This is a genomic window from Psychromonas sp. SR45-3 (genome assembly GCF_014163575.1).
In the GTDB taxonomy this organism is placed as follows: Bacteria; Pseudomonadota; Gammaproteobacteria; order Enterobacterales; family Psychromonadaceae; genus Psychromonas; species Psychromonas arctica.
In genome coordinates this window covers 1-57,671 of record NZ_JACJDP010000010.1, presented here as the reverse complement: position 1 = coordinate 57,671, position 57,671 = coordinate 1, and the positions used below count along the sequence as shown (strand labels likewise).

Annotated in this window: 56 protein-coding genes (1 of these 56 running past the window's edge); 25 read left to right on the top strand and 31 right to left on the bottom strand. The window is 37.2% G+C overall.

Annotation, left to right across the window (positions count from 1 at the left end):
- Nucleotides 1-669, bottom strand: the 5' portion of a protein-coding gene (gene fmt / locus H5084_RS07815; RefSeq protein ID WP_182690093.1) for a methionyl-tRNA formyltransferase. The gene continues 285 nt to the left of window position 1, outside the view; the window shows 669 of its 954 coding nt (coding positions 1-669); it begins with the start codon at nt 667-669; its stop codon lies beyond the left edge, outside the window.
- A gap of 28 nt (nt 670-697) precedes the next feature.
- Nucleotides 698-1,210, bottom strand: a complete 513-nt coding sequence (gene def / locus H5084_RS07810; protein ID WP_182690125.1) for a peptide deformylase — start codon at nt 1,208-1,210, stop codon at nt 698-700.
- Between the two features lie 95 nt (nt 1,211-1,305).
- Between def and H5084_RS07805 the strand changes: the two genes are divergently transcribed.
- The 8 genes from H5084_RS07805 to H5084_RS07770 all read left to right on the top strand — a co-directional run bounded on the left by H5084_RS07805 (nt 1,306) and on the right by H5084_RS07770 (nt 8,077).
- A complete protein-coding gene (locus tag H5084_RS07805) occupies nt 1,306-2,385 on the top strand; it encodes a LysM peptidoglycan-binding domain-containing protein (protein ID WP_182690092.1) in 1,080 nt (359 codons plus the stop codon).
- A 100-nt stretch (nt 2,386-2,485) separates the two neighbouring features.
- The gene (locus tag H5084_RS07800) at nt 2,486-3,421 is read left to right on the top strand and encodes a cache domain-containing protein (protein WP_182690091.1); all 936 of its coding nucleotides are present in this window, start codon (nt 2,486-2,488) and stop codon (nt 3,419-3,421) included.
- A 51-nt stretch (nt 3,422-3,472) separates the two neighbouring features.
- Nucleotides 3,473-4,576, top strand: a complete 1,104-nt coding sequence (dprA, locus tag H5084_RS07795) for a DNA-processing protein DprA (protein ID WP_182690124.1) — start codon at nt 3,473-3,475, stop codon at nt 4,574-4,576.
- 8 nt (nt 4,577-4,584) lie between these two features.
- A complete protein-coding gene (locus tag H5084_RS07790) occupies nt 4,585-5,061 on the top strand; it encodes a DUF494 domain-containing protein (RefSeq protein ID WP_182690090.1) in 477 nt (158 codons plus the stop codon).
- A gap of 1 nt (nt 5,062) precedes the next feature.
- A complete protein-coding gene (locus H5084_RS07785; protein ID WP_182690089.1) occupies nt 5,063-5,623 on the top strand; it encodes a topoisomerase DNA-binding C4 zinc finger domain-containing protein in 561 nt (186 codons plus the stop codon).
- A gap of 55 nt (nt 5,624-5,678) precedes the next feature.
- Nucleotides 5,679-6,248 (top strand): Sua5/YciO/YrdC/YwlC family protein, encoded by a 570-nt coding sequence (locus tag H5084_RS07780; RefSeq protein ID WP_028869384.1) that lies wholly within the window; start codon nt 5,679-5,681, stop codon nt 6,246-6,248.
- A 196-nt stretch (nt 6,249-6,444) separates the two neighbouring features.
- Nucleotides 6,445-6,927 carry a 5-(carboxyamino)imidazole ribonucleotide mutase gene (purE, locus tag H5084_RS07775; RefSeq protein WP_028869385.1) on the top strand — a complete coding sequence of 161 codons (483 nt, stop codon included), beginning with the start codon at nt 6,445-6,447 and terminating at the stop codon, nt 6,925-6,927.
- A gap of 1 nt (nt 6,928) precedes the next feature.
- The gene (locus H5084_RS07770; RefSeq protein WP_182690088.1) at nt 6,929-8,077 is read left to right on the top strand and encodes a 5-(carboxyamino)imidazole ribonucleotide synthase; all 1,149 of its coding nucleotides are present in this window, start codon (nt 6,929-6,931) and stop codon (nt 8,075-8,077) included.
- A gap of 80 nt (nt 8,078-8,157) precedes the next feature.
- Here the strand turns inward: H5084_RS07770 and H5084_RS07765 are convergent, their stop codons facing one another.
- Entirely contained in the window at nt 8,158-9,171 is a 1,014-nt protein-coding gene (locus tag H5084_RS07765; protein ID WP_182690087.1) for a class I SAM-dependent rRNA methyltransferase, read from the bottom strand.
- Between the two features lie 257 nt (nt 9,172-9,428).
- On the opposite strand from H5084_RS07765, the gene aroE reads away from it, so the two are divergent.
- The 10 genes from aroE (at nt 9,429) to coaA (ending at nt 16,741) form a co-directional block, all read left to right on the top strand.
- On the top strand, nt 9,429-10,247 hold the full coding sequence (gene aroE / locus H5084_RS07760) for a shikimate dehydrogenase (protein ID WP_028869388.1): 819 nt from the start codon (nt 9,429-9,431) through the stop codon (nt 10,245-10,247).
- 6 nt (nt 10,248-10,253) lie between these two features.
- Nucleotides 10,254-10,532, top strand: coding sequence for a DUF1488 domain-containing protein (locus tag H5084_RS07755; protein WP_028869389.1), 279 nt, complete (start codon nt 10,254-10,256; stop codon nt 10,530-10,532).
- 34 nt (nt 10,533-10,566) lie between these two features.
- A complete protein-coding gene (locus tag H5084_RS07750) occupies nt 10,567-10,830 on the top strand; it encodes a YihD family protein (RefSeq protein ID WP_028869390.1) in 264 nt (87 codons plus the stop codon).
- A 38-nt stretch (nt 10,831-10,868) separates the two neighbouring features.
- Nucleotides 10,869-11,069 (top strand): DUF4250 domain-containing protein, encoded by a 201-nt coding sequence (locus tag H5084_RS07745; protein WP_028869391.1) that lies wholly within the window; start codon nt 10,869-10,871, stop codon nt 11,067-11,069.
- A 130-nt stretch (nt 11,070-11,199) separates the two neighbouring features.
- Nucleotides 11,200-11,568, top strand: a complete 369-nt coding sequence (locus H5084_RS07740; RefSeq protein WP_028869392.1) for a hypothetical protein — start codon at nt 11,200-11,202, stop codon at nt 11,566-11,568.
- A gap of 336 nt (nt 11,569-11,904) precedes the next feature.
- The gene (ccoG, locus tag H5084_RS07735) at nt 11,905-13,308 is read left to right on the top strand and encodes a cytochrome c oxidase accessory protein CcoG (protein ID WP_028869393.1); all 1,404 of its coding nucleotides are present in this window, start codon (nt 11,905-11,907) and stop codon (nt 13,306-13,308) included.
- Between the two features lie 72 nt (nt 13,309-13,380).
- On the top strand, nt 13,381-14,370 hold the full coding sequence (locus tag H5084_RS07730; RefSeq protein ID WP_028869394.1) for a serine/threonine protein kinase: 990 nt from the start codon (nt 13,381-13,383) through the stop codon (nt 14,368-14,370).
- A gap of 51 nt (nt 14,371-14,421) precedes the next feature.
- Entirely contained in the window at nt 14,422-15,030 is a 609-nt protein-coding gene (locus tag H5084_RS07725) for a thiol:disulfide interchange protein DsbA/DsbL (protein ID WP_028869395.1), read from the top strand.
- A 108-nt stretch (nt 15,031-15,138) separates the two neighbouring features.
- Nucleotides 15,139-15,783, top strand: a complete 645-nt coding sequence (locus tag H5084_RS07720; protein WP_245600436.1) for a uridine kinase — start codon at nt 15,139-15,141, stop codon at nt 15,781-15,783.
- The gene (gene coaA, locus H5084_RS07715) at nt 15,776-16,741 is read left to right on the top strand and encodes a type I pantothenate kinase (RefSeq protein ID WP_028869397.1); all 966 of its coding nucleotides are present in this window, start codon (nt 15,776-15,778) and stop codon (nt 16,739-16,741) included. Before H5084_RS07720 ends, coaA begins: the two co-directional genes overlap by 8 nt.
- A 68-nt stretch (nt 16,742-16,809) precedes the next feature.
- On the opposite strand, the gene glpX is transcribed toward coaA, so the two are convergent.
- The 3 genes from glpX to H5084_RS07700 all read right to left on the bottom strand — a co-directional run bounded on the left by glpX (nt 16,810) and on the right by H5084_RS07700 (nt 19,761).
- Entirely contained in the window at nt 16,810-17,820 is a 1,011-nt protein-coding gene (gene glpX, locus H5084_RS07710) for a class II fructose-bisphosphatase (protein ID WP_028869398.1), read from the bottom strand.
- A 71-nt stretch (nt 17,821-17,891) separates the two neighbouring features.
- The gene (locus H5084_RS07705) at nt 17,892-19,112 is read right to left on the bottom strand and encodes an aspartate aminotransferase family protein (RefSeq protein ID WP_028869399.1); all 1,221 of its coding nucleotides are present in this window, start codon (nt 19,110-19,112) and stop codon (nt 17,892-17,894) included.
- 64 nt (nt 19,113-19,176) lie between these two features.
- A complete protein-coding gene (locus H5084_RS07700; protein ID WP_028869400.1) occupies nt 19,177-19,761 on the bottom strand; it encodes an aminodeoxychorismate/anthranilate synthase component II in 585 nt (194 codons plus the stop codon).
- Nucleotides 19,762-19,840: 79 nt separating this feature from the next.
- Here H5084_RS07700 and H5084_RS07695 point away from each other — a divergent pair, with 79 nt between their 5' ends.
- On the top strand, nt 19,841-20,752 hold the full coding sequence (locus H5084_RS07695; protein WP_051369193.1) for a TIGR01777 family oxidoreductase: 912 nt from the start codon (nt 19,841-19,843) through the stop codon (nt 20,750-20,752).
- 1,284 nt (nt 20,753-22,036) lie between these two features.
- Here H5084_RS07695 and H5084_RS07690 read toward each other — a convergent pair.
- From H5084_RS07690 to rpmH, 6 genes are all read right to left on the bottom strand, one after another.
- Nucleotides 22,037-22,939: a porin gene (locus H5084_RS07690; protein ID WP_028869402.1), complete on the bottom strand. Its 903-nt coding sequence runs from the start codon at nt 22,937-22,939 to the stop codon at nt 22,037-22,039.
- A gap of 267 nt (nt 22,940-23,206) precedes the next feature.
- Complete coding sequence (gene mnmE / locus H5084_RS07685; protein ID WP_182690086.1) at nt 23,207-24,574, bottom strand: tRNA uridine-5-carboxymethylaminomethyl(34) synthesis GTPase MnmE; 1,368 nt, start codon at nt 24,572-24,574, stop codon at nt 23,207-23,209.
- A 114-nt stretch (nt 24,575-24,688) separates the two neighbouring features.
- Nucleotides 24,689-26,356: a membrane protein insertase YidC gene (yidC, locus tag H5084_RS07680; protein ID WP_182690085.1), complete on the bottom strand. Its 1,668-nt coding sequence runs from the start codon at nt 26,354-26,356 to the stop codon at nt 24,689-24,691.
- A 14-nt stretch (nt 26,357-26,370) separates the two neighbouring features.
- A complete protein-coding gene (gene yidD, locus H5084_RS07675; protein WP_028869405.1) occupies nt 26,371-26,634 on the bottom strand; it encodes a membrane protein insertion efficiency factor YidD in 264 nt (87 codons plus the stop codon).
- Nucleotides 26,601-26,957 (bottom strand): ribonuclease P protein component, encoded by a 357-nt coding sequence (gene rnpA / locus H5084_RS07670; RefSeq protein ID WP_028869406.1) that lies wholly within the window; start codon nt 26,955-26,957, stop codon nt 26,601-26,603. The genes yidD and rnpA overlap by 34 nt, the downstream gene beginning before the upstream one ends.
- 10 nt (nt 26,958-26,967) lie before the next feature.
- Nucleotides 26,968-27,102, bottom strand: a complete 135-nt coding sequence (gene rpmH / locus H5084_RS07665; protein ID WP_028869407.1) for a 50S ribosomal protein L34 — start codon at nt 27,100-27,102, stop codon at nt 26,968-26,970.
- Between the two features lie 514 nt (nt 27,103-27,616).
- On the opposite strand from rpmH, the gene dnaA reads away from it, so the two are divergent.
- From dnaA to H5084_RS07640, 5 genes are all read left to right on the top strand, one after another.
- Nucleotides 27,617-28,993, top strand: a complete 1,377-nt coding sequence (gene dnaA, locus H5084_RS07660) for a chromosomal replication initiator protein DnaA (protein ID WP_028869408.1) — start codon at nt 27,617-27,619, stop codon at nt 28,991-28,993.
- 14 nt (nt 28,994-29,007) lie between these two features.
- A complete protein-coding gene (gene dnaN / locus H5084_RS07655) occupies nt 29,008-30,111 on the top strand; it encodes a DNA polymerase III subunit beta (RefSeq protein ID WP_028869409.1) in 1,104 nt (367 codons plus the stop codon).
- 45 nt (nt 30,112-30,156) lie between these two features.
- Nucleotides 30,157-31,239: a DNA replication/repair protein RecF gene (gene recF, locus H5084_RS07650; protein ID WP_028869410.1), complete on the top strand. Its 1,083-nt coding sequence runs from the start codon at nt 30,157-30,159 to the stop codon at nt 31,237-31,239.
- A gap of 7 nt (nt 31,240-31,246) precedes the next feature.
- Nucleotides 31,247-33,676, top strand: coding sequence for a DNA topoisomerase (ATP-hydrolyzing) subunit B (gyrB, locus tag H5084_RS07645; protein ID WP_028869411.1), 2,430 nt, complete (start codon nt 31,247-31,249; stop codon nt 33,674-33,676).
- 310 nt (nt 33,677-33,986) lie between these two features.
- Nucleotides 33,987-35,834 (top strand): methyl-accepting chemotaxis protein, encoded by a 1,848-nt coding sequence (locus tag H5084_RS07640; RefSeq protein WP_182690084.1) that lies wholly within the window; start codon nt 33,987-33,989, stop codon nt 35,832-35,834.
- A 190-nt stretch (nt 35,835-36,024) separates the two neighbouring features.
- On the opposite strand, the gene H5084_RS07635 is transcribed toward H5084_RS07640, so the two are convergent.
- From H5084_RS07635 to glyQ, 3 genes are all read right to left on the bottom strand, one after another.
- Nucleotides 36,025-37,278 (bottom strand): valine--pyruvate transaminase, encoded by a 1,254-nt coding sequence (locus H5084_RS07635; protein WP_182690083.1) that lies wholly within the window; start codon nt 37,276-37,278, stop codon nt 36,025-36,027.
- 395 nt (nt 37,279-37,673) lie between these two features.
- The gene (gene glyS, locus H5084_RS07630) at nt 37,674-39,740 is read right to left on the bottom strand and encodes a glycine--tRNA ligase subunit beta (protein ID WP_182690082.1); all 2,067 of its coding nucleotides are present in this window, start codon (nt 39,738-39,740) and stop codon (nt 37,674-37,676) included.
- Nucleotides 39,741-39,754: 14 nt separating this feature from the next.
- Entirely contained in the window at nt 39,755-40,660 is a 906-nt protein-coding gene (gene glyQ, locus H5084_RS07625; RefSeq protein WP_028869415.1) for a glycine--tRNA ligase subunit alpha, read from the bottom strand.
- Nucleotides 40,661-41,431: 771 nt separating this feature from the next.
- On the opposite strand from glyQ, the gene H5084_RS07620 reads away from it, so the two are divergent.
- The gene (locus tag H5084_RS07620; RefSeq protein WP_037071887.1) at nt 41,432-42,136 is read left to right on the top strand and encodes a DUF2161 domain-containing phosphodiesterase; all 705 of its coding nucleotides are present in this window, start codon (nt 41,432-41,434) and stop codon (nt 42,134-42,136) included.
- A 3-nt stretch (nt 42,137-42,139) separates the two neighbouring features.
- Here the strand turns inward: H5084_RS07620 and H5084_RS07615 are convergent, their stop codons facing one another.
- From H5084_RS07615 to mioC, 16 genes are all read right to left on the bottom strand, one after another.
- Nucleotides 42,140-43,987, bottom strand: a complete 1,848-nt coding sequence (locus tag H5084_RS07615) for a DUF4105 domain-containing protein (protein ID WP_182690081.1) — start codon at nt 43,985-43,987, stop codon at nt 42,140-42,142.
- A gap of 57 nt (nt 43,988-44,044) precedes the next feature.
- Nucleotides 44,045-44,527, bottom strand: coding sequence for a DUF3015 family protein (locus H5084_RS07610; RefSeq protein WP_028869418.1), 483 nt, complete (start codon nt 44,525-44,527; stop codon nt 44,045-44,047).
- Nucleotides 44,528-45,018: 491 nt separating this feature from the next.
- The gene (locus tag H5084_RS07605) at nt 45,019-45,438 is read right to left on the bottom strand and encodes a F0F1 ATP synthase subunit epsilon (protein WP_028869419.1); all 420 of its coding nucleotides are present in this window, start codon (nt 45,436-45,438) and stop codon (nt 45,019-45,021) included.
- Nucleotides 45,439-45,453: 15 nt separating this feature from the next.
- A complete protein-coding gene (gene atpD / locus H5084_RS07600) occupies nt 45,454-46,851 on the bottom strand; it encodes a F0F1 ATP synthase subunit beta (RefSeq protein WP_025565305.1) in 1,398 nt (465 codons plus the stop codon).
- 30 nt (nt 46,852-46,881) lie between these two features.
- On the bottom strand, nt 46,882-47,748 hold the full coding sequence (gene atpG, locus H5084_RS07595; RefSeq protein WP_028869420.1) for a F0F1 ATP synthase subunit gamma: 867 nt from the start codon (nt 47,746-47,748) through the stop codon (nt 46,882-46,884).
- A 47-nt stretch (nt 47,749-47,795) separates the two neighbouring features.
- On the bottom strand, nt 47,796-49,337 hold the full coding sequence (gene atpA / locus H5084_RS07590) for a F0F1 ATP synthase subunit alpha (RefSeq protein WP_028869421.1): 1,542 nt from the start codon (nt 49,335-49,337) through the stop codon (nt 47,796-47,798).
- A gap of 12 nt (nt 49,338-49,349) precedes the next feature.
- Nucleotides 49,350-49,883, bottom strand: coding sequence for a F0F1 ATP synthase subunit delta (gene atpH, locus H5084_RS07585; protein ID WP_028869422.1), 534 nt, complete (start codon nt 49,881-49,883; stop codon nt 49,350-49,352).
- An 11-nt stretch (nt 49,884-49,894) separates the two neighbouring features.
- Nucleotides 49,895-50,365: a F0F1 ATP synthase subunit B gene (gene atpF, locus H5084_RS07580; RefSeq protein ID WP_028869423.1), complete on the bottom strand. Its 471-nt coding sequence runs from the start codon at nt 50,363-50,365 to the stop codon at nt 49,895-49,897.
- Nucleotides 50,366-50,403: 38 nt separating this feature from the next.
- Nucleotides 50,404-50,661 (bottom strand): F0F1 ATP synthase subunit C, encoded by a 258-nt coding sequence (gene atpE / locus H5084_RS07575; RefSeq protein ID WP_025565310.1) that lies wholly within the window; start codon nt 50,659-50,661, stop codon nt 50,404-50,406.
- A gap of 87 nt (nt 50,662-50,748) precedes the next feature.
- Nucleotides 50,749-51,549 carry a F0F1 ATP synthase subunit A gene (atpB, locus tag H5084_RS07570; RefSeq protein WP_028869424.1) on the bottom strand — a complete coding sequence of 267 codons (801 nt, stop codon included), beginning with the start codon at nt 51,547-51,549 and terminating at the stop codon, nt 50,749-50,751.
- Nucleotides 51,533-51,943 carry an ATP synthase subunit I gene (locus H5084_RS07565; RefSeq protein WP_028869425.1) on the bottom strand — a complete coding sequence of 137 codons (411 nt, stop codon included), beginning with the start codon at nt 51,941-51,943 and terminating at the stop codon, nt 51,533-51,535. The genes atpB and H5084_RS07565 overlap by 17 nt, the downstream gene beginning before the upstream one ends.
- A 229-nt stretch (nt 51,944-52,172) precedes the next feature.
- Complete coding sequence (locus H5084_RS07560; protein ID WP_028869426.1) at nt 52,173-53,081, bottom strand: ParB/RepB/Spo0J family partition protein; 909 nt, start codon at nt 53,079-53,081, stop codon at nt 52,173-52,175.
- Between the two features lies 1 nt (nt 53,082).
- Nucleotides 53,083-53,877 (bottom strand): ParA family protein, encoded by a 795-nt coding sequence (locus H5084_RS07555; protein WP_028869427.1) that lies wholly within the window; start codon nt 53,875-53,877, stop codon nt 53,083-53,085.
- Between the two features lie 29 nt (nt 53,878-53,906).
- Nucleotides 53,907-54,533 carry a 16S rRNA (guanine(527)-N(7))-methyltransferase RsmG gene (gene rsmG, locus H5084_RS07550; RefSeq protein WP_028869428.1) on the bottom strand — a complete coding sequence of 209 codons (627 nt, stop codon included), beginning with the start codon at nt 54,531-54,533 and terminating at the stop codon, nt 53,907-53,909.
- On the bottom strand, nt 54,533-56,422 hold the full coding sequence (gene mnmG / locus H5084_RS07545) for a tRNA uridine-5-carboxymethylaminomethyl(34) synthesis enzyme MnmG (RefSeq protein ID WP_028869429.1): 1,890 nt from the start codon (nt 56,420-56,422) through the stop codon (nt 54,533-54,535). The genes rsmG and mnmG overlap by 1 nt, the downstream gene beginning before the upstream one ends.
- Before the next feature lie 370 nt (nt 56,423-56,792).
- A complete protein-coding gene (gene mioC, locus H5084_RS07540; protein ID WP_028869430.1) occupies nt 56,793-57,254 on the bottom strand; it encodes an FMN-binding protein MioC in 462 nt (153 codons plus the stop codon).
- Nucleotides 57,255-57,671 lie beyond the last annotated feature (417 nt).

Below are 57,671 nucleotides of genomic sequence, written 5' to 3'. Positions count from 1 at the left end.
AATAAACTCAGCTTGATCATTCCAGTCAATTAAGGCTTCAGCTTTACTCAGTTTTTTAGCATAAGTCGCTGCATTTTCATCTTGTTTTTGTGCGGTTAATTGCCCTGTTTGCAATTGTTTGATTGTTTCGATTAATACCGCTGGAGCTTGTTTGGCAACTTTTTCGTATAGAGAAGCACTGGTTTCATCTGCATCAATCGGACAGCTTACTTTTTTAAGCATATCCCCAGTATCTAAGCCTTCATTCATTTGCATGATAGTAACGCCAGTTTCTTTGTCTCCGGCCCAAATAGCACGTTGAAAAGGCGCAGCACCACGCCATTTAGGTAACAAAGACCCGTGAACATTCAAGCATCCTAAACGCGGTGTAGTTAATACGCTATTTGGCAAAATTAGACCATAAGCGACCACAATCATTAAATCTGCGTCTAGTGCAGCGAGTTGTTCGATACTCTCGCTTTGTTTAAAATTCTCAGGTTGATACACAGCGATATCATTTGCTAACGCCACTTCTTTTACTGCACTTGCGGTCAGTTTTTTTCCTCGCCCTGCTGGACGATCCGGCTGACTATAAACAGCTACAACATTGAAGTCAGCGGCAATTAATGCTTGTAAATGGTTGGCAGCAAAATCAGGCGTACCTGCAAAAATGATATTAAGTTTTTCCACGAAACAACCTTATAGATATGAGAATAAATTATGAAAACTTTTTATTTTGACGCTGTAATTTTTCCAGCTTGGCTTTAATTCGCTTTTGTTTAAATGGAGAAAGATAATCAATAAATAATTTACCTTTTAAATGATCCAATTCATGTTGAATACAAACAGCAAATAGACCATCAGCCTTCACCACTTTTGTTTCCCCCTCTAAATCTTGATACTGCAAAGTAACGAACTCTGCGCGTTCAACATCTGCATTTGTATCAGGAACGGATAAACAACCTTCTTCCGATACTTCTACGCCAGAACTCTCTAGAATAGTAGGATTAATCAGAGCAATTGGTTGATTGCGTTCGTCAGACACATCAATAACAACGATGCGTTGGTGAATGTTGACTTGTGTTGCAGCTAAACCAACACCATTTTCGTCATACATAGTTTCGATCATATCCGCTGCAATTTTTTTAATTTCAGGAGTGATCTTGTCGACAGGTTGGGCTACAGTTCTTAGACGTTCATCTGGAAAATGTAATACTTCAAGTAAAGGCATGGTATTATCGCACTCATAGTTAATGTTAAAAATGTTAATTCTAGTCATTTCCCTTTGCAAAAAACAGTTTTATTAATCACAGGACAAGGATTGTTATGAAATTAAAACTCATTGCTTCACTTATATTAGGTGTCGCTCTGTCAATGACCGCTTTCGCAGACAAGATTAAACTCAAAGGAGATCACCCAGAAACCTACATCGTGCAAAAAGGCGATACACTATGGGGCATCTCATCTCATTTTTTAAATAGCCCATGGTTATGGCCGCGTTTATGGGAAACAAACACACAAATAAACAACCCACATTTAATTTATCCTGGTGATGTTTTAAATCTGATTTGGATAGATGGTGAACCGAGATTAACACGTAAGCAATTAAAAAAATTATCGCCAACACCCCGCTTACAAGAAAAAGCGCAAGCAATTCCAACGATTCCATTACAAGCGATTTCAGCCTTTTTATCAAAAGACCATATTATTGATCCCGATTTATTACACAATGCACCGCGTTTATTGGGAGATGCACTCGGCTCTCCACGTTTTTTTGAAGGTGATATTTTTTACGCTCAAGGACACTACGATAAAGATAAACTGTACGGTATCTATCGTTTAGGTGAAACCTATAAAGATGAAGCGGGCAATAGCTTAGGTACAAAATTAATTTTTATTGGTAATTCACAGGTATCAAAAAGTCCCAATGTTGATACAACTGATCAGGTTACACCACATGACTTCATTAAAAGCTCTCGCGAAGCACGACAGGGCGATTTAATTTTATCTATTCCTGAATTTGACTCTTTACCCGCTTACTTTATTCCCCAGCCAGTACCTAAAAGTAAAAAAGGACATATTTTATCTGCTTTAAATAATGCAACGGCCATTGGAAAGTGGGATGTAGTGGTGATTAATAAAGGTAAAATAGACAGCATCAAGATCGGCTCTATGTTTTCTATCTTGCGCTCTGGGCCTGCATTATTAATTAGGGATGCGAATATCATTTATAAAGAAGATGGTGACGCATTCGATAAGATAAGTGAAGCAAATTTAATACTTCCCCCTGAACGAGTTGGTGAACTAATGGTGTTCAAAGTCTACGATCAAGTGAGTATTGCTATTATTATGCGCGGCAAAGATGTGATGGGTGCTAAGTATGAGATTGAAGGTTTAGCATTTTAATGGGCATCGCTAACTCTTAAACACTAACCAAAATCTCAACGTTTTAGGCTTACTCGAGTAAAAGTAATGTTTGGCACTAATTAATTGGGAAAAATATAAAATGCACGATCAAAATAGAGATACAGAAAGATCCAATAAATTTGCATTTTTAATTTGCCCTAAAACGGCTAAGCACTTTAGTTTATGGACGTTGAACAATCCTAAATGGTTACTTTTGCTAACAATGCTCATTGTAAACTTATTTAACGGCTCAATTATTTCTGCCGCTAATGCATCGGACATTGAAAGCTCATTGCGAATCAAAGCTGCTAGTGAAATTGAAGTAAAGCGAGAGTATCTAAAACACATTATCAGCCAGCAGGAGAGATTACTTACTTCGCTGGTTGATACGCCTTTCATGAATGCCTACATCGCTAAAAACCAAGAATCAGACCGAGATAGTTTGAGTGAGTTATTTCTCACTGCAGCGACTATTAATAAGTATTATATGCAAGTTCGCTTTATAGATGCTCAAGGCCAAGAAAAAATTCGAATTGAACAATCCAGTAATGATTCAGCACCCGTGATCATTAAAAAAGCAGCACTGCAGGATAAAAGTCGCCGTGAATATTTTACCGCCACTCAAAAAACGCCTGCAGGAGAGCTTTGGCACTCACCCTTTGATTTAAATAGAGAACAAGGGGCTATAGAGCAATTCATTAATCCTACCTACCGGATCGCTCACCCTGTCTATTTTGATGGCGCTTTTTCTGGCATGGTCATCATCAATTTAGATATGACATATGTGCTCAAATATTTAACTGAATCTAATGATTTTTTGGTCTACCTTGTTGATTCAGATAATGAATTATTAATACACCCAAATCCTAAAAAATCCTGGAGTAAATACTTACCAGGCCGAAGTAAATACTTACAAACAACTGCATTAACATTAGAAAATATGACTCATTCTCTAGAAGATATATTTAAAAATGGTGAAGGTATACGCATTATATTGCGAGAAAAAATAAGTAATGAGCCAAGTACTAAAGATTAAGTTTAAGGGTTAGCATTTTAAAGGCAGACTCTTTAATTAAGAGAGGTTGTTATTCAAAAAAATCTATTTGAACAAGATAGCGAACTTGATCCCCTATATTGCTGGGTAGCACTTGATGCTATCCCAGGTTTACAAAAACGAAAAATTTTTACACTGCTATCACATTACTCTATTCAACAGTTATTCCAACTTAATGCAAAACAATTAAGTCAACATAACCTTGACCCCAAACAAATAAATGCTTTTTTATCCCCTAATCAATTACATATACAGACTTGTCTCGATTGGCAGGATAGTGCACCAGATCAAGCTATTATCAGCTATGCAGACCCACGCTACCCGCGCTTATTAAAACAGATCAGCAGCCCACCTCTCTTATTATTCACACAGGGAAACTTAGCATTACTCAACTCGCCACAAATTGCTATTGTCGGTAGTCGCAGTTGTACTCCCTATGGGCAAGAAAAAGCGATGTTATTAGCTCAACAACTTACTCAAGCAGGTTTAACCATCACCAGCGGTTTAGCAATAGGCATTGATGGTGTCGCCCATCAAGGTGCGTTAAAAGAAACGGGAGCGACTATTGCCGTATTAGGTACCGGCCTTAATAATATTTATCCGAAACGCCATTTATCATTAGCCCATAAAATTCGTGAGAAAGGGTTATTAATCTCTGAATTTTGGCCTGATACTCCTGCCTACCCAAGTAACTTCCCTCGTCGTAACCGAATTATTTCAGGCTTAAGCTTAGGCACGTTAGTGATTGAAGCTTCAGTAAAAAGTGGTTCATTAATCACTGCGCGTTATGCCGCAGAGCACAACAGAGAAATTTTTGCGCTACCAGGTTCAATAGATAATCCACAGGCTTGCGGTTGTTTAAAACTGATCCAGCAAGGTGCTAAATTAGTCTTAACCAGTGCTGATATATTAGAAGAATTCCCGCTATTAAACATTCCCCCCCCCTCCTTGGGAAAAGAAAATAAAACACCTAAAAACCAACACGTTTTACTCGACATGATCGACTATCACCTGACCAGCTTTGAGACTATTTTAGCCCGCAGCGGTTGGGATGTAGTGACCTTACAAAATGAGTTAATAGAATTAGAGATAAATGGTATAATTAACGTCCAACCGCAAGGTTACATTAAGTTATAAGGTCCGTTATGTTCGAAATTATCATGTATCTCTTTGAAAGTTATATCCAAGTTGATCAAACAATGGAACTTGATACACAAGAGGTGACCGATGAATTGATGCAAGAAGGCTTTCAGAAGTCAGAAATTAACAAAGCGTTAGCTTGGTTAGACAACCTTGCTAATATGCATAACCAAGAACCACAAAGCAGAACTATTGCTGAAAAAACAACCTCTCATCGAATCTATAACAAAATAGAGCAGCGCCAAATTTCATTAGAGTCGCGTAATTACATTAGCTATTTAGAAGAAGCTAAAATACTAACAACACATACGCGAGAAATGGTCATTGATTGCATTATGTCATTAGACAGTGACGGTGAACTTATTTTAGAAGATGTAAAATGGTTGATTCTAATGGTTTTATTCAACGACCCCGTCAGTGATGATGCATTCTTACAATTAGAGTCAATGTTAATGGATTTCGAAGAAGGACTGATCCACTAACATGGCCAATTTAGATACACACCACAAGAAAATGTCAGAAGCTTGCCCCAAGTGTGCGTCACCATTACATATTAGAAACGGTAAGCAAGGGCCATTTTTGGGTTGTAGTGCTTATCCTGCCTGTGATTATTTACGGCCATTGCATGAAAAAAGCGACATCAAAAAGGTATTAACAGGTAGCTGCTGTCCTCTTTGCCAGCATGAATTGGTGTTAAAACAAGGCCGTTTTGGATTATTTATAGGTTGTAGTGACTACCCTAATTGTGAGCATACTGCGCAATTATCTGAGCAAAATAAGGCAACAGAAAGCACTGTAAAAGAAAACTTAGTCCCCTGCCCAAGCTGTAAAAACGGCCATTTAGTTGCTCGTCAATCTCGTTTTGGTAAAACGTTTTATGCCTGTGACAATTACCCTGATTGTAAATATGCAGTGAATGATAAACCCGTGAATGAGTTCTGCCCTGAATGTAAGTGGCCTATATTAGTTGAACGGAAAACGGCTACCGCTACACGTATAATCTGTCCTAAAAAAGGATGTGGTTATCGAAGTAAGCCTATATAATTATCGGCTGTTTAGTATTAAAACAGCTTAAACTTTATAATTAGTGGGACTCTTAATGACGATCAACGAAGATTCGCTTTCTCAAGCACTTTTAGCGTTAACAACACAGGGTGTTATTGCTTACCCTACTGAATCTGTTTTTGGCTTAGGTTGTGATCCTGATAGCGAAGTAGCGATTCAAAAAATTCTCGATTTAAAACAACGCCCCGCCCATAAAGGGTTAATTCTAATTGCCGCAAATATCGAGCAATTACAAAGTTATGCCGACTTTTCATCATTAAGTCCTGAACAGCTGGATAATATTAAAGCCACTTGGCCCGGCCCTTTTACCTGGGTTGTACCTGTGCAAAGCTCATTATCAAAATTGGTCAGCGGCGACTTTGATAGTATTGCCGTCCGAGTAACCAAACACCCTGTAGTCCAAGCATTATGCACCGCATTTGGTAAGCCAATCATTTCCACCAGCGCAAACTTATCGGGTGAACAAGCCTGCACTACCACGTTACAAGTCGAGCAAATGTTTGTTAATCACCCACTTCTTGATTATGTGATTGATCAGCCTGTCACGGGGTTAGAAAACCCTTCACAAATCCATGATGCATTAACCGGTAAACGCTTACGTTGATTGCTTAATATGCTATTAATCATTGCTTAAATTAACACCTTCATGGTTAAAATGAAGGTGTCTAAAATTCCTACATTTTTAGCCTCATCTCAATTCCCTAATTGACAGGCCGAACTTTGCATCTTGTAGGGTAACGGGTATATAATCGCGCGTATCATTGAACGATATTTAAATAATCCCCTATACAGGAGTATGCATGAAAGTTGGTATTATTATGGGCTCAAAATCTGACTGGCCGACCATGAAACACGCAGCAAATATGCTAGATTCTTTTGGTATTGAGTATGAAACACGTGTTGTTTCTGCACACCGTACTCCACAACTATTAGCCGATTACGCTTCTAGCGCTGCTGAACGTGGCATTAAAGTGATTATTGCAGGTGCAGGTGGTGCTGCGCACTTACCAGGCATGGCAGCCGCTTTTACCAGCTTACCTGTATTAGGTGTTCCAGTTCAATCTAAGGCACTTAAAGGTATCGATTCTTTATTATCAATTTGCCAAATGCCTAAAGGCGTTGCAGTAGGTACGCTTGCTATCGGCGAAGCGGGTGCTGCCAATGCGGGACTATTAGCAACGCAAATTCTAGCTTGTCAGCAACCAGATCTACTCGCTAAAGTTGATGCATTCCGTCAAAAACAAACAGACACTGTCTTAGCTAACCCAGATCCTGCGATTTAATATGAACATTTTAGTATTAGGTGCAGGACAGCTTGCACGTATGATGAGCTTAGAAGCTGCCCCATTAAATTTGAATGTGCGCGCTTATGATGTGGGCTCAAAACAAGTTATTCATCCGCTAACGTTGCAATCATTTGAGCAAACACTTGAACAGGCTATCGCATTTGTTGATGTGATCACCTGTGAATTTGAGCATATTCCAGATGATGTACTCACACTTTGCTGCGCAAGTAGTAAGTTCTTTCCAGGTAAAGCCGCAATCAAAGCTGGTGGCGACCGCAGTATTGAAAAAGCCCTACTTGATAATACTGGCGTTCCTTCTGCCCCTTATAAACTGATCACTGAAAAGCAACACTTGGCTGATTCAGTTTCATTACTTGGTTTACCGTTAGTCATTAAAACCTGCCAAGCGGGTTATGACGGAAAAGGCCAGTGGCGCTTAAAATCAGTCGACCAACTGGAGCTGATTTGGGCTGAAATGGCTGAGTTTATTGCTACGGGTACAGAAAGTTTTCCACATAGTATTATTGCAGAAAAGATGATCCCTTTTAATCGTGAAGTATCAGTAATTGGTGCGCGTGATAAAGCGGGAAACATTGCAATTTACCCTGTTACTGAAAATCAACATACGGATGGTGTATTAACCTTATCCTTGGCTATTGAGATGGATCTTAGCATCCAACAACAAGCCATTGATGCATTTAATAAATTATCAACAGAAATGGATTATATTGGTGTATTAGCAATTGAGTTCTTTGATGTAGATGGACAATTGATGGTCAATGAGATTGCTCCGCGTGTACATAACTCAGGTCATTGGACACAACAAGGTACGGCTTGTAGTCAGTTTGAAAACCACATGCGTGCGGTTGCCGGTTTACCATTAGGCGATACTCAGTTGCAAAAAGTCAGTGCGATGATCAATGTGTTAGGTCAGGCGAGTATCAGTGAGCAAGTACTTAGCATCAGTGATGTTAAAAGTCATTGGTATGGAAAAGCACAACGTGATGGTCGTAAGATGGGTCATATTAACGTCTCAGCAGAAAGCAATACAGCATTAGCTGGTAAATTGTTACAACTGGCTGATATTTTACCTGAACAAAATTATCCAGGTATAAAAAGTGCCGCACAACGTTTGTTAGAAAGTTAATACACTCTAATATTTGAAGAGAAAAGCCGAGTTTTACTCGGCTTTTTTGTGTCTACTGATATGCATAATAAGTATAATTATTATAAGGTTAAGGCCACTATTTTTAATGGATGATTATCATCAAACGATGGAAAATCTTGATGGCAATCTAACCATTCAACATGACTTACTTCTCTGCCCTGTTTTTCAACACAACGGACTAAACTTTTAAACCATGCTTCTTTATCAACTTTCGCTACATTGTTACAACACACAATGGTGCCGCCCTGTTTAGTCGTTAGCACTGCCGGTTTAAATAGACTTTGGTAATCATTGACCAAATCCACGGTACCAAATACACTTTTAGCAAAACGAGGTGGATCTAAAAAGACCAAATCAAACTGAGAAGCAGACATTTTAGGATAACTAGGCAGTTTTTTATTATTTCGGCTCGCGACTTTAAGCCCAGCTAACTGGCGTAATGCCGGAAAAGCATCACTTTGAATAAACTGGCAAACTAATTCAACTCCGTTCAACTGCGCATTTTTTTCTCCTGCCGCTAATGCAAAAGAGGAAAAATCAACATTAACCACCCGTTTTGCGCCACCTACCGCAGCAGCAGTGCCAATACCACAGGTATATGAAAACAGATTTAGTACCGTTTTTTTATGACTGTTTGCTTTAACAAACTCACGCCCAACACGCATATCTAAAAATAATAGCGGGTCCTGTCCTTCATGGCGTAGCTTGCTATTAAACAATATGCCATTTTCAGCGATCACTTGATCGGAATGTGCATAAGCATCAATGTCTACATCAAGTTTATTGATAACACGAGAGTTTTTATTAGACCGATCGTTATATACAACAGGTAAATCAGCTGCACTTAACAATACGTTATGGATTGATTGTAGTTCTTCCTCATTAAGTGTTTGATGGAAAGTCTGAATTAACCAAGCGTCACCATAACGATCAATATTAAGCCCGTTAACACCTTCAACCGTGCCATGAAAAACACGAAAACAATCTGTTTTTGGTAAATTAGCGTTTGATAAATTATTAATAAGGGTCTCGCGTTTTGCTAACGCAGTGGTTAATAAAGTAGTTATTGGCATAATCAAAAAACTCAGTAAAGGAAAGTAGCTATTTAGCAGAAAGATATGCCAGATAATGAACCACTATATTAACAAACTGCAAAGCTTAACAACACTAACTTGCTCGAAAATAAGTATGCTTGAGTTAGCAACCTTCAATTATTAAGAAACGCCTAATTTATTTATAATAAAGCGCTGAAAAGTACCTCATAAAATACCCTGAATAACACATACATGATAAATTAACCCTTACTAAATTTATTGAAATCGGAGCTCACATGGATCAGTACGCTGTATTTGGCAATCCAATCAAACATAGTAAATCGCCTTTTATCCACACTTTATTTGCTAATCAAACACAGCAACAGATGTCTTACGGTATTGTTGAAGCACCGGTTGAGGGGTTCACTGCAGCAGTTCAAGCCTTTTTTAATAGTAATGCAAAAGGCTGCAATATTACTGCCCCTTTTAAAGAAGAAGCTTTTCAGTTTGCACAGTCATTAACGGATCGTGCACGTTTAGCCGGTGCAGTAAATACACTAAAGAAAACTGATGACGGGTTAATTATTGGTGATAACACTGACGGTGCAGGGTTAGTTTTAGACTTAAAAAATAACCATGTAAACCTAACCGGCGCACGCATTTTATTATTAGGCGCTGGTGGCGCTGCACGTGGTGTATGTAGTTCGCTTTTAGCAGAAAATCCTGCACAGTTAACGATTGCAAACCGTACTTTTGAAAAGGCTGAAACCTTGGTCTCTATTTTCAAAGCATTAGGTAATATTAATGCCTCTGAATTTAGTGATTTATCAGGTCCATTTGATCTCATTATCAACTCTACCTCAGCAGGTTTACACGGTAGTTTACCAAATATATCCACGGCATTGATCACCCCAGAAACAGCCATATATGACATGACTTATAATGCTCAAGTAACGGCATTTAATGCATGGGCAAAAGAGAATGGTGCTCGCTTAACCATTGATGGTTTAGGTATGTTAGTTGGCCAAGCGGCAGAAAGCTTTGCTATTTGGCGCGGTGTCAAACCTGGCGCGAAACAAGTGTTAAATGAATTACGTCATAATTTAGCCGGTTAATTTAATATGAATCAAAGTATTATTTTTGCAGATAACGAATACTATAACGCTCAGTTACAACAAGTAGAGTTTCAAGCTCAATGCCAAGGGCACTTAATTAGATGTATTATCTCTTGGGAAACATTAAAAAAATTAAGTGAGCAATTTAGTATGCCAATAAAAGCTAATGAAAAATTAGCATTAATGTTATTTGATGGCGCTCGTTTTGATATTGAAGATCTCGCAGAAGAGTTAATTAATCAACAAGCTTTTAGTGAGTATGGAGAAATCCTGATCACGGCTTAATTAAGTTATGTATCCATTACAAGGAGTCTAATATATGCAAACTCATCGTATCAATGAAATTTTAGCGCTAATAAAGCCTTATTGGTTAAAAAATCAAGAATTGAGTTTATTAGAAGTATTACAGTTAATAGCAACTGAATCAGGGTTTGATAAATCGGTTGCAGAGTTAACAGATGAAGTGATTATTTATCATTTAAAAATGGATCAAACTGCAAAAGGTGACATGATTCCTGGCATAGCAAAAGATTGTGAAGATGACTTTCAAACTGCATTATTAAAAGCACGCGGTTTATTATAAAACGGACATAGACTTAATCAATAAAAAGGATGAAGGCAATGTTAGAAAATTATAAAAAAATGGATGTTAATATGCTGCTTAGCATCGTTAATATGAAATTAAGAAATGAAAGTGAAACACTTGAAGATCTCTGTGTTACCTATGAAATTGAAAAGTCACTACTAGTAGAAAGACTGGCAAAGCATGACTTTTTTTATGATCAGGAGCACCATCAGTTTAAACAACATTCCCCGCAATAAAGGTCATCAACAAAGCAATCCTAGTAAGTCGGTAATAGGATATTATATCAATAACATCCTATTACCTTATTGATTGTTTTCATTTTAAAAAATACACTTCTATTTCTTTAAACTATAAGTGAACTAAAAAATGAAAAAAATTGCTTTAATTTTATTAGGTGGCGCCCTACTAGCTGGTTGTCAAACTACTAGCTCAGACCTTACTTCAACAGCTAACTCAGCAGCGACCTCTGCCACTGACGGCGCTACTAGCTCTGTTAGCAGCTTAACAAGCAACTTACTTAATACAAACTTCCCTAGTCTAAGTTGCTCTGCAATCAAGCAAACTTTTGTTACTTACGAAGCACAAGCAGCCAACCTTGAGTCAGGTTCAAGCATGCTTACAGCAGCAGGTATCAGCACTGAAAGTACAAAAGTAAAACTAGACAGTGCTTACAACACAGCAAAAGCGACTGCAATACCAGTAATGAGTGCGAAAGGCTGTAGTGAAACACTATAAGCATTAGTATTAAATAAAGCTTTGTTTATTGCGAAGCTTTAATTACTTCAGCTCAAAATAAAGTAAACCATGCAATACCACGATTTTCTTCGTTAAATGATCTATCCCAAAGATTTAAATTTAATAATGATTTGTCTACTGTTAAACAAACTGCGAACTAATCTTCCAAATCAAGCTCATTCAGAGCAAAAATAAGTTAAACAATAATCATTACCATTTATAGCTAAGTATTTATTATAAAGCAGTAATTTGAGCATAGTTTTTGTTTTATCTGTTGCATTTATTCACTCATAATTCCTTTATAATCGCGGTATTATTTACAGCAGGTGTTTACAAATGACGCAGAAAATTAAAATTAAAGAGATCAAGACAACTCATAAAGAAAGTGCCGATCGTTTTAATCCAAGCAATCGTATTTATGTGCGTGCAGCTTACGGCCTTTTTCAGAAAATTCGTAAATTAACAGGTTGGGGTTTAATTCTATTATTCCTCACCATTCCTATGATCCGTTGGGATGGACATCAAGCTGTTTTATTTGATGTTGATAAGCAACAATTTCATCTTTTTAACATGCTTCTATTTCCTCAAGATCTAACCTTGCTGGCATGGGTATTTATAATAGCCGCCTTTGCCCTGTTCTTCTTCACCACTTATTTAGGGCGAGTTTGGTGTGGTTACACTTGCCCACAAACAGTTTGGACCTTTATTTTTATATGGTTCGAAGAACGCTTTGAAGGCACGGCTAATAAACGTAAACGACTTGATCAAATGCCGTGGAGTTTTAATAAAATATGGCGAAAAACAGCGAAGCACACCGGTTGGTTAATAGTTTCATTATTTACTGCCCTTGCTTTTTGCTCTTATTTTGTTCCTGTTGAAACGCTTTATCGTGATTTTTTCACCGGTCAAAGTAGCATGCTTGTTTTATTAATGGTGTTTATATTTACTTTCTCAACCTATGCAAATGCGGGTTGGATGCGTTCTATTTTCTGTATTCATATGTGTCCATATTCACGCTTTCAATCTGCCATGTTTGATAAGAACACTTATAGTGTTGGCTATGATGCGACACGTGGTGAAAAGCGCGGCCCTCGTTCACGTAAAATAGACCGTTCAGAAACTGAGTTGGGTGACTGTGTTGATTGTGATTTATGCGTGCAAGTATGTCCTTCAGGCATAGATATTCGTGACGGCTTACAATATGAATGCATTAACTGTGGTGCCTGTGTTGATGCCTGTGATGAAACCATGGATAAAATGGGTTATCCAAGGGGTTTGATTTCATACACATCAGAACAAATATTGGAAGGTAAAAAAACCAAGCTAATGCGCCCTAAAATCATTGGGTATGGGTTGATGTTGGTTGTCATGCTTGTCTTGTTTTTTGTTAATATAGCCACATTAACCAAAGTAGAGATGGAAATTTTACGTGATAGAACTTCTTTATATCGTGAAAACGTTGATGGTTTAATAGAAAATACTTATACCTTAAAAGTACTCAATAAAACGATTCAAGCACAGACCTACAATATTACTTTTTCAGGGTTAAAAGATGCGACCATGATAGGGCCGAAGCAAGTAACTATAAGCTCTGGAGAAATTTTTACTCAACCAATTTCCATTGCTGTTGACCCTTATGATATTAAAGAGAAAAAAAGAACTATTACTATCAAACTAACTAACGTAGATGATAGCGACGAAGTAATCCAACAAGATGCTTCATTCTTTCTTGGCTTGTAAGTAAATACTGTTAAATTAACCTTATTAAGGCGCGCTAATTGTTAGTTGCGCCTTTTTTTGTTGGAGAAAAGAATGCAAAACGAACCTTTAAGCTATCGAAAGTTGACACCCGAGTGTCAGTTGGACGCCTTAGCAAGCATTGGAATTTATCCTGAAACAGGTTTATTAGCGTTAAATTCTTATGAGAACCGCGTTTACTCATTTAGTGATGAGAATAAACAGCGTTATGTGGTTAAATTCTATCGTCCAAGACGTTGGAACGAGCAACAATTATTAGAAGACCATGCATTTAGTCAACGCTTATTAGCATCGGGTTTAAATCTCTCTGTACCACTTATGTTTGATGACAAAACCTTACACTCGTTTGCAGGCTATCATTTTGCCTTATTTAATAACCTCTCTGCTCGCACTCTAGCAGTTGATAATATTGATAGTTTATATGATGTAGGTATAGCTTTAGGAAAATTACATAAAATCGGCTCTCAGCATCAATTTACCACTCGACCAAATTTCGATATGGTCACCACCATTGAACAAGCCTTAAATGACTTAAAAAGCTGTGAATATATACCGAATACTGTTAAATCCCCTCTTTTCACTGTCATTGAGCAAATTCAACAAAAAATAAAAGCGACTAATCCTACTAAATTAAAATTGATTGCCATTCATGGTGATGCACATGCGAGTAATATATTGCTAAAAGAAGATCTGCCTTATTGGGTCGACTTTGATGATTGTAAAATGGGCCCTGCAATACAAGATATTTGGATGTTACTAAATGGAGACCGTAGTGAACAACAACTACAGTTATCAATGATTTTAGAAGGATACCAAGAAGAATTTGACTTCGATACCAAACAATTGCCGTATATTGAGGCGTTACGCACAATGCGCATCATCAATTATGTGAGCTGGATCAACAATAGGTGGACAGATCCGGCATTTTCTCGAAACTTTCCATGGTTTATAACTGACCAATACTGGAAAGACTTGCTACAATCCTTGCAACAACAGTTATTATTATTGGATGAAGCACCTTTAACACTTCAACCACAGTACTAATTAAAAATAATAAATACTAATTACGACTCTAAATACAATAAAGGAACAAATATGAAAAAGGTTTTTGCTCTATTAATCGGCTTATTCTTATTACCGTTAAGTGTAAACGCGGCTGATTTCAAAGAAGGCACGCATTATGATGTTATTAAACAAACAGCCACAGAAAAGCCTGAAGTTTTAGAGTTTTTCTCTTTTTATTGCCCACATTGTTTTAAATTTGAACCCCTAATGAAAACATTACAAAGCGAATTACCAGCTGATGTAGCGGTTAAGAAAAATCACGTTAACTTCTTAGGTGGTAACATGGGTCCAGAAGTAACTAAAGCCTTCGCTGCAGCTGATCTATTAGATGTTAAAGAAGAAGTGACTAGTATTATCTTTGATCAAATACATACACAACGTAAACCTATTAATGGTGAAAAAGATATCCTAGCTATTTTTGATAAAGCCGGTGTATCTGAAGAGGAAGCAAAAGGTGCTTTAGCTAGTTTCCCTGTTAACGGCCTTGCTTCACAAATGAAACGTAATACTGAAAACTTTAAAGTTCGCGGTGTACCAACACTGATTGTTAATGGTAAATATAAAGTAAATACAGGATCAGTGAGAAGCACTGCTGAGTTCGTTGAATTAGTGACATTTTTAACTAAAAAAACTGATTAAATCAGGCACTAAAGTATCCTTATCTAAAATTAAAAGCCACTTTAGTGGCTTTTTTCATTTTTGTGGCATAATAGCGCCGTCTAGATAGGGAGATGATCGTTGAAAACCATGTTTAATAATGCGGCACAAATGAAAAGTGCTATTAAAGAACTACACAACCATAAAGAATCCACCAAAGCACAAGTTGTTGCTATTAGTGGTATTGAAGGCAGTGGCAAACGTGCATTAACCGAAAAAATAGCCGCAGCCCTAAGATTAGATGGTTTAAATGTAGCGGTTATTCATACTGATGATTGGGAAGCGAGTAAAAGCATTCGCTTTAACGTCATGAACAGCCCCGAAGAATATTATTTAAATGCTTATCGCTTTGACGAAATGTTTGAAGAGTTAGTACTACCTTTGAAATTATTTGGTAGCATTAAAACATCAGTCAACTTAGACGATGCAGAATGCCCGCGTAAAGTAGATTATAACTTTGATAATATAGATATCATCTTGATCGAAGGTGTTTATCTATTACAAGAGGCGTATTTAGATCTCTATGATTATAGTTGTTGGGTAAAAAGTAATTTTGATACAGCTCTTAAACGCCTACATGAACAAGCTAATATTGAAGAGTCTCAAGAGGCACTGGTTAATCTATTTGAGTTACTAATTAAGCCTGCAGGGCAATACCACCTTTATGCCGATGACCCAATTGGTAACAGCAAATCTATTTATTTCGAAGAAACAAGCGCAGTACCTAATGAGTAATCATGCGGCATTCAACCAACAAAGCTTGCTTAGCGCTTATATGCACTTTGAGCGTAATGAATGGGCGCATTTACGAGACAATGTTAAATTAACGCTGTCAGAAGAGGATATCACCCAATTACAAGGTATCAATGAGTCCTTATCAATGCAGGAAGTGATAGATATCTATTTACCACTTTCTCGTTTATTAAACTTATATGTGGGTGCACGCCAATATCGACATACTGTACGTGATAAATTCCTTGATGCGCATAATGAAAAAGTACCTTATATTATCGGTATTGCTGGGAGTGTTGCCGTTGGAAAAAGTACTTCGGCACGTATTTTACAGGCCTTATTATCACGTTGGCCAGAGCATCCTAAAGTTGCCCTCGTAACAACTGATGGTTTTTTACGCCCTAATAAAGATTTAGTGGCTCGTAATTTAATGCATCGTAAAGGTTTTCCTGAAAGCTTTGATATTAAAGCGTTAATCGAATTTGTCTCAGCGATTAAATCGGGTAAAAAGAAAATAACTGCACCAATTTATTCACACTTAACCTACGATATTATTCCGGATCAGTCATTGCAATTTGAACAGCCTGATATTGTTATTTTAGAGGGTTTGAATGTATTGCAAACTGCGGCATTAAACGATCCAGAACAATCTCATCGAGTATTTGTCTCTGATTTTGTTGATTTTTCTATCTTCGTTGATGCTGATACAGAGCTATTAAAAACTTGGTATATTCAACGTTTTCTGAAATTTAGAGAAGGTGCATTTACTGATCCAAATGCTTATTTTCATAGCTATTCAAAAATGACTGAACGTGAAGCTATCTCAATAGCAGGCAAAATTTGGGATGAAATTAACGGGATTAATTTAGAAGAAAATATTCGCCCCACCCGTGACCGAGCTAATTTAATTCTAAAAAAATCGATTAATCATCAAGTGAGCCAGGTTAAGTTACGAAAATAATATTTATTATAAATACGATAGATACAAAAAAGGCACACTAGGCGCCTTTTTTATTAAGCAACAAACCGTTAAAGGATAATATCTTTTAAGTTTGGATCTTTACGGTCTAAATAATGTGTTGAATGAATACGGCGCACTGTACGTGATTTACCACGTACCAATAATGTTTCAGTCGTCGCTAAACGTCCGTTAACAGAAACACCTTCTACTAAATCGCCTTTAGTAATACCCGTTGCCGAGAAAATAACGTTATCATTTTTCACTAAGTCTTCAAGTTTTAAGACTTTATTAACTTCAATGCCTACAGCTTCACAACGAGCAACTTCTTCTTTACCAATGCGAATATTCTCTTCTGTCGGCTCTTTAACCATTGGACGAGGAATAAGGCGTGCTTGCATATTACCATCCAGAGCACGTACTACAGCCGCTGAAATAACACCTTCAGGGGCTCCGCCAATACAATACAACACATCAACTTGGTTATCTGGCATACAGGCCAATACAGAGATCGCTACATCACCATCAGGAATTGCGAATACACGTACACCCATACCCTGCATATCTTTGATGATACGATCATGGCGTGGTTTTGCTAACGTAGCGACGGTTAATTCAGATAATGATTTACCTAGGGCAAATGCAATCGCTTTTAAGTTTTGCTCTAGTGAACGCTCTAAATCAATCGCATCTTTAGCATTAGGACCAACAATAAGCTTTTCCATATACATATCTGGTGCACGTAAGAAGCTACCCTTTTCACCAACGGCAAGTACTGCTAATGCGTTTGATTGTCCCATTGCAGTCATTCGAGTGCCTTCAATCGGATCTACAGCAATATCAACCGCATCACCTACACCAGTACCCACATGTTCACCAATATATAACATTGGCGCTTCATCGATTTCGCCTTCACCAATAACAATTTCACCGTCAATATCTATTTGGTTAAATATAAGGCGCATTGCCTCTACAGCAGCACCATCGGCGGTGTTTTTATCACCTCGGCCTAACCATTTGTATCCTGCTAATGCAGCCGCTTCCGTTACTCGAGAAAATTCTATTGCTAATTCGCGTCTCATCTTATGAGCTCCCAGTTTTTAAATCTAATTGAAGCAAAACGTCATTCATTTACAGAATGACAACCTTGCTCTTAAGTATCTTTATTGACGATATTTTTTACTGCTTGTTTTAATTTCAGCATTGCTTGCTCGATTAAGTCATCTGAAATATTTAAAGCTGGTACAAAACGCAGTACATTTGCCCCCGCCACTAAAATAAGTAGACCTTGCTTAGCAGCCTCTAAAAAGAAAACTTTAGCTTGATCTTGATATTGTTCATTTAATACGGCACCTAACAATAAACCTGCACCACGAACTTCTTTAAAGATAGAAAACTCATCGTTAATGGCTTGTAGGTGTTGACGTATTAGTTTTTCTTTGTGTTTTACACCCGTTAACATTGTTTCTGTGTTAATAAGGTCAAAGGCCTTGCCCGCAACGGCACAAGCAAGTGGATTACCACCAAATGTTGTACCATGAGTACCAGCGGTTAAGTGTTCTGCAAAACAGGTTTTAGTTAGCATTGCTGCTATAGGAAAGCCTGAGCCCAGTGCTTTAGCTGACGTCAATACATCAGGAGTGACACCTAACCCCATATAAGCAAACAAGTTACCAGTTCTACCCATACCTGTTTGCACTTCATCAAAAATCATTAACGCATTATGTTTATCACACAATGCTCTTACCCTTTGTGCAAATTCAGGCGTGATCGGTAAAACACCACCTTCACCTTGCAATGGCTCTAAAATAACCGCACAAGTTTTATCTGAAATGACTTTTTCAAGTGCATTTATATCATTGTATTCAAGGTGCGTAATAGCGGCAGGTTTAGGACCAAAACCATCGGAATAAGAGGCTTGTCCACCAGCAGTAACGGTAAAGAATGTACGACCATGAAAACCTTGGTAAAAAGCGATGATTTCAGTTTTATCTATGCCATATTTATCAAATGCAACTCGACGAGCCAATTTTAATGCAGCTTCATTCGCTTCAGCACCGGAGTTTGCAAAAAACACCTTTTCGGCAAACGTATTATCCACTAATTTTTGTGCCAAGCTTAGCGCTGGCTCATTTGTATATATATTACTGACATGCCATAACTTTTTCGCTTGCTCAGTCAAAGCTTGTATCAATTCAGGGTGGGCATGACCTAAAGCATTAACAGCGATACCACCAGTTAAATCAATATATTCATTATCTTGTTGATCCCACACTCGCGAACCTTCACCGCGCACAGGGATCATTTCTAACGGAGCATAGTTTGGCACCATAACTTGATCAAATAGCGAACGTGTAATGTGAGTGTTTGACATAAAGAGTTCCTTTAACTGGCTAAAACATGAATAAAATGACCTAATAAATGGTTAATATACGCACTTATTTTGACAATCCAAGATCTTGATTAATAAAATTATTAAGCAGCATTAAACCTTGCTCAGATCGAATACTTTCAGGATGGAATTGTACCCCCTCTAAGGCAAACTCTTTATGACGAATCGCCATAATTTCCTGACTCTGGATAACTCTTGCAGAAACATCAAAACAAGCGGGCAAACTCCCTTCCTGTACAATTAAGCTATGGTAGCGAGTGACATCTAATGGGTTATTCAATCCTTTAAATACCCCTCTATTATCATGTTTAATCAATGAATTTTTACCATGCATTACTTTATTGGCTCGAATCACATTAGCACCAAAAACCTGCGCAATACTTTGATGCCCTAAACACACCCCTAGGATTGGAATTTGCCCTGCAAAACGCTCAATGGTTGCTAACGACACTCCCGCTTCATTAGGTGTACAAGGCCCTGGGGAAATAACGATATGCTCAGGGTTTAGGTCAGCAATTTCCTGTAAACTAATTTGGTCATTGCGTTTAATGATCACTTTCTGCTGTAGCTCACCAAAATACTGAACTAAGTTATAAGTAAAGGAGTCATAATTATCGATCATTAACAGCATAATTCTGGTTCATCTAAAAAATAAAGATCCATTTTATCATTACTAACGTATGTAGTCCTAATAAGATTAAGGAGTGACTATGAGTAAAGTAACTGAAAATAAAATAAATGTACTGATCACTGGCTCATCAGGTTTAATCGGTAGTTCATTAGTCTCGCTTTTAAACACTCATGGTTACAATGTTTATACCTTAACTCGTACTCCTAATACCTCTTCACCTTATTGGAATATTCAAGCCCAAGAAATACAGCTAAACGGACACCCTAATCCAGACATAATTATTCATTTAGCTGGAGAGAATATAGCGAAGTCACGTTGGACCGATAAAGTTAAAGAAAAAATAAGCAAAAGCCGCTTACAATCAACTCAATTAATGGTCGATTACATCAATAATTCTGCCACACCTCCCACCTTATTTATTTGTGCTTCTGCGATTGGATTTTACGGTAATAGTGGTCAACAACCCGTCGATGAGAAATCAGTTAAAGGTACCGACTTTGTCAGCCAATTAGCATCACAATGGGAATGTGTTAGTCAACAAGTCGATCAAACTAAGACTCGTGTTGTTAATATACGTACTGGTATCGTTTTGAGTAAAAAAGACGGAGCATTAGCTAAAATGCTAACACCTTTTAAAATGGGAGTGGGAGGGAGAATAGGTAGTGGTAAACAAATGATGAGCTGGATAGACTTACAAGACGAGTTGAATGCCATTTTATTTATTATGCAACATCATTCTTTGTCAGGGCCTGTTAATCTAGTTGCTCCAAACCCCGTTGATAATCAAACTTTTTCAGTCATATTGGCCAACACTTTAAAACGACCTTGTATATTCCCATTACCAGCATTGATGGTAAAGATTTTATTTGCACAAATGGGAGAAGAATTATTATTATCGAGCACTAATGTTCGACCAACAAAATTGATAAAAGCAGGGTTTAAATTTAAGTATGAGTTATTAGAAGATAGCTTGAAAAGCCAGTTAGCGTGAATTAAAAAGCAGAAAAAGGAAAGGGCAGCCGAAGCTGCCCTTAATTTAGTCTCTCTATCGAATCCGTGATAGTTGATGCTCCATGCGTTACATCCTTTTGACCATGCCATACTAGGCGTCCACTTCCCAACTCCTTTGGGCTCGTCCTTGTAACATCCGTATTAGATAACATCCTGTTTATCCATCATCTCCCTTTCCTTAGGAGGTGTCCTTCTTTGTCATCTTGACTTAATATCCACAATCCTAGTAGATACTAAAAACTCTATCCTAGAGTGTCCTTTTCTTCCATGACTATAAAACATCCTGTTTTATAAACCCTCATCCTGAGAGGTCCAATTGTCATCCTGACAATGCGATGGTTTGATGTCTACATCCTGTAAATCAACTCCCCGTTTGCGAGATGAATATTACGTCTTTGTTAATTAATAATTGCAGTTTTATTTGCATTAATTATTGGCCTACACGAACAGAAAACATTCAAACACTTAAAAATCAACATCTTAACGTTAGTTTTATTTGTATGACTAGCTAAATAAACCTAATAAATAGTGCTATTTCCCCTACTTGCCATGGTCAATGTCTCACAAAAAAATAATAGAAGAAAAACAGTAAAGCTAAGTAATGTGGAGTATTTGATTAAAAAATCATTATAAATGGGTGAATAAGATCAATTTTTGTTGCTTTATTATGCAGTTAAATCGAGAAATAAGGAGTGCTTATACAGGTTATACTTCTTCATTTAACACTCTAATTTTGTGAAGATTACCCTTAAAGGGGCAGAAATACCTCCAATCATCCCAATCGATAAAAACTCAAAAATTGAGAAATCGTGAAGTAATGTAAACTGAAGGGCTAACTAGTCTAAAAAAATAAAGTAATAAAATATGATATTTGATTGTCCCATTATATATTCGACCGAATTAAATGAACAATCACGACGAGAGAAAAAGTAGCACCAAGGGCATGTTTGAATAATCGCTAGCTATTAATACTGAATGAAAAACAGAAATACTCTTTTTAATACTTATCTGGATAAATAAATGGTCTATTTGGGCGTTAGGGAAAATGAATGATAGCAAAGCACTGATTGCAGTAACTAGTTATTCTCATTACAAAATCAACAACGAACCTAGGATTCATTTTAACAAGCATAAATGACTAGATAATTTCTTAGATTGGTATAATTAGTAAAAAAATAGTATTGCTACACAGATTGCAATCCTCCTTAAAATAAAACAATCTCGGCAGTGCCGAGATTGTTTATGAATGCTGTTGTAGTTGTCATTAAAAATTATAACGAACACCTGCAATTAATGAATCGTCACTGTCATCGAGGTTGTTGAGTGCGTAGGAAACATAAGTTCGGATGGATTTATTAAATCGGTATTGTGCTTCTATTGCGTAAAAGTCTTCTGTATCTACATCCGCTTCTTCTGCCTGCCCAATAATACCTATCATGCGAAACTCTTTGGTAAATTTATATTGAACGGCTGCTTCTATCGATCTGAAATCATTATCAGCATCAATATCCCCCATCGCGTAGGTAACAGCAACATATAGATTATCTAGTGTATATGCAGCACCTAATGTTGCTTGGTTTTGGTCTGCTTCTGTATCAGTGTAAGAAGCAGCAAGCGCTAAACCAAAATCGAACTCATACAGACCAGAGATAGCATATGAATCACTATCATCAACATCACTCGCCGTATAGTTAGCTTGTAGCGTTAATTGATCCGTTAACTTGTTCGAGTAAAGAAAAGTATTATCTTCTTTATCCGATGAAGCATCAAATACTTGCTGAATACCGGAATGATAAGAAGCAATATCAGTCATGTCAGATACTTGTACATTCGCTGTATCTTGACGACCGTAAGAAAATTTACCAAATTCAGTTGCGAAACCAGCGAATAAATAACGGTTTTTAGCTTCTTCACCTGGTTTAATCTCATATTCCATGAAACCAAAACCTGTTAATGATTCTGAAATTTTAGTTTCACCACCAAAGTTAATGCGAGCGCGACTTTCATCAGTAATCGAGCCTTCATCATTATCAATAAACTCAGCACGTACTTCAGCACGACCACCTACTTTTAGCGTTGTACCGTCTTTGTCATATACTGTTGCAGAGTTTGCCGTTGCTGACACTACGGTTGCTAGAATTGCTGTTGCTAATAATGTTTTTTTCATGATTCATCCGTGTTTTATTTAAAATAATATCTAAGGAATATAATTTTTGTTCAACAGCTAAGTGCTGTTCACGGAGAAGCAGTCTAGGGATTTTGTATGACAAAAATATTACTAATATTAATGATTTTTAAAAAAGTTCAATTTATTTTAAATAATATTTAGGCTTGTTAGAATCATGTCGCGAGTATTTGTCTTACTTCAAGGCGTTAAAATTTTAAGATAAAAAAACCGCCAGATAGGCGGTTTAATAAAATAGATTTTAAACCTTTATTTACCGATACAGAAACTAGAAAAAATACGTCCTAATAAATCATCAGAAGTAAATTCCCCTGTGATTTCGCTTAAATGTTGCTGTGTTAAACGTAACTCTTCTGCTAATAATTCACCGGCTTGGTATTCTTCAAGCTGCACTTTACCTTCTAATAAATGTTGTTCAGCTCGGTCAATGGCTTCTAAATGTCGTCTTCTTGCCATAAACCCACCTTCAGTATTACCTTGATACCCCATAATATCTTTAAGGTGTTGTTTTAAATCATCGACACCCAAACCAGTTTTAGCCGAAATACGGTAAACAGGATGATTATCATGCTCTGTTGTGACCAATGTTTCACCTGTTAGATCGGCTTTATTGCGCACTACGGTTAAGCCTACATTATTCGGTAAACGATCAATAAAATCAGGCCAGATTTCGCGTGGATCCTCTGCGTCTGTAGTGGTGGCATCCAACATAAACAAAATACGATCAGCATTATTAATTTCAGTCCATGCTCGTTCAATACCGATACGTTCCACTTCATCAGCACCTTCACGCAAGCCAGCAGTATCAATTATATGCAATGGCATACCATCGATATGAATATGCTCTCGCATCACGTCTCGTGTTGTACCGGCAATATCTGTCACAATCGCACTTTCTTTGCCCACTAAGGTATTTAATAGGCTTGATTTACCAGCATTAGGTCGCCCAGCAATCACCACCTTCATTCCATCACGTAAAATAGCACCTTGCTTAGCTTGTTCTTTAACGGCGCTTAGGTTGTCTATAATTTTGTATAAATCACTAGCAATTTTTCCATCACTTAAAAAATCAACTTCCTCTTCGGGAAAATCAATGGAAGCTTCCACATAAATTCGCAAATAGATAAGGCTTTCAACCAGTTCATTTACTTTATTGGAAAATTCACCCTGCAGTGAATGCAGCGCACTTTTAGCGGCTTGCTCTGAGCTAGCTTCAATTAAGTCGGAAATAGCCTCTGCTTGCGCTAAATCTAGCTTATCATTCATAAATGCACGTTCAGAGAACTCTCCTGGGTTAGCGCTACGAAGGTTTTTAATGGTTAAAATAGCTTTGATCAGCATATCCATCACAATAGGGCCGCCATGACCTTGTAGCTCCAGCACATCTTCGCCTGTGAATGAATTTGGCCCTTTAAATAATAATGCAATGCCTTGATCTAGAACTTCATTATTTTGATCGTGAAAAGGCAGATATTCCGCGTAACGCACTTTAGGTAATTTACCTAAAATAATCTGTGCAACCGCTTCTGCATCAGGCCCAGAAACACGCACAATGCCAACGCCGCCACGGCCAGGTGCAGTTGCTTGTGCAACAATAGTATCAGTCGCTTTTATCATGTTCTGTTCCTAAAAATAAAGGCAATAAAAAAGGCGACTATTATAGTCGCCTTTTCTCAATGATTAAATAATATAATTATTTATGATGCTTTAAGCAAAAGCTAAATAGTTAAACTATTTTTTATGTCCTAAACCTTGCTTTTCAAACTGACGGTAAATAATAGTTTGCTGTACTAATGTCACGATGTTACTCATTAGCCAGTAAAGTACTAGACCTGCAGGGAACCACAAGAAGAAGAAAGTAAATACAACAGGCATAAACTTCATAATTTTCTGCTGCATTGGGTCTTGAACCGTAGCAGGAGACATTTTTTGAATGAAGAACATACTTACACCCATTAGAATTGGCAGTATGTAGAATGGGTCTTGTACTGACAAATCTTGGATCCAGAACATAAATGGTGCATGGCGTAATTCAACCGCTTCCATTAATGACCAGTATAAAGCGATGAATATTGGCATTTGTAATAAGATAGGGAAACAACCGCCTAATGGGTTCACTTTCTCTTCTTTATACATTTCCATCATTGCTTTTGATACTTTTTGACGGTCTTCACCGTAACGATCACGTAATGCTTGGATTTTAGGTTGTAGTAAACGCATTTTAGCCATTGACGTATATTGCGCTTTAGTCAGTGGGTATAACACACCTTTAACTGTAAAGGTGATCAAAATAATTGCCACACCCCAGTTACCAACAATACCTTGGAAGAATAACAACAATTTAAATAACGGTTGTGCAAGCCACCATAACCAACCGTAATCTACAGTTAAGTCTAAGTTCTCACCAACTTGTGCCATTTCTTCTTGTAATTTAGGACCTATCCAAAGGTTAGTAGCAAATTTTTCAGTGCTGTTAGGTGCGATAGTTTTAATTGGAGATTTAAAACCAATGGCCGCATCTTTATTCTGGATAACATTACTGTACAACAAATTATTGTCTGTTGGAGACGGGATCCAAGCAGAAACAAAATAGTGCTGTAACATTGCAACCCAACCACCTTCAGTTGATTTGTTCAGGTTACGTTCAACCATTTCGTCATATTTGTATTTACTGTATTTAGTATCAGTTGTGGAGTAAGCACCACCACGATAAACCGGCATCATTAGATTTGTAGAATGCTCTTCTAATGATTCTTTTAACTGCCCGTATAACTGAACATTGATTTCACTATCTGATTTATTTTCAATAGTATAATCTACATGTACATTGAATTCGCCACGGTTTAATGTGAACGTTTTAATAAATACGTTACCAGCTTGATCTACATAGCGTAATGCAGTAGAAACCGAGTCTTGGCCTTCAGAGATAACATTTTCAGTCTTATCAACGCTATAGAAAGGGCGTCCTTTAGGATTTGCATCCGGGCCTTGCTTTCCAATTAGACCGCTTTGCGCGATGTAGGTAAAGCCATCATCATTTTCTAATAAACGGAATGGAACACCTGAATCTAATGAATCATCATGACCGATTAAATCAGCAACAATGACATCACCACCTACTAAAGTAATTTCTAAACGTAATTGATCGTTAGCTAAAACAGCAATCGCGTTAGTTGATGCTTGTGTTGGTACTTGTACAGAAGCAGTATCATCTGATGAAGTTGGTATATCAGCACTATGATTACTAGTCGATGGAACTGATGATTGTGTTGTAGTGCTTTGTTCAGTCGTTTGCGCAGCAGCAATTGGCTGAGGGTTTTGCTCAACAACCCAGGCTTGATATAGCAAGAAGCTAACAAACAAGAGTGCGAGGAAAAGTAAATTGCGTTGTGATTCCATAACGTATTTTATCTCTAAGGTTTAGGTTTATTTTTAGTAGCGCAACAAGGAGGTACAGGATCATATCCTCCTTCATGAAAAGGATGGCATTTTACAAGACGACAAGCCGCTAGCCAACATCCTTTTATCATACCATGACTCTTAATTGCTTCTATCGCATAATGTGAACAAGTTGGCGTAAATCGGCAACGAGGTCCAATCATAGGACTAATAACTAACTGATAACCACGAATACATTTAATTGCTATCCATTGCAACGCTGCACTAATTTTCGCCATAACTTATCCAATACTTTATGAAGTTCTTGATTTGATAAATCAGCAATACCAGCTTTGGCAACGACGACGATATCGATGTTTGGAAGCTCATGTTGTTGAAGGCGGAAATGATCTCTTACAATGCGACGGATACGATTACGTCCTACAGCATGTTTAATGTGCTTTTTAGGAATAGCCATACCAATACGAGGGTGTTCTAGGGTATTTTTTCTAGCAAGAAGAGTTAAGTGTGGAGATACTGCCGGAATAGCATTTTTAAATACAGGTTGAAAATCTTCGGGAGTTAACAAACGTAACTCCCGAGAAAACGAATAATTCACCACGTCTGGTAAATTATGCGCTTAAGCTAGCGCGGCCTTTAGCACGACGACGAGCTAATACGGCACGACCGTTCTTAGTCGCCATACGAGTTCTAAAACCGTGTGAACGCTTACGCTTGATGTTGCTTGGTTGAAAAGTACGTTTCATGCTCTTTTCCACTTATTGTTAAGTACTGTACAGTAGCTAGTTTTTTTAAAAAATAAGCTTAATTACTTCGAAAAGTAACCAGGCAAGAATAATTAAAAGCATTAGCCGATTAAAAAGAGAGCGAATTCTATTGATTGATCGACTAAAAGTCAATCAGAGATGCTTCTTTCTGGCAGATTAAATTCATACTCCTTAGAAATTGATACTAAGAAGATAAATTATCTCTACGAGCCAAACTCAAAAGTTAGGGTGGCAAGATTATATATAAGCAGCGCTAATTAGCAAGGATCTTCCGCGATCTTGTCAAGCTTTATTTCTGAATGGCTAAACTATCTTGTTGTGGATAAAGTACGAGATGCCAGATGCTGCCTAGTTACATGCTTGTGGATGCTTTAAACATTGAATGCAACAAAATACAAGGATCTTTTTTTTCTTTTTGTTAACAGATCTTATGGCGTAATGCCGCTCTTGTCGGTAGAATTATCCGCCCTAATGTATCTACTGGAGTTCGACGATGTCCCTCGCTATTTGGCAAGAATGTTTAGCACAATTAAAAGATGAGCTATCAGCAGGAGACTTTAGCACTTGGTTACGTCCTCTACAGGCAGAATATGATAATAATGTACTGTCATTATACTCACCAAATAAATATACCAGTGAGTGGGTACGTGAAAAGTATATGGATATCATTGAGACTAAATTACAAACATTAATCCACGCAATAGATGCCAATCAAACTATAAAGATACGTTTATTAGTCGGTACTGCAAATGCTGCAGCTAATAAACCAGCGGCACAAAAAGCAGCGCCTGTTTTAAATACTAACCAACCGTGGGAAGGTGAGTCAAAGTCACCAACTGTTGCGCATAAAAGCAATTTAATTAAAAAATATACATTTGATAACTTTGTTGAAGGTAAATCTAATAATTTTGCAATTGCAACAACACAACAAATTGCAGAAAATCCTGGTGATGTTTATAACCCATTATTTTTATATGCACATCCAGGTTTAGGTAAAACACATTTATTACATGCCGTGGGTAATGCCATTGTGGCAGAAAATCCTGACAGCAAAGTTGTGTATATTCGTTCAGAACGTTTTGTTCAAGATATGATCAATTCAATCCGTAATAATACCATTGAGCAATTTAAAGAATATTACGCGTCGTTAGATGCACTATTAATCGATGATATTCATTTCTTCGCAGGTAAAGACCGATCTCAAGAAGTATTATTCCAAACATTTAACTCAATGTTAGATGCGCATCAACAAGTAATTTTAACCAGTGACCGTTTCCCTAAAGAAATTGAAGGGATTGATGAACGACTGCGTACACGTTTTGGTTGGGGATTATCAATTCCAATTGATCCGCCAGAATTAGAAACGCGTGTTGCAATCTTAATTACTAAAGCGGAAGAGCGTGGTTTACATTTACCCGATGATGTGGCCTTCTTTATCGCAAAACGATTAACTATTACCGATGTACGTGTTTTAGAAGGAGCGATTGCGAATATTTCAGCAAAAGCACAATTTACAGGGCAGGATATTACTATTCCGCTAGTACAAGATGCACTGCGTGATATGTTAGCAGTTCATACCAAACAAACTACGGTTGATAACATTCAAAAAGTCGTCGCTGAGCACTATCGTATAAAAATTTCTGATATGTCCTCAAAACGTCGTACTCGTACGGTCGCTCGTCCACGTCAAATAGCCATGGCATTAGCAAAAGAGTTAACCCAACATAGCTTACCTGAAATTGGTGAAGCATTTGGCGGTCGAGACCATACCACTGTATTGCATGCTTGCCGCAAAGTAGAAGAATTGCGTCGTGAAAATAATGATATTCAAGAAGACTACAAAATACTTATCCGCACATTATCCATGTAAGAAAAGGTTATCTGATGAAATTTACTATCTCTCGTGAAGTTTTATTACGCCCACTACAATTAGTAGTCGGCTCAGTTGCGGGCGGGCGCCCAGCTTTACCTATTATGGGTAACATACTGATTGAAGTAAAAGATAACTTTTTAAACCTAACGGGTACAGATTTAGAAGTAGAATTAATGGCACAAATTCCATTAGATCTAGCATCTGAAGATGGAGCAATTACTGTACCAGCGCGTAAATTATTAGATATTTGTCGCGGATTAGCCGATCCCTGTGAAGTCACTTTTGAAGTAAAAAATGAACGGGTAACCGTTCGATCTGGTCGAAGCCGTTATTTACTTTCAACCTTACCTTCGATTGACTTTCCAAATATTGAAACATGGCAAAGTTTGATCGAATTAACCGTACCGCAAAATGAATTTAAAAAGCTCATTGAATTCACGCAGTTTGCAATGGCTAGCCAAGATGTCCGTTATTACTTGAATGGTATGTTCTTTGAAGTGTCAGGTAATACTTTACGTAGTGTTTCTACTGATGGGCATCGCTTAGCATCCTGTTCTATTAATATTGACCAAGCGATTGAAGAGCAATCCGTTATTGTGCCTCGAAAAGGGGTCTTAGAACTGGTTAAGCTATTAGATAAAGAGCAAGCTAACGTTACCATTCAATTAGGTAAAAACAACTTACGTGCTGTGATTGATGGATTTGTATTCACCACTAAATTAGTCGATGGACGTTTTCCTGATTACCGACGTGTTATTCCGCGAAATGGTGATAAAGAATTAATATCTAGTCGTGAAACGCTAAAACAAGCTTTCACTCGCGCAGCCATTTTATCCAATGAAAAATTCCGCGGCGTGCGCTTAACACTATCTGAAAACTTATTAAAAATTACCGCCAATAATCCAGAACGAGAAGAAGCAGAAGAGTATATCGATGTAGATTATCATTCTGCAGAGTTAGAAATAGGTTTTAATGTAAGTTATGTATTGGATGTATTAAACACCTTGAAAAGCGAACAAGTAAAAATCACCTTCAGTACATCTGATCACAGTGCTTTGATAGAATCTCTTGATAGTGATGACTCACTATACGTATTAATGCCAATGCGCCTTTAACGATTAACAATTGCACCTATCACGTTTTATTTAAGGAATTGATTAATGTCATTACAGAAATTAATCATTAACCAATTCCGTAATATCGACTCCGCTACACTCATCTTTGACTGCAAAATTAATTTAATTGTTGGTGAAAATGGTAGTGGCAAATCGTCATTACTGGAAGCTATCTACCTACTTGGATTAGGCCGTTCTTTTCGAACTCATTTAACCAATAGAGTTATTCAACACGACCAAGCTCATTTTACACTTTATAGCGAAATCAATTTCCAGCAGCGCGTTTTTCCAATCGGTTTACAAAAGTCGAGAGGCGGTGAAACTACCCTTAAAATCGATGGTCAGATAGTTAAGAAGTTAGCGTCATTAACACAATACATTCCGATGCAATTAATCACGCCTGAAAGCTATTCTTTATTATCAGGAAGTCCTAAAAATCGCCGTGCTTATTTAGATTGGGGCGTTTTTTATCATGATCCTTTGTTTTATAGTAACTGGTCTCGCATAAAGCGACTTTTAAAACAAAGGAATGCCGCTTTAAAGCAATGTAACGCTTACAAAGAGCTTCAAGTATGGGATAATGAACTTTGTGTCTTGAGTGAGCAAATAAGCGCACAGAGAGCCGATTACTTTGCGAAATTAGAGCCTTTAATAGTACAAACTATTGCAGATTTTCTGCCCGAGTTTACTATCAAAAGTCAATTTTTTTGTGGTTGGGACAAAAACAATAAGCCGTTAGCACAATATTTATCCGACAATTTTCATCGAGATAAGCAATTAGGTTATACAAGTATTGGTCCCCAAAAGGCGGATTTAAAATTAAAAATCAATAACTTACCTGTTTCTGATGTTCTATCGAGAGGGCAGTTAAAGCTACTTGTTTATGCATTACGTTTAGCACAAGGGTTGTTTTTAAATTCCATCGACAATAAGCAGTGTGTTTTTTTAATTGATGACTTCAGTTCTGAACTCGATAGCAACAAGCAAACACTATTAGCAAAACATATTATAGAGTCCGATGCTCAGGTGTTTATTAGCGCTATTTCAGCGCAGAGCATCGGAGATTTATTTACGCAAGAACGCACTCTGTTTCACGTGAAACAGGGTAAAATTACAGTAGAAAGGTGAAAGTTTTATGGCTGAGAATAGTTATGATTCGTCAAGTATTAAAGTACTAAAAGGGTTAGATGCGGTTCGCAAACGCCCTGGCATGTATATCGGTGATACCGATGACGGTACGGGTCTACACCACATGGTTTTTGAGGTATTAGATAACTCAATCGATGAAGCTCTAGCAGGCCACTGTAGCGATATTATTTGTACTATCCATACTGACGGCAGCGTATCAGTACGTGATGATGGCCGTGGTATTCCAGTTGATATGCACGAAGAAGAAGGTGTTTCTGCAGCTGAAGTAATAATGACCGTGTTACACGCCGGTGGTAAATTCGATGATAACTCTTATAAAGTATCGGGTGGATTACACGGTGTAGGTGTATCGGTAGTAAATGCATTATCTGACAAACTACGTTTGACGGTTAAGCGTAGCGGTAATATTCACCAACAAACTTACGCAAAAGGTGAGCCAGAAGCGCCAATCGCAGTTATCGGTGATACAGATCAAACCGGTACAGAGATTCGTTTTTGGCCTAGCCCATCGACCTTCTCAAATGTGACATTTCAATATGACATTTTAGCTAAACGCTTACGTGAATTATCATTTTTGAATTCTGGTGTATCTATTAAATTAATAGATAAACGTGAAGAAGATAAAGCAGATCATTTCCATTATGAAGGTGGTATACACGCTTTTGTTGAATATTTAAATAAGAACAAAACACCAGTACATAATAAAATATTCCACTTTAATACAGAACATGAAGATGGCACTGCAGTTGAAGTTGCAATGCAATGGAATGATGGTTTCCAAGAAAATATTTACTGTTTCACCAACAATATTCCTCAACGTGATGGTGGTTCTCACTTAACGGGTTTCCGCGGTGCATTAACGCGTACCTTAAACTCGTACATTGAGAAAGAACTAGCAAAAGTTAAAAACAATAAGAACAAAACCTCGACTGAAGGTGGTGATTCACGTGAAGGTTTAACAGCGGTTATTTCTGTTAAAGTGCCCGATCCAAAATTCTCTTCACAAACAAAAGACCGTTTAGTGTCATCTGAAGTAAGACCAATTGTTGAAGGTGCAATGAATGAACGCTTGCAAGAGTTCTTACTAGAGAACCCAACGGAAGCAAAAATCATTGTTGGTAAAATTGTTGATGCCGCACGCGCACGTGAAGCAGCTCGTAAAGCACGTGATATGACTCGTCGTAAAGGCGCATTAGATCTAGCAGGTTTACCGGGTAAATTGGCAGATTGTCAAGAAAAAGACCCTGCACTTTCTGAACTATATATAGTGGAAGGGGACTCGGCTGGCGGAAGTGCGAAACAAGGCCGATCTCGTAAGAACCAAGCTATTTTACCGCTTAAGGGTAAAATTCTTAACGTTGAAAAAGCACGCTTTGATAAGATGTTATCTTCACAAGAAGTAGCAACGCTAATTACAGCATTAGGTTGTGGTATTGGCCGCGACGAATATAACCCAGAGAAAACCCGTTATCATCGCATCATCATCATGACCGATGCCGACGTCGATGGTTCTCACATTCGTACGCTATTATTAACGTTCTTCTATCGTCAAATGCCTGAGTTAATTGAAAATGGTTACATTTACATTGCTCAACCACCGCTTTATAAAGTGAAAAAAGGCAAGCAAGAGCAATACCTAAAAGATGATCCAGCGTTACAAGCTTACTTAACTGCTCTCGCAATGGAAGGCGCATCTTTACACGTAAGTGCTGATGCACCTGGTATCACCGGCTTATTTTTACAAGGTATGATTGAACGTTATCGTACTGCACAAGAAACGATTGTTCGCTTAACACGTCGTTACCCAAATGTTGTATTGGATAAACTGATCTATCAGCCTGAATTAAAAGCTGAAGATCTAGTGAATGCAGATAAAGTAACAACATGGATGGAAACTATTATTGAGGTGTTAAACCGCCAAGATTTAGAAGGGACCATCTATAAAGCTAATGTCGTTAAGTCAGAAGATGAATTAACCAACAAAATTTTGTTTACTGTACGTAAACATGGTGTTGATACTATTTATACTTTTGATGAAGAGTTCTTTGGTTCAATTGAATACAAATCATTAGTTGCTTTAGGTGTAGAAATACAGAACCTATTAGAAGAAGGTGCTTATATTCAACGTGGTGAACGTACTAAACCAGTGGAAAACTTTATTGAAGCAGTAAACTGGTTAATGCATGAATCAAAACGTGGTTTATATATTCAACGATATAAAGGTCTGGGAGAGATGAACCCAAGTCAACTATGGGAAACAACGATGGATCCTAGTACGCGTCACATGCTTCAAGTGACGGTTGATGATGCTGTTGGTGCGGACCAATTATTTACAACCTTAATGGGTGACCATGTTGAGCCTCGTCGTGCATTTATCGAGAAAAATGCACTACGTGTCGGAAATATTGATATCTAAGCTTCATATAATTAGCAACTTTTAAAGGTTGTTAAAATTGAAGAATATAAAAATCCAGCCTAGCAGCTGGATTTTTTATGCCATTGATAAATATATCTAAATAAACTCTACACTTTCTAGAGAACTCATTTACACCTCTAAATGGTTATTTTTTGCAATATAACTGCAATATTCAAGTTGTATGCTCTGCTTTTAACTTTTTTATAAGCATCGCATAATGTCAATTAACTTACTTACAAAATTTATTTCTTGTTGTATTGCCTTATTACTTATTCTCATCAGTGCTTTTATAATATGGGCATGGCATGAGATGGATAAGCCATATCAAATCAATCAGTCTTACCATGCTATAAAATCGGAATTAGCCTCTGATGTAACACTTTCTTTACAACATTACCTTGCTTCAGGTGATGCTAATAAATTACTTGATGCAAGTAATAAACTAGAAAAACTACGTGATACACCTATAGACTGGCTTGAACAAAGGCAATCAGACTCAGTCATTATACTAATTACAAAATTACAGAAAGCGATTCAACAGGCAAGAGCAGCAGGGAAATTGGCTGCAAATCCAGAAATTTTATTAATAAATAACGAAGTAGAACGACATGATCTAATATCTGATTTAATTGCTTTAACTAAAAAATCCGACGTTAGCATGATAGTTAAAACACAATATCTGCAACAATTATTAACTTTAAGTCAACAGTTACAAAAAATTGGGTTATTAAGACAACGCTATTTACAACTAAATAATTCACAAACAAAACAACAACTGTTAACAGAAAATGAAATAGTTCAAAGTAATATTGATCAACTCGATGCTTTACCTAGTTTACTTTTATATACCACAGAAGAAGTCGACGAATTTAGTTTTGATGAGCCAGAGACTGTTGATTTAACGAGGCAAAGCATTAATGATTTAAGCAGTTTAAGTAGGCGTTATCCCAAAGAACTAACCAACACAACTAAAATATTAACGGCCATAGTGAGCAGCCAAGAACAAATAACACTCGCTTTAAATAATTTAGTTCGAAGTTTTACCTTATATTCAAATGTGGTCGATCAACAAAAACAGGAAATAACCAAAAAAGTAAAATTAATTGGCACCTTTACGTTACTAATATTTATTTTGATCCTAACAATATCTGCATGGCTACAGTTCAAAAGCTTACATTTTATTCGCCAGCTTTTGCCATTTTTTGATGCATTAACAACGGGAAATTTTAGTAAAAAATTCACTATCAAAAGCCAACTATCAGAATTCACTTCAGTGACTCTCCGTTGCGAGCAATTACAAAGATATTTGATGGACCTTACAAGTGCCTTAAAGGCACAATCAGAACAATCCTTAATAGAGAGTAACTTATTACAAGAACGTACTCTACAAGCCGCAGAGAGCGGTCAACAGCAACAAAAGCAAACAGAGTTAGTAACGTACTCCATTTTAGCTCTATCAAATTCATTTACTGATGTTACCGAGAGTGCAGCAGAAACTTGTCAGCAGACAAATAAAGCCGTTAAACTAGTTGATATGGCAAGTACAACATTAGCGTTACAAGTAAATAGAACTCAAAAACTATCTGATAATATTTTATCGTTAAGTAAAGTAGTAACAAAATTAACTGCCGACACTGCCTCTATTAATAATGTATTAGAAGTGATTAATAACGTATCTAAACAAACTAACTTATTAGCTTTAAATGCAGCTATCGAAGCGGCTAGGGCAGGAGAGCAAGGCCGAGGCTTTGCTGTAGTAGCTGATGAAGTACGTGCTTTAGCAATTAGAACATCACATTCCACAAAAGAAATACAAACCATCATTGATCATTTACTATCAACAACGACTGAAGCAAACGAGATGGTGTTATTACAAAGTAATGCAGCAATTGATTGTGCAAACCATAGTTTATCAGTACAAGAAGAACTAAATTCAGTTTCCCATATTATTGATAGTATATATGAACATAACAATACTATAGCAACCGCAACAGAGCAGCAGTCAATCACTATTAATGAGGTTGCAATAAACACGAAAACGATTGAAAAGCACACTCATCAAGTCAGTACACATCTACAAAAAATTAATCAATCAAGTGCCAGCATTAAAACAATCAGCGAAGTATTAAACTCATTGATAGTAAAATTAAAACACTAAGAATATTAATAAGAAATAGAGGGAAAAAGGAAGAGAGTATTTATAAAGAAAAGGTTAGTGAATTGGTCTTCACCTTGATTTGAGTTTATTGATTTGAGTTTATATTTTAATTCTTTCCTTTAAAAATACTCTTTGCTTTAAAAGTCGCTATAGGTTGTTTCACGTGAAACAACCTATCCAAAGTTTATTATCATTTCTGTTGATATAACTCATTCACAACCGATGCTAAAATATCAACACCACGTTCAACAACATCACTTTCTTGTGCATAATTGAGTCGAATACATTCATGTGTATGTTGCCAATCCTGATCAAGTCCAGGGAAAAAATAATGCCCAGAAACAACAATCAAACCTTTCTCTTTTAATCTCTTATAAAGTTCATTCGAGCTAATAGGTAAATCTTTAAACCAAAGCCAAAGAAATAATGCACCTTCAGCTTTATGAATTCTGAAGTTTTTATTAGTTATTTTTTTCAATAATAACGACATAGCTATTTGAGATTTTTGTTGATAAAAAGGTTTAATTACATTGTCGCTCAACGTAATAATTTCTTTCGTTTTTACGAGAGGCAATACAATTTCAGGTCCAATTCCGCCAGGGGATAGTGCCATAATGCCCGATAGATTAGACATGGCTTTAATAATACTTGGATTGGCAATCACAATACCGCAACGTGCACCAGGTAAACCAAATTTAGACAAGCTCATACATAAAATAGTATTGTTATTAAAATGAGGCTTAACATTCTCGAAAATAATATTAGGGAAAGGAGTACCGTAAGCATTATCAATAATAAGCGGAATATTATGCTGTTTAGCTAGCTTATCTAACTTCTCTATTTCACTATCAGTTAAAACATTACCCGTTGGATTAGTAGGACGAGATACGCAAATAGCACCAATATCATCAGTTATTTCTAACGCATCAAAATCAACATGGTATTTGAATTGTTGATTTTCTAATTCCGTAATTTTAGGTCGAACAGCAACAAATGATGCTTCTGAAACGCTGGCATCAGCATAACCAATATATTCAGGTGCTAATGGAAATAATATTTTACGTTTTTTTCCATTGCTAAAATCACCCGCTAATAAATTAAATAGGTAGAAAAATGCATTTTGACTACCATTAGTTAACATTATATTTTCAGAAGATAAATTCCAATCATATAAGTCATTAAATAGTTCTGCCAGTGCAGTAATAAAACTATCTTTCCCTTGAGGCCCATCATAATTAGCGAGCGTATCAACTAACTTCCCTTCATTTAATAAGTCCTGCATTAGGTCAGTGAATCGTTTTTGAATAGCCGGAATAGAGGCGGGATTGCCACCACCTAGCATTAAAATATCATCACCGCCTTTTACGCCTTTATTTAGATCATCCATTAACTCTGTTATGCCTGAGTGCTGTGTAAATTTATTTCCAAATGTTGAATAGGGCATGCAAAAATCCTGAATATAAAATGAGAATTAAAATAAAATATTAATTTAAAAAAAACAATTGTTTCATGTGAAACAATTACAGACAACAACGATTAAATTTAAAATGTAATAAAGATGCATTATAAATTTAATAATTATTCAACCAAACAGTTTATTAAATTTGAGTAATATTTTAAGCAATCTGTCTGGTTTACGAGCTAACATATTAAATGATAGGACCAATAATGATAGGTAATATGCTTTAGCCTTAAAATGAATCTAGCTATTTCAAACTTAAATAGCCTCTTAGATAATTAAGATTTCAAGTATTGTTTCACGTGAAACAAAAAAGCTCAGTATGTACTGAGCTTTTTATAATAACTATTCACCGTTTTCGGATTAATCGATAATAATATTTATAGCACCGATACATCAGCAACTTGTAAAAATAAGTTACGTAAACGATTTAGTAAGGCTAAACGGTTATTTTTTACAGCTAAATCATCCGCCATTACCATCACATTATCGAAAAAAGCGTCTACAGGCGTCTGTAAGCTAGCTAACTCAAACAAGGCTGACTCGTAGTCTCCGACTAAAAATAAAGGGCTTAGCTTGCTTTCTAGGGCGCCTAAAATTTCAACAAGTGCGATTTCAGCGTTTTCTTGAAGCAAATCTTGACTAACTTCATTACTAATTTGTTCTGTCACTTTAGCAAGAATATTACTAATACGTTTATTAGCAGCAGCAATCGGAGCTGCTTCAGGTAAAGTTTGGAACTTAGCAACCGCTTTAATACGCTTTTCAAAATCAACAGGTTTAGTTGGACGACGTTCTAATACAGATTGAATTAACTCAACTGAATATCCGTTTGCTTGATAAGTTGCACGGAAACGAGCAAATAAGAAATCAACAACATCAATAACGACGTTATCATTTGTTAATTTATCTGCGTACTCTGTCTTAGCTATTTCAACTAAATCGACAATATCTAAGTCTAAATTTTTATCTGTAATGATACGTAATAGACCGATAGCAGCACGACGCAATGCAAATGGGTCTTTGTCACCTTTAGGTGCTTGTCCAATACCAAATATACCCACCAGCGTATCTAATTTATCTGCCAATGAAACGGCACAAGCAACTAAAGAAGTAGGTAGTTTATCACCAGCAAAACGTGGTAAATATTGCTCATTCAAAGCCACTGCAACATCTTCATGTTCGCCATCAAAGCGAGCATAATACATCCCCATTACACCTTGAACGTCTGGAAACTCCATTACCATTTCAGACATTAAGTCCGCTTTTGATAATAAACCAGCGCGTTGTGCATGTTCAGGATTTGCTTGAATACTAGTCGCTATTTTTTCAGCAACGGCGCTGATACGTTCAGATTTCTCTTTTAACGTGCCTAATTGCTTTTGGAATAATACAGTTGATAGCGATGCTAAACGGCTTTCTAATGTTTTCTTTTTATCCGTTTCAAAGAAAAATTCTGCATCCGCTAAACGAGGGCGCACTACTTTTTCATTACCAGAAACAACTTGCTTAGGATCTCGACTTACAATATTTGAAACAAAGATAAAGCGTGGTAATAAATTGCCTTCTTTATCTAATACTGGGAAGTATTTTTGATTATCTTTCATCGTGTAAATAAGCGCTTCAGAAGGAACTGCTAAGAACTTTTCTTCAAACGATCCCACTAATGTTACTGGCCATTCAACTAAAGAGGTAACCTCTTCTAATAGTTCATCATCAATTGCAGCAACACCATTTTCATGGGCTGCAAGCGCTTCTACTTGTTCACGAATGATCGCTTTACGACGTTCATAATCAACAATAACTTTACCCGAGTCATCTAATAACGATTCATATTGATCCGCATGAGATAGCGTTAGCTCAGCTTCCCCCATGAAACGATGTCCACGAATAGTGCGATCTGAAGCAACACCTAATAATTCACCTTGAATTAATTCACTACCAAATAACATAGTTACGGTATGTACAGGGCGAATAAATTGTGTACTTGCACTTCCCCAACGCATTGGTTTTGCAATCGGTAATTTAGCTAATGCCGACTCCGCAATCGCTGGGATAAGACTGTTAATATGTTGGCCTTTCACCGCAGACTTAAATAATAGCCATTCACCTTTATCAGTGACTAAACGTTCAGCCTCTTCAACGGTAATGCCATTAGAACGTGCCCAACCTTGTGCCGCTTTAGTCGCAACACCATTTTCATCAAATGCTACGTTTACTGCTGGACCACGCTTTTCAACTATTTTATCTGCTTGAGTCGCGACTAGATTAGTGACGACTACAGCTAAACGTCTTGGAGATGCTAACCAATTAACTTTTTCAAATGTTAATTCAGCTTTATTTAGTTCAGCTTCGATATTGCTAGCAAATGACTCAGCAAGTTTGCGAAGTGATTTTGGTGGTAACTCTTCGGTTCCCAACTCAATCAATAAATTTTCTTGTGACATTAAACTTGCCTCTATTAATTTAAATTTTTACAAAGTGGGAAACCAAGTGCTTCACGCTTAGCGTAATAAGCCTCTGCAACAGCTTTTGATAACGAACGCACACGTAATATATAACGTTGGCGCTCAGTAACAGAGATTGCATGACGAGCATCTAACAAGTTAAAAACATGCGATGCTTTCATTACTTGCTCATAAGCAGGTAACGGCAAGCTAGCTTCAATTAATTTTTGGCTATCTTTTTCACATTGATCAAACTGTGTAAATAATGCATCAACATCGGCATATTCAAAATTGTAGGTCGATTGTTCTACTTCATTTTGATGGAAAATATCACCGTAAGTCACTTTACCCATTGGGCCATCTGTCCATACGAGATCGTAGATACTATCCACACCTTGAACATACATAGCAAGACGCTCTAAACCATAGGTAATTTCACCGGTAACAGGAGAGCACTCAAGTCCCCCCACTTGCTGGAAGTAAGTAAACTGTGTCACTTCCATCCCGTTTAACCAGATTTCCCAGCCTAGTCCCCAAGCACCTAACGTTGGTGATTCCCAGTTATCTTCTACAAAACGAATATCATGGATAGAGGTATCGATACCAATTTCTTCAAGCGATTGTAAATACAACTCTTGAATATTTTTAGGAGATGGTTTTAATACGACTTGGAATTGATAGTAGTGTTGTAAGCGATTTGGGTTTTCACCATAACGACCATCAGTAGGACGGCGACAAGGTTGTACATAAGCGCTGCTCATTGGCTCAGGACCAATCGAACGTAAAAAGGTTTGTGGGTGGAATGTTCCAGCTCCAACTTCCATATCAAGCGGTTGAACTATTGCACAACCTTGGCGAGCCCAGAAGTCTTGCAATGCAAGAATCAGCCCTTGGAATGTTTTTGTATCGAATTTTTGCATGATTTAGGCTTCGAGTTGATTGAAAAAAATGAAATCTATTATACCTATTGGAGCCAATTATACCAATGGCAATAGCGGTATAGACTAACTTTACAAGCGAATAGCAGAGAAGTAGATCAAACAAAATCGAATAATTTTAATACTATATAGATCTACTATCAGACTGAGTGTAAAAATAATACTAATTATAGTTAAGTGACTAGCTATTTAAACCATACCTAACTACCAACAACATAGAACATAAACAACCAATTCAATATGAAAAATACTTAAAAAAATAATAAGAAGTAAGTACTCACTTTCAGCCGTCAGCTTTAATAAATGATAAATCAATTTTAATCTTACTTGCTGTATCAACTTACTAATCACAACAATAACGATGGCAGCGATCAAAACATGGGTCACTAAGAAACTCTAATTTTGCGCAGATAACATAATTAATATTGTGGTACCCCACCGGCTAAAGTGTCGTTTTAGTTAACGCATCGCGCTCACACTTAAACCTGTCGCGATGTCTAATTATGATGGGGAGATCACTCCTGCTTATCTCTGCAACGATAAAAGCATAAAGTTAATAATGATTACCGCCTAGATCACCGGGACATAGTTAATCTGGTGTAATTAGCGGTAAATGATCAAAACAATAATCACAGTAAGAACGGCTATTTAACACATAGATACGGAAAATAACGGCACACCATCGATTTGCTTATCAGGGATTGAGGTAACATACTAATCAAACTATATAATTTAAGCGAAATACTATTAAGAATGCCTAATAAAATAAAAGAAAGTGATTTATATCTGCCGATTAAGAACTATCTACAATGTTTAGACTATGAAGTTAAGGGTGAGATAAAAAATTGCGATATCGTCGCTAAAAAGAATGACCAGATTATTATTGTAGAATTAAAATTAAATTTAAATATCACCTTGTTATTACAAGCAGTAGATAGATTTAGTTTGTCTGATATCGTTTATATTGCAGTACCCAAACAATGCACTGTTTATAAAAAACAAAATAAACAGGTTAAAAAGCTAATTAAACGACTAGCAATCGGTTTAATTGTCGTAGATATCCAACAAGAGCAACAATATGTGGAGGTGGTATTTGATCCTCAAGACTACATGCCACGCAAAAATAAACGTAAACAGTCCGGATTATTAAAAGAGTTTAACCAACGAGTAGGTGACACGCAAAAAGGCGGCTCTACACGCTCTAAAGCAGGATTAACTGCATACAGACAACGTTGCATTCGCGTTGCAGAGTTTTTTCTAGCACAACCAATAGCTAAAGGCGCGGATATCAATAAAGCCATCACTGAACCACAGGCAACACGATTTTTAAGTGACGATTATTATGGTTGGTTTGAAAAAATAGAAAGAGGAACTTACCAATTATCAGAACAAGGTAAAAAAGAACTACCAGAGTGGCTACTAAAAGCGAAAGAGTTCACCACAACTGAGTCGCTATAAAACTTAAAAATAATGATATAACGTTAATTTAACCATCGACTCTTGAGCACGCCACTTTTGATGACGCAACTTACTGCGTAGCGCCCAATTGCGCTCAAAAGCCCAATTCCAGTCGAGATCAACCTGATAATGATAATCTACATCGGAGTCAGGTAAATACATTATATTCGCCATTAAAGCGGCCTTATTGGATGTATTCACTTGCCAAATAGCACCTAATTCAGAGCCTACTCCAGCCTTTAAATCATTATCGGTGATGTCACCGCCGTTTAGTTCAAAAGAACCTAATAAATAAGCTTGTAATTGGTTTGGATCACCAATTGATTTGCCGTAACCACCTTGTGTGAACCAATGCCCACTTTGCGTTTTTTTATCAGCTTGTCGATCAAATCCCATGCGTATATTCCAAGACCAGCTATCAAAAATTCTATTATCAACAGGCAATGCCATTGCATCAATAAAATACAGTTTTTCCAAGCGGCTATTATTTGCATTATTAATGCTCGCTTCAATATCAAAAAAACTAATCTGGGCGCCAGGGATAAAACCAGCAGATTGATCTAATAAGTCATGGTAAGCCAGCCTATAAGATATACTATAACGAGCTTGATCACTGTCAGTATCGGCAATAGACACACCAAAACGTGATGAACCATGCCCTTGCTCTGGCGATATACTAGGTTTCAGTGGTTGAGTGAAAGGTGATGGTAACTTTATTTTACTTCGCGCCATTAATAAACGATTAGTACGTGGTGCAACGATGTCACGGTCTAACCCTAGATCATAAAATTCAAAATTTAACCATTCATAAGCCATTTCTAAAATGGCTGCTTTCTGTTGAATAGTATATGCGCTTTCATCTAGCTCGCCGCCTTCCATCAAAGAACGCGCGGCTTTTAATTCAGTATCAGAAAGTTGTTGTGAATAATGGAATAACTTAGTGCCAAAAGCTGGTCTATAATTAGGCTCTTGTAATAATTGATTATCTCTCAATACTGCAACAGTATCAGAGGGAATAGCTTGCATCGTGAACGAAGAAGTTAAATCAATATTTTCACGTGCAAGTTGTAACAAAGAAAGTAACTGATAAGAGCAGTTTTCATCAATAAAGTAATAATCGAAGTGAGTTGATTGTAATTCCCATAAATGCAACAACACACGCTCAACTTCAATAGGTGTTAAATTCAGTTTATATTCCCAAATATCTCGAGATTCTAAATCGTTGTATTCTCGTACTTTACGATAATAGGGCATTAAAGAAAAACGCCCAGGATAAGACCCAACTAACCCTTTATAAGCGTAGGTAGCCGCATTATCATGTAAATCTGGATCTGCGGCAAAATTAACAGCAAATGCTACTAATTCTTTATTTCGGGTTTGATCTTTGGCATCGATTCTTAATAAAGTATGGCCAAATATTGAAGAAGGATTATTCATAAAAGCAGTTGGGAAGACTAAGGTAATACCAGCAGGGTCAATAACCGTTTTCCATCGCTGCAATTCAGGGCAATCTAACTCACCCCAATCATTATCAACTTTAGTTTTTAACCAGTTAAAACGAGCGGGAAAGCGACAGATCATTACGTTAGTTTCTTCACTATTTAAGTTTTTACCATTAAACGCATCAATGGTTGCGAGTAATTCAGCTTTAGGGTTTGTTTTTCCCTGTGTCGCAATAAAAAAAGAAGACTCATCGACTTCACTCTTCCAATCACTTGTAACAGCGGTTCTATAATGTCCAAGCTGTAACCAATAACTATCTTGTGATAATTTTGCTAAAGAAGAATCTGCCAGTAATGGGATAGAGAAGAAAGCCAAGATGCAGAAGAGTATTTTACTTTTTTTATTCATAGCCACTAAACAAAAAGCCCCAATAGGGGCTTTTATTATAAGTATATAAAGAAATGCTTAAGAGAGAGTGTATGCAGAAAGATCTGCATTATTAGACATCAATGCATTCAAATTCTCTAATACTGCTTGAGAAGTTACATTTTCAGAAGTGAAAACATCAGAGAAGTTTGCTTGTGCAAGTTGATTAAATGTCACTTGATCTTCAGCTGATAAACCCCAAACTTCTGCAAGTGTTGATAATGTTTCACCTTCACCTTTAGACATGTCACGTGCTAAGTTATCCATATTTCCATCAATAAATAGAGATACTTTAGCTGTTGAAGTCACTGTATCAGTACCATCACAACCTAATGTACCAAAAGTAATACCGAAAGTTTGGTTACCAGAAGTACCATTTGTCGTTGCACCCAACACTTTAAATACTTTACCTTCTTGGCCTGCCATAACCATTGAACCCAGACCACAACCAATATCTTGGTCAGCCATCGCACTTGTAAATGGTAATAAAGATAGCGCTGCAACTGCAATTAACTTTTTCATATATAAATCCTTTAATAATATATCGAAGAGTGATTAATACTTTATTTTGACACCTGTTCACATTAAGTTGTCATGTAAACAATATGTTAACAATAGCATAATAAATATATTACAACTACCAACTAATTAAACACTGAAAAAATATTCTAGAAGAATATTTATTAAAAGAAAACAAAGAATTATAGACAATAATAGTATTTAATACGATTGTGATCTGAATCTAAAAGCACATATAAAAATATCAAAATTTGTTGCATATTAGTATTTTTATTCAAGCACTTTAATCAACAATCAATAGGTGAATTTTAGACGAGAGAAGAAAATCGTTGAGAACAAGCCTGCAAGGTATGTTATAGACTTGACCTATAAAAATGGCTTTTTGAAAATATAAATTTCACTTTTATTACTATTAGCCTCGTTAGTTACCCAAAATTAACAGCAATAAAAAAGGCGACCATAAGGTCGCCTTTTTTTAACGAAAGTTTAAATATCTACTTACGTGTTAACTTAATAGCACGTAACTGCGCAACTGCTTGCGCAAGTTGTGCAGTAACCAGTGCAAAATCAATATCCTTAGAAGGATTTGACATTTGTGCTTCTGCTGCACGTTTAGCTTCTTCTGCTTTCGCTTTGTCAAGATCTTGACCACGAATTGCAGTATCGGCTAATACCGTAACACCACCTGGCTGTACTTCAAGAAAACCGCCTGAGATATAAATGACTTCTTCGCCACCATTTTGCTTAACTAATTGAACCATTCCTGGTTTAATTGGTGTCAGAAGTGGTGTGTGACCATGCATAATGCCTAGTTCACCTTCTTGACCAGATACTGATAAATGTGAAACTAATCCTTTAAATAAAGATTTTTCAGCACTTACAACATCTAAATGTGTGGTCATTGCTTTAGCCATAGTAACCTCCAGCTGTTACATTTTTTTAGCGTTTTCGACAGCTTCTTCAATTGCACCTACGTATAGGAACGCTTGCTCAGGAATGTCGTCGTATTCACCAGCAATTAAACCTTTAAAGCCAGCTAATGTGTCTTTAAGTGGTACGTAAATACCTGGGTCACCTGTAAATACTTCAGCTACGTGGTAAGGCTGAGTAAGGAATTTCTCAACTTTACGTGCACGAGATACGATTTGCTTATCTTCTTCAGAAAGCTCATCCATACCTAGGATAGCAATGATATCTTTCAGCTCTTTATAACGCTGTAAAATACCTTGTACACCACGTGCAATATCGTAATGCTCTTGGCCAACAACTAATGGATCAAGTTGACGTGAAGTTGAATCTAACGGGTCAATCGCAGGGTATAGACCCATTGATGCGATATTACGGTTAAGTACAACTGTTGCGTCTAAGTGAGCAAAGGTTGTTGCAGGAGATGGATCCGTTAAATCATCCGCAGGTACGTATACCGCTTGGATAGAAGTGATAGAACCCGTTTTAGTAGAGGTAATACGCTCTTGTAAAACACCCATCTCTTCAGCAAGTGTTGGTTGGTAACCAACGGCTGATGGCATACGACCTAGTAGAGCTGATACTTCAGTTCCTGCTAGTGTATAGCGGTAGATGTTATCAATGAATAGAAGTACGTCTTTACCTTCATCACGGAAGCGCTCAGCCATTGTAAGGCCAGTCAGGGCAACACGTAAACGGTTTCCTGGTGGCTCATTCATTTGACCGTAAACCATTGCCACTTTTGATAATTCAGGTTTTTCAACGTTTACAACGCCAGCTTCCTGCATTTCAAAGTAGAAATCGTTACCTTCTCGAGTACGCTCACCAACACCAGCAAAAACAGACAAACCTGAATGTTTCAGTGCGATGTTATTGATAAGCTCCATCATGTTAACTGTTTTACCAACACCAGCACCACCGAACAGGCCGATTTTACCACCTCTTGCGAATGGGCAGATTAGGTCGATAACTTTAATACCTACTTCCAGTGTTTCATTTGATGCTGACTGCTCTTCATAAGAAGGAGCTGCACGGTGAATCTCGTATTGTTCATCAGAAACAACAGGACCACATTCATCAATCGGCTCACCCAATACATTCATAATACGGCCTAATGTAGCCGTACCAACAGGTACTGTGATTGCATGTTTAGTATCAGTAACTTCTAAACCACGACTCAAACCTTCAGAAGCACCCATAGCGATACAACGTACAACGCCGCCGCCAATTTGTTGCTGCACTTCCATTGTTAGGTTTTTCTCAGTCACGATCAGTGCACTGTATATATTCGGAACGCTTTCTTGTGGGAATTCAACATCCACAACAGCACCGATAATCTGTACGATTTTACCTGAACTCATTTCTGATCCTCTAAAATCTTTATTTTAAAATTATACCGCAGCCGCACCGCCACAAATCTCAGATAGTTCCTGAGTAATTGCAGCTTGACGTGCTTTGTTGGCAACAAGTTGTAAATCTTCAATTAAGTCACTTGCGTTATCGGTTGCTGCTTTCATTGCAACCATACGTGAAACTTGCTCACACGCTAAGTTTTCCACTACTGCTTGATACACTTGAGATTCAACATAACGAACTAATAATGAATCTAAAATATCTTTAGCATCACCTTCGTAGATGTAATCCCAGTGATGGGCAGCAACTTCGTTATCACTTTCTGCTTTTGGCAGAGGTAATAACTGACTGATTGTAGGTACTTGTACCATGGTACTAACGAATTTATTGTTCACTATATACAAACGATCAAGGTCACCTGCATCATAAGCATCTAACATTACTTTTACCGAACCGATCAAGTCATCAATCGACGGTGCATCACCCAAAGCCGTAGCTTGAGCAACAATGTTAGCGCCTAAATTACCAAAGAAACTTTTTGCTTTAGAACCGACAATGGCTAAATCAACTTCAACACCAGCTTCGCTGTGTTTTTTCATTTCTTGGATAACCGGTTTAAACAAATTAATGTTTAAACCGCCACATAAACCACGATCACTTGAAATGACAATATAACCAACACGCTTAATATCTCTTTCTTCAAGATAAGGGTGGTGGTATTCCAAGTTACCTAGTGCGATATGACCAATCACTTTGCGCATAGTAGTTGCATAAGAAAGACTGCTTTGCATGCGTTGTTGCGCACGACGCATCTTTGATGCTGCAACCATTTCCATGGCACCAGTGATTTTTTGAGTGTTTTTCACACTCGCGATCTTATTTCTAATTTCTTTATCGCCGGCCATTTCTTACTCCTAATTAATGCTAACTAACGACTTTCGCCGTTAATTAATTACCAGGTTTGCGTCGCAACAAAAGATTCTAAAAGAGACTTAAATTGCCCTTCGATTTCTTTGTTGTAATCACCAGATGCATTAATTTGAGCATAAAACTCAGCATGCTCATTTTTAGCGTAAGAGATTAAAGATGCTTCAAAGTCTAATACTTTTTCAACATCGACATCATTTAAGAAGCCTTTCTCTGCAGCAAATAGTGATAACGCTTGTTCAACAACTGACATAGGAGCATATTGTTTCTGCTTCATTAATTCAGTTACTTTTTTACCATGCTCAAGCTGTTTACGCGTAGCTTCATCTAAATCAGATGCAAACTGTGCAAACGCTGCTAATTCACGGTATTGCGCTAAAGCAGTACGAATACCACCAGAAAGCTTTTTAATCACCTTACACTGAGCAGCACCACCAACACGTGATACAGAGATACCTGGATCAACCGCTGGACGTACACCACTATTAAAGAGTTCAGTTGTTAAGAAGATCTGACCATCGGTAATAGATATTACGTTAGTCGGTACGAATGCAGATACATCGCCCGCTTGTGTTTCAATGATTGGTAATGCTGTTAATGAACCAGTTTTACCTTTCACTGCACCTTTAGTAAAGGTTTCAACGTAATGCTCGCTTACACGAGATGCACGCTCTAGAAGACGAGAGTGAAGGTAGAAAACATCACCAGGATATGCTTCACGGCCCGGTGGACGTTTAAGCAATAGTGAAATTTGACGGTAAGCAACAGCTTGCTTAGAAAGATCATCATATACAATCAGTGCATCTTCACCGCGGTCACGGAAGTATTCACCCATTGAACAACCTGCATATGGAGCAAGGTATTGTAATGCAGCAGCTTCAGAAGCAGATGCTACAACAACGATAGTATTTTCTAACGCGCCATGCTGTTCAAGTTTACGTACTACGTTTGCAATTGTTGACGCTTTTTGGCCAATCGCAACATAGATAGAGTATAAACCTGTAGATTTTTGGTTAATGATTGCATCGATTGCAATAGCAGTTTTACCTACTTGACGGTCACCGATGATAAGTTCACGTTGACCACGACCGATTGGAATCATTGAATCGATTGATTTCCAACCAGTTTGTACTGGTTGATCAACTGATTTACGATCGATTACACCAGGTGCGATCACTTCAATTGGAGAGAAACCATCGTTTTCGATAGGTCCTTTTCCATCAATCGGCTCACCCATTGTGTTAACAACTCGACCAAGAAGACCTTTACCTACTGGTACTTCAAGAATACGACCAGTTGATTTTACCTTTTCACCTTCTTTAAGGTCACGGTAAGGTCCCATTACAACAGCACCTACCGAGTCACGCTCAAGGTTAAGTGCCATAGCAAAGCTACCATTTGGTAGTTCGATCATCTCACCTTGCATACATTCAGCAAGGCCGTTGATGCGAATAATACCATCGCTTACAGAAACGATTGTACCTTCATTTCGCGCTTCGCTTACCGCTTCGAATTTTCCAATTCGTTGCTTGATAAGATCGCTAATTTCAGTGGAATTCAGTTGCATGCTAACTTCCCATTAAGATTGTAAAGTATGTGATAAACGAGATAGTTGACCGCTAGCGGTGCTATCAATCACTAAATCACCGGCGGTAATAACCATCCCAGCAATTAACGATTTATCAATACTACAATTTAGGTTTACTTTTCGTGCGAGGCGTTTTTCCAACGATATACTCAACTCTTTCAACTGAACTTTAGACAGTGCATAAGCAGAGACAACATCAGCGTCGATCTCTTTTTTATACTCAGTTTCTAAATCAGAAAAAAGTTGTTTAATGCGTGGCAAAACACTCAAACGTCCATTTTCAGCTAATACTTTAATAAAGTTTTGACCATTCTCATCGAGTTGGTCTCCACAAACATTAATAAACAGATCAGCTAACTCTTTTGGTGCTTTATCGCGTGTTAGTATCTTTGCCATGGTTGCATCTTGTGCAACTTCAGCGGCAAAAAACAGCATCGTAGACCAAGCTTCGATTTTGTTATTACTAACTGCAAATTCAAAAGCGGCTCTTGCATAAGGACGAGCTACAGTAGTCAATTCAGACATAACTTCGCTCCTTATAGTTCAGCAACTAATTTATCAATAATGTCGCTATTCGCTTCTTTATCAATAGTACGCTTAATGATTTTTTCAGCACCCGCAATAGCTAGAACAGCAACTTGTTGACGTAACTCTTCACGAGCACGGTTACGTTCAGCTTCAACTTCCGCTTCACCTTGAGCAATAATTTTACTGCGCTCAGTTTCAGCTTCATTTTTAGCTTCTTCAACAATTTGTGTACGACGCTTATTAGCTTGATCGATAATTTCTGCCGCTTGTGCTTTAGCTTGTTTCAACTTATCAGTTGCTTTAGCTTGCGCAAGTTCAAGATCTTTTCCTGCACGTTCAGCTTGCGTTAAACCATCCGCAATTTTCTTTTGACGCGCTTCAATTGCGTCTAAAAGTGGTGGCCACACATACTTCATGCAGAACCAAACAAATATCGCAAATGCGATAGCTTGGCCAATTAGGGTTGCATTAATATTCATAACAGCTCCTTAGTAATTAAGTAAATTAGGATCCGTTATTAGCCCGCTAGTTGAGCTACAAATGGGTTTGCAAATGTGAAGAATAATGCAATACCAACACCGATCATTGCGATTGCATCGATAAGACCAGCAACGATGAACATTTTAACTTGTAACATAGGTGCCATTTCTGGTTGACGTGCAGCACCTTCTAGGAATTTACCACCTAAGATACCAAAACCGATAGCTGTGCCAGCAGCGCCTAAACCAATTAGAAGTGCTACAGCGATTGCAGTAAAACCTAATACTGTTTCCATGAAAAATTCTCCAAATAAAATTAAATTGTTTTATGTTTAAAAGTAATTACTTAAAAAGTAAAAATTAATGTCATACCTAAAAATTAATTAATGATCTTCGTGTGCCATGCTGAGATATACAATGGTCAGCATCATAAAGATAAAGGCTTGTAGAACAATAATTAAAATATGGAATACGGCCCACGGGAAGTAAAGTGGTAATTGCCAGTAACCCAGTAGTGCTATCAAAATAAATATCAACTCACCAGCATATAAGTTTCCAAATAAACGTAGTCCTAATGAAACAGGCTTCGCTAATAGCGTTACAGATTCAAGTAAGAAGTTTACCGGGATGAATGCCCAATGGTTAAATGGTTGCATAGTCAGTTCTTTAACGAACCCACCGAAACCTTTTACTTTGACAGTGTAGTAAATGATTAAAGCGAACACACTCAATGACATACCAAGTGTTACGTTTAAATCAGTTGTAGGTACAACTTTAAGATAAGGTACTCCGATAGTTTGCGCAGCATGAGGTAGCAAATCTACAGGTACTAAATCCATTAGGTTCATTAAGAATACCCAAACGAAAATAGTTAATGCTAAAGGTGCTATCAAGGCATTTTTGCCATGAAAAGTATCTTTTACATTCTCATCTACAAAATCAATCACCATTTCGATGAAACACTGTAACTTACCAGGTACACCAACTGTTGAATGTTTTGCTACACTACGAAACAACCAAAGAAATAATACACCGAGGCCTACTGCAACCAGTAGAGAATCGACGTGAAAAGTCCAAAAACCAGCATCATGCGCATTCCAACCACCATCAACACTCCATGTAAGGTTTGTTAAATGATGTTGAATATAACTTGATGATGTTAGAGCTTCACCTTGACCAGCCATGTTTTATCCCATCGTTGTTATAAAAAAAGAAAGGCGCTAACCACTGTGAGGCAACCAGCAATGAGAATGAAATATAGAAAGCTGTTAGTGATAACAACACGTATTTCAAAAACACAACAAACAGCAGCACAGTTAAAAAGAGTTTAATAGCCTCCCCTGCGTAAAACCCCCTAAGTACTTTTTTAGTTTGTCTCGCACCTGCGTGTGCAAATGCCATCAAAACAAAAATAAGGTTAGGAAGCAAAAAAGTGACTCCTCCAGCTAAGGCTGAATAACCAGACTTAATCGAAAAAAACACTGTTGAAACCAATGCAATAATTAGCATTAATAATAATTGAAAAGCCACCAATTTCAGCCCTGAAACCTGACCTTTTTTTGCTAGTTTATCAACCACTCTGATTTCCTTTTACTAGCTAATTCAAAGCATGAATAAATGATAAAAAATAATCAATTATTCGCCCAAATTAAAACTTGAGCAAATTATACCGACAAAAAATGTCAATGCAATATGGAGCGATGCGTTGAGGTAGTAGAATCGGGAAACTTTCATGATTATTTAATATAAAGCAGAGGAAACTGCATATGATCTAAAACAATAAAGTAACGAAAACCTTCGCTTTTCTTTATTTATTTTCTATTAATGTGATCAATGCATCTAAGTCTGTTATAGAACTGTAATCTATGACTAATTTACCAGATCCATTTTTACTATTTTTAGCTGTTACTTTTAGACCAAATTTATTTTCTAAAGTTGTAACAAATAACTCAGTTTTTTCACAAAAAAGAGGGGGCGTTTTAACTTTCTCTGGTGCTTGCGATTTTTTAACTAATTTTTCAGTTTCACGCACACTTAATGCTTTACTTACAACTATTTTAGCAAGATCAGATTGTAGTGTTCCTTCACACACTAATAAAGCGCGTGCGTGGCCCATCTCTAGATCGCCATGTTCTAATAATGTTTGAACATCTTCGTTAAGATTATTTAAACGTAGTAGGTTACTAACAGCAGTACGTGATTTTCCAACGGCTTGAGCAACTTCTTGGTGGGTTAATTCGAATTCATCAACAATGCGCTTTAAAGCAATCGCTTCTTCCATTGCATTAAGATTTTCACGTTGAATATTTTCAATCAAGGCGATTGCAATAGCGGCATCATCTTCCACATTTTTTATTAAACAAGGAATCGATTCAAGTCCAACTATTTTTGCTGCTCGCCAACGACGTTCGCCGGCAATAATCTCAAATTTTTGATGACCGGTCTCACGAACTACAAGGGGCTGAATAATGCCTTGTGCATGAATTGAGTTAGCTAATTCTTGTAATGCATCCGATGACATATCTCGACGAGGTTGGTATTTACCAACTTGCAACAGATTGATATCAATGTCTTGTAAGGCTCCTTGATCTTGATTAATACGCTGCTGTGTTTGTTCTGCATTCGCATCATGTGAGACTTGCTTATTACGCGTGACGGTACTGCTGCTTAATAATGAATCCAGTCCCTTACCTAAGCCTCTTTTTTTGCCTAACATATTAAATAACTTCCTGTTCTGTACTGATAGATTGTTCTTCTCGCCTTAAAATTTCACCCGCTAATGATAAATATGCTCTTGCTCCGGTAGAGTTTTTATCATAATACATCACTGGCTTACTAAAGCTTGGTGCTTCAGCTAAGCGAATATTACGAGGAATAATAGTGCGGTAAACTTTATCACCAAAATGCTTCTTTAATTGATCTGATACATCTGTAGATAATCGATTACGAGGATCGTACATAGTGCGCAAAATACCTTCGATCTTTAGATCTGCATTAACCACGGCTGCGAGTTTGCTAATCGTATCAACTAATGCAGTTAAACCTTCTAACGCATAATATTCACACTGCATAGGTACCAACACTGAATCAGCAGCTGTCATAGCATTAACTGTTAACATATTGAGCGAAGGAGGGCAGTCTATAAAGATGTAATCATAAACATCCCTAGCGCCTTCTAGAGCAGTTCTTAAACGTGTCTCGCGTGAGAAAAAGCTCATTAATTTAACTTCAGCTGCAGTAACATCACTATTAGCAGCGACTAAATCAAATCCCCCCGTCGTTTCAGACTCAATGACTTGAGCAAGGGGAAGCTCATCAATTAACAGGTCATATGCGGTATGAGCAACTTCATATTTATCAATCCCGCTACCCATGGTTGCATTACCCTGAGGATCAAGATCAATAATCAAAACTTTACGTTTAGTGGCCGCCATTGAAGCCGCTAAGTTAACACAAGTAGTCGTTTTACCAACGCCACCTTTTTGATTTGCAATCGCTATTATTTTACCCACAAAAACCTACTTAATATGTATTTGAGTGATTACGAGACACGCTTAACTTTCACTAAACAGCGTTCACCATCTAATTGTGGGACTTGTAATGTAACCGACTCAATAAATTTAAATTTAGAATCTAAATTATTAACTTCAGATTCAGGATATTGCCCTTTAAGCGCTAAGAAGTGACCACTTGTATTCGGTAAGTGATAACACCAAGATAACATATCTTCTAATGATGCAAAGGCACGGCTCAAGACACAGTCAAAACCAGTTTCAGGTTGATATTCTTCAACTCGGCTTTGTACTATCTCAACATTTTTTAACCCTAAACTGAGGATAGCTTGTCGAATAAAACGTAAACGTTTTCCTAAACTGTCTAATAAAACAAAATGTTTATCAGGATTTAAAATTGCTAACGGTAGACCTGGTAAGCCAGGTCCAGTTCCAACATCAATAAAGCTATCTCCCTGCAAATGAGGTGATACGACTATACTGTCCATAATATGTTTGACAAGCATTTGTGATGGATCGCGTACAGAAGTGAGATTATACGCTTTATTCCACTTAGCTAACAACTCAACTAACTGTACTAATTGAGATACTTGTTGATCTGTAATGACAAGATCCGTTTGCGCAATAAGCGCATCTAACTGAAGTCGTAAACTCATTAACCAGCCTTACGACGAACGCCGCTTTTCTTTAAGTGTATTAATAAAATCGAAATAGCAGCAGGGGTGATCCCTGATACACGCGATGCTTGACCAATACTTTCTGGTTTTAAATCATTTAGCTTCGCGGTCACTTCGTTAGATAAACCCTTGATTTCTGAGTAATCTAATTCTTTCGGTAAAAGCGTATCTTCATGACGTTTCAATTTTTCAATTTCATCTAACTGACGATCGATATAACCTTGGTATTTTATATTTATTTCAACTTGCTCTGCAGCGATAGGGTCAGCAATTGCAGGACCTAAACCTTCGATTTTCATCAAGCTTTCATAAGTCACTTCAGGTCGACGAATCATTGCTTCCAATGTACTTTCTCGTTGCATAGGTTTTTTCAATAATTCATTAATTTTGTCAGCGTTAATAGAATTAGGGTTAACCCATTGCCCTTTTAAACGTTTTAATTCAGTTTCTACAAGCTCTTGTTTTTTACTAAAAGCTTCCCAGCGTACGTCATCAACTAAGCCTAGCTCTCTGCCTTTTTCTGTTAAACGCGTATCAGCATTATCTTCACGCAATAATAATCGATATTCAGCACGGCTAGTAAACATACGGTAAGGTTCTTTTGTACCTAGTGTCGATAAATCATCAACTAATACACCAATATAAGCTTGATCTCGTCGAGGAGCCCAACCTTCTTTGTCTTGTACTTGTAAGCCAGCATTCATACCTGCTAATAAACCTTGAGCAGCAGCTTCCTCATAACCCGTTGTGCCATTGATTTGTCCGGCAAAGAATAAACCATCAATGTATTTGCTTTCTAACGTAGATTTAAGATCTCGGGGATCAAAATAATCGTATTCAATCGCATAGCCAGGACGTGTTACAAATGCATTTTCAAAACCTTTCATCGATTGAATGAAAGCAAGTTGAACATCGAAAGGTAAACTTGTAGAAATACCATTTGGGTAAACTTCATGCGTTGTTAAACCTTCAGGCTCTACAAATATTTGATGTGAATTCTTATCAGCAAAACGCATGATCTTATCTTCGATAGAAGGGCAGTAGCGAGGCCCTACACCTTCAATCACACCTGAATACATTGGACTTCGATCTAAATTAGCACGAATAATATCATGCGTTTTTTCATTGGTGTGAGTGATATAACAAGGGATCTGACGTGGATGTTCAGAACGATTACCTAAAAAAGAAAATACAGGTGTTGGATTATCACCGTGTTGAACCTCTAATTCAGAAAAGTCGATACTTCGTGCGTCAATACGAGCAGGTGTACCTGTTTTTAGACGACCCATGCGTAATGGCATTTCTTTTAATCGATCAGATAAAGTGATCGAAGCTGGATCGCCTGCACGACCACCACTGTAATTTTTTAAACCAATATGAATTAAACCGTTTAAGAAAGTACCTACGGTTAATACAACTGATTTAGCAGAAAACCGAACGCCCATTTTAGTAATAACACCAACAACGCGATCATTTTCAATAATCAGATCTTCAACTTCTTGTTGAAAAATTTGTAAATTTTCTTGATTCTCTAATTTTTCACGAATAGCTGCTTTGTACAAAAGACGATCTGCTTGAGCACGAGTAGCACGAACAGCTGGCCCTTTACTTGAATTAAGCGTTCTGAATTGAATACCACCTTTGTCGATAGCCGATGCCATTAAACCACCTAAGGCATCAATCTCTTTAACTAAGTGTCCTTTACCAATCCCACCAATTGCAGGATTACATGACATTTGACCTAATGTTTCAATATTGTGAGTCAATAATAGGGTTTTTAATCCCATTCTAGCAGGTGCAGCAGCAGCTTCAGTTCCTGCATGGCCACCGCCAATAACGATAACGTCAAATTGTTCATGGTAAATCATAATATTCCAAATACAGCTATATAAAATTAAAGTTAGATTTTACCCGTTTAAAAAATAAAGGAAAGCAACAAGGTTGTTTTAACAGAAAACAATAGTATTAGTATTATATATAGATCTTTAAAGATCTTTTATTACTATACTTATTAAGCAATTGAATTTCTGTGTAAAACAACTTTAATCGATTAAAGATCAGGATCTTAAAAGAGATCCGATCGTGTGCATAATAAGGGATCTTAATGCGATCAACCTGAGTATAGAAAAGTACTTTATCAACAGCCCAATTTATGCACATTTTTATAAAGTGATTACGCAAAACTAATTCAGTAGTTATAAATGAATTATGCACAGAAACTTGTGGGTAACTTATCAATTAAATAGCTAAATAATTAAGATCTTTTATAAAGAAAGGGATCCAATCTTCAACTTGGTCCTCTGGGATCGGTGATTCAACAACATCAATATTGAATATATTACCTAACCGATGCGCTCCTTTTTCACGTAACAGAAGATCGAATTGTTTTGCAGCATAACAATAAGTGTCGTAATTCGAGTCACCAACACCGATTAAGCCAAAATGAATGTTAGACAAATCACCCTGCATTTTATTAATCTGTTCTACTATTTGTTTAAAGTTATCAGGGTAGTCACCTGCACCATGTGTAGCTAAACAAATTAACCATATGTTTTTTTCTTCTATATTCAACATGGTTAAATCAGGAGAGAAGTGAACTTGAGTGCTAAAACCTGCTTTTTCTAAAAAAGGTTGGGTAGCTTCCGCAACATACTCTGTTCCACCCAATGTACTACCTACTAATATATCTATATTAATCACAATATTTTATCTCTCTATATAGGAACAAAACAACAAACAATGAATTTATAAAAACAGCATCTCATTATAACGCGTAAATATGTGCAATATAGTGCGTAATTAGTATGAAAATAAAGCAAGTTGTTCGCTAAATAATCATTCAATTTAATAATCACAAAAAACACTAATTAATACTTGCTAATGTGATCTGAGTCCCTATAATGCGCCCCACAGACACGGGATGTAGCGCAAGTTACTAACCAAGTCCGAACCAACAAACTCCTAGAGTTTGAGCCAACAAAAACTTTTAAAGTAATTTAAAATAAGATGTTGACAAGGTTCAAGGTTAGCGTAATATACGCCGCCTAGCCGCAAGGCACGCTCTTTAACAATTTAATCAAACAATCTGTGTGAGCACTTGTTGTTGATGTGATTTCA

Excerpts from the sequence above, each read along its gene's own strand:
- recF (WP_028869410.1), top strand. The coding sequence starts at position 30,157 with ATGTCATTACAGAAATTAATCATTAACCAATTCCGTAATATCGACTCC.
- yidD (WP_028869405.1), bottom strand. The coding sequence starts at position 26,634 with ATGGCGAAAATTAGTGCAGCGTTGCAATGGATAGCAATTAAATGTATT.
- H5084_RS07745 (WP_028869391.1), top strand. The coding sequence starts at position 10,869 with ATGTTAGAAAATTATAAAAAAATGGATGTTAATATGCTGCTTAGCATC.
- H5084_RS07780 (WP_028869384.1), top strand. The coding sequence starts at position 5,679 with ATGACGATCAACGAAGATTCGCTTTCTCAAGCACTTTTAGCGTTAACA.
- atpG (WP_028869420.1), bottom strand. The coding sequence starts at position 47,748 with ATGGCCGGCGATAAAGAAATTAGAAATAAGATCGCGAGTGTGAAAAAC.
- H5084_RS07770 (WP_182690088.1), top strand. The coding sequence starts at position 6,929 with ATGAACATTTTAGTATTAGGTGCAGGACAGCTTGCACGTATGATGAGC.
- H5084_RS07695 (WP_051369193.1), top strand. The coding sequence starts at position 19,841 with ATGAGTAAAGTAACTGAAAATAAAATAAATGTACTGATCACTGGCTCA.
- H5084_RS07560 (WP_028869426.1), bottom strand. The coding sequence starts at position 53,081 with ATGTTAGGCAAAAAAAGAGGCTTAGGTAAGGGACTGGATTCATTATTA.
- H5084_RS07690 (WP_028869402.1), bottom strand. The coding sequence starts at position 22,939 with ATGAAAAAAACATTATTAGCAACAGCAATTCTAGCAACCGTAGTGTCA.
- H5084_RS07705 (WP_028869399.1), bottom strand. The coding sequence starts at position 19,112 with ATGTCAAACACTCACATTACACGTTCGCTATTTGATCAAGTTATGGTG.
- H5084_RS07805 (WP_182690092.1), top strand. The coding sequence starts at position 1,306 with ATGAAATTAAAACTCATTGCTTCACTTATATTAGGTGTCGCTCTGTCA.
- atpA (WP_028869421.1), bottom strand. The coding sequence starts at position 49,337 with ATGCAACTGAATTCCACTGAAATTAGCGATCTTATCAAGCAACGAATT.
- mnmE (WP_182690086.1), bottom strand. The coding sequence starts at position 24,574 with ATGATAAAAGCGACTGATACTATTGTTGCACAAGCAACTGCACCTGGC.
- glpX (WP_028869398.1), bottom strand. The coding sequence starts at position 17,820 with ATGAGACGCGAATTAGCAATAGAATTTTCTCGAGTAACGGAAGCGGCT.
- yidC (WP_182690085.1), bottom strand. The coding sequence starts at position 26,356 with ATGGAATCACAACGCAATTTACTTTTCCTCGCACTCTTGTTTGTTAGC.
- def (WP_182690125.1), bottom strand. The coding sequence starts at position 1,210 with ATGCCTTTACTTGAAGTATTACATTTTCCAGATGAACGTCTAAGAACT.
- H5084_RS07700 (WP_028869400.1), bottom strand. The coding sequence starts at position 19,761 with ATGCTGTTAATGATCGATAATTATGACTCCTTTACTTATAACTTAGTT.
- H5084_RS07635 (WP_182690083.1), bottom strand. The coding sequence starts at position 37,278 with ATGCCCTATTCAACATTTGGAAATAAATTTACACAGCACTCAGGCATA.
- H5084_RS07610 (WP_028869418.1), bottom strand. The coding sequence starts at position 44,527 with ATGAAAAAGTTAATTGCAGTTGCAGCGCTATCTTTATTACCATTTACA.
- atpH (WP_028869422.1), bottom strand. The coding sequence starts at position 49,883 with ATGTCTGAATTGACTACTGTAGCTCGTCCTTATGCAAGAGCCGCTTTT.
- H5084_RS07785 (WP_182690089.1), top strand. The coding sequence starts at position 5,063 with ATGGCCAATTTAGATACACACCACAAGAAAATGTCAGAAGCTTGCCCC.
- coaA (WP_028869397.1), top strand. The coding sequence starts at position 15,776 with ATGAGTAATCATGCGGCATTCAACCAACAAAGCTTGCTTAGCGCTTAT.
- H5084_RS07790 (WP_182690090.1), top strand. The coding sequence starts at position 4,585 with ATGTTCGAAATTATCATGTATCTCTTTGAAAGTTATATCCAAGTTGAT.
- H5084_RS07720 (WP_245600436.1), top strand. The coding sequence starts at position 15,139 with ATGTTTAATAATGCGGCACAAATGAAAAGTGCTATTAAAGAACTACAC.
- aroE (WP_028869388.1), top strand. The coding sequence starts at position 9,429 with ATGGATCAGTACGCTGTATTTGGCAATCCAATCAAACATAGTAAATCG.
- dnaA (WP_028869408.1), top strand. The coding sequence starts at position 27,617 with ATGTCCCTCGCTATTTGGCAAGAATGTTTAGCACAATTAAAAGATGAG.
- rpmH (WP_028869407.1), bottom strand. The coding sequence starts at position 27,102 with ATGAAACGTACTTTTCAACCAAGCAACATCAAGCGTAAGCGTTCACAC.
- rsmG (WP_028869428.1), bottom strand. The coding sequence starts at position 54,533 with ATGAGTTTACGACTTCAGTTAGATGCGCTTATTGCGCAAACGGATCTT.
- atpE (WP_025565310.1), bottom strand. The coding sequence starts at position 50,661 with ATGGAAACAGTATTAGGTTTTACTGCAATCGCTGTAGCACTTCTAATT.
- H5084_RS07755 (WP_028869389.1), top strand. The coding sequence starts at position 10,254 with ATGAATCAAAGTATTATTTTTGCAGATAACGAATACTATAACGCTCAG.
- H5084_RS07730 (WP_028869394.1), top strand. The coding sequence starts at position 13,381 with ATGCAAAACGAACCTTTAAGCTATCGAAAGTTGACACCCGAGTGTCAG.
- dnaN (WP_028869409.1), top strand. The coding sequence starts at position 29,008 with ATGAAATTTACTATCTCTCGTGAAGTTTTATTACGCCCACTACAATTA.
- H5084_RS07605 (WP_028869419.1), bottom strand. The coding sequence starts at position 45,438 with ATGGCTAAAGCAATGACCACACATTTAGATGTTGTAAGTGCTGAAAAA.
- ccoG (WP_028869393.1), top strand. The coding sequence starts at position 11,905 with ATGACGCAGAAAATTAAAATTAAAGAGATCAAGACAACTCATAAAGAA.
- H5084_RS07725 (WP_028869395.1), top strand. The coding sequence starts at position 14,422 with ATGAAAAAGGTTTTTGCTCTATTAATCGGCTTATTCTTATTACCGTTA.
- H5084_RS07740 (WP_028869392.1), top strand. The coding sequence starts at position 11,200 with ATGAAAAAAATTGCTTTAATTTTATTAGGTGGCGCCCTACTAGCTGGT.
- H5084_RS07750 (WP_028869390.1), top strand. The coding sequence starts at position 10,567 with ATGCAAACTCATCGTATCAATGAAATTTTAGCGCTAATAAAGCCTTAT.
- H5084_RS07620 (WP_037071887.1), top strand. The coding sequence starts at position 41,432 with ATGCCTAATAAAATAAAAGAAAGTGATTTATATCTGCCGATTAAGAAC.
- atpF (WP_028869423.1), bottom strand. The coding sequence starts at position 50,365 with ATGAATATTAATGCAACCCTAATTGGCCAAGCTATCGCATTTGCGATA.
- atpB (WP_028869424.1), bottom strand. The coding sequence starts at position 51,549 with ATGGCTGGTCAAGGTGAAGCTCTAACATCATCAAGTTATATTCAACAT.
- gyrB (WP_028869411.1), top strand. The coding sequence starts at position 31,247 with ATGGCTGAGAATAGTTATGATTCGTCAAGTATTAAAGTACTAAAAGGG.
- H5084_RS07765 (WP_182690087.1), bottom strand. The coding sequence starts at position 9,171 with ATGCCAATAACTACTTTATTAACCACTGCGTTAGCAAAACGCGAGACC.
- atpD (WP_025565305.1), bottom strand. The coding sequence starts at position 46,851 with ATGAGTTCAGGTAAAATCGTACAGATTATCGGTGCTGTTGTGGATGTT.
- mnmG (WP_028869429.1), bottom strand. The coding sequence starts at position 56,422 with ATGATTTACCATGAACAATTTGACGTTATCGTTATTGGCGGTGGCCAT.
- H5084_RS07800 (WP_182690091.1), top strand. The coding sequence starts at position 2,486 with ATGCACGATCAAAATAGAGATACAGAAAGATCCAATAAATTTGCATTT.
- purE (WP_028869385.1), top strand. The coding sequence starts at position 6,445 with ATGAAAGTTGGTATTATTATGGGCTCAAAATCTGACTGGCCGACCATG.
- H5084_RS07615 (WP_182690081.1), bottom strand. The coding sequence starts at position 43,987 with ATGAATAAAAAAAGTAAAATACTCTTCTGCATCTTGGCTTTCTTCTCT.
- H5084_RS07640 (WP_182690084.1), top strand. The coding sequence starts at position 33,987 with ATGGATAAGCCATATCAAATCAATCAGTCTTACCATGCTATAAAATCG.
- glyQ (WP_028869415.1), bottom strand. The coding sequence starts at position 40,660 with ATGCAAAAATTCGATACAAAAACATTCCAAGGGCTGATTCTTGCATTG.
- glyS (WP_182690082.1), bottom strand. The coding sequence starts at position 39,740 with ATGTCACAAGAAAATTTATTGATTGAGTTGGGAACCGAAGAGTTACCA.